Source organism: Nocardia araoensis NBRC 100135 (assembly GCF_000308435.1).
Lineage (GTDB): Bacteria > Actinomycetota > Actinomycetes > Mycobacteriales > Mycobacteriaceae > Nocardia > Nocardia araoensis.
Map to the genome: position 1 here is coordinate 1 of NZ_BAFR01000084.1, position 43,621 is coordinate 43,621.

Consider the following 43,621-nt stretch of genomic DNA (forward strand, 5'->3'; position numbering starts at 1 on the left):
GCGGCGCGCACCCGGTCGAACTGGCGGGTGCTGTCCTCGATCGAGGAGAACGGCATGTTGAACTCGCTGGCGTACTGCGCGGCCAGCCGCGGGGTGCGGGTGGCGCCTTGCCCGCCGATCACCACCGGGATCGGGTCCTGCACCGGTTTGGGCAGGGCGGGGGAGTTGGTGAGCTGGTAATGCTTCCCGTCGTAGTTGAAGACGTCGCCGGGTTTGGTCGCCCAGAGCCCGGTGATGACGGCCAGCTGTTCCTCCAGCCGGGCGAATTTGTCGGCGGGGAACGGGATGCCGTACGCGGCGTGCTCCTCGGCGAACCAGCCGCTGCCCAGGCCGAATTCGACTCGGCCGCCGGACATCTGGTCGACCTGCGCCACCTGGATCGCCAGCGGGCCGGGCAGCCGGAAGGTGGCGGCGGTGACGAGAGTGCCCAGCCGGATCCGCTTGGTCTCCCTGGCCAGTCCGGCGAGCGTGATCCAGGCGTCGGTGGGGCCGGGCAGCCCGTCGGCGCCGCCCATGCTCAGGTAGTGGTCGGAGCGGAAGAACGCGTCGAAGCCCAGGTCCTCGGCGGCCTTGGCGACGGTGAGCAGGGTGTCATAGCTCGCACCCTGCTGCGGCTCGGTGAAGATGCGTAGTTCCATGTCGATGACCCTAGTCGGTCGCTCGCAGGGCGAATCGGGGCGCTCTCGGCTGCGTGCTCGAGCCTGGGAGCAGCCGGAACGCGCGATCGTCCCGGTGTGGCTCTCGCTCTGGGAGCGTGGTCAGCGCGCGGGGTGATCGTGTGTGTAAGTCCGTGCGATGAGTGCGGCGCGCAATCGGTAGAGCGCGTGCGGAACGGCGGTGTCCAAGCCGGTGAGGCGTCCGATGCGCTTGAGCCGATGGTCGACGGTGTTCGGGTGCAGATACATCGTCCGGGACGTGCGTCTGCGGTTGAAGTCGTTGCGGATGTGCTCGCGCAGGGTGTCGAACAGTTCCGGATGGCCCTCCAGCGGATCGAGCAGCGCGGCCAGCCGGTCGCGTCCCGGCCCCGGCCGGGTGAGCTGGTACTCGAGGGCGAGGTCCTCGAAGCGGTACAGGCCGGGTGGGCTCTGCAGGCGGCCGACCATGTCGAGCAGCTCGTGCGCCTGGTCGGCGGCGCGGGGAATCTGCTCGGGCTCGGCGGCGATGGCCGCTGCGGTGAGCGGCGCGCGCACCGCAGCGGCCAGCGCGGTGACCAGTTCGTCGAGCCGGTCCGCGGCGACCAGCGACATCGGTACCAGGATCGTCCCGCCGATCGCGCTGAGCAGGGTCGGCACGTGTCTGCCGCAGTGCACCGCGAGGCCGAGCTGCATGCGTTGCCGGACGCTGTGCCCGTCTGCGTGGCGTCGACCGGGATGTTCTTCGGTGGACGGGTCGACCGCCACGGCGAGCACGGTGTAGCGGTCGGCGACCGGAATGCCGTACTCCCGGTGGATCTTCGCAGGCTGGTGGCCGCGCAGCAGCGCGACGGCGACGGCGTGCGGAGCTGTCTGATCGGCGGCGGGCGCGACCGACAGATAGGCGAGCGAGACGGTCGTGGTGACCGCGTGCAGGGCGTCGAAGAGCTTGCGTATGTCGTTGTGCCGCAGCGTGTGCGATTCATGGAGGTGCTCGTCGAGATAGAGGCGGAACCCTTCGTGGACGAGATGCTGAACGGTGTTCATCCGAACGCCGACGCCGGCCCACCGGGTGGCGGCCTCGAAGATGCGAACCGTTCGGGCCGGTTGCTCGGGGTCCGCGGACGCGACCAGGTCGAGGCAGTGCGCGACAGTCGCGCGGATCTCCTCCCGCAGCAGATTTCCCCGCTCGACGTGCCGTCGGGGAATGATGCCGAGTAGGTGTCGCACGATGTGCTCGATGGCCGGGACCGACTCGGTGGACGCTGGGGCGGTGCTGGGCGTGGGTGGCATGCCGGTTCCTCCTCGGTCCCTGAAATGTATCGGCGCAGGTACGGACCGTCACTGCACGGGCCGACGAAGTGCTCGGCCGCTAGGTTGTCGTCGATGACAAGTCGGGAGATCGGCCACCGGAAGGAAGAAGTTCGAGTGCACGATGTACCGGTGATCGTCGTGATGGGAGTGTCGGGCTCGGGAAAGACGACGATCGGCACCCGCTTGGCCGACGCGCTGGGGGTCGAGTACGCCGAAGGCGACGATTTCCACCCGCCCGCGAATATCGCGAAGATGGCGGCGGGGACGCCGCTGGACGACGCCGACCGGGCTCCCTGGCTCGACGCCTTGGCCGCCTGGATGGCCGAGCGATCCGCACGCGGAGCGGTCGTGACCTGTTCCGCCCTGAAACGGGCCTATCGCGACCGGCTGCGCGCGTCGGCTCCCGATACGTACTTCTTGCATCTGAACGTGCCGCGCGAGGAACTCGAGCGCCGCGTGGCCGGACGCCGCGGGCACTTCATGCCACCGAGCCTGCTGGATTCCCAGCTGGCCACTCTGGAGCAGCTCGAGGGCGACGAGCGCGGCGGCACCGTCGACGCGACACGACCGCCCGAGGACGTGGTCCGGGAGGCCGTGGCGGCGTTGCGCAGGTGAGGGCTTCAGAGGCCGCCGAGGCCGGACAGTATCTCGAACCCGAGATCCAATCCCCGCCACAGAGCGTCTATTTCGGCGGTCACGGCAGGCGCCGCGGCCGGATCGCGCAGGGCGAGTCCGTTCCCGAAGATGACGACGTTGGCGCCCGCGTCGGCCGCCCGCAGCAATGGGCCGGTCGCCACGCCCCGGCCGAGCACCGCGTCCAAGCCCTCGCCGACGAAGTAGAACCGCCACAGCGGCCCCAGATCACCGCCGTAGACCGCCTTGGTCTGCTCGACGATCAGCGCGCCCTGCTGGGCGATCGAGTCGACGATGCGGAAATAGTCGCGAGCGTTGGCCGCGGTGCTGCCGACGGTCGCGACGGAATAGGACAGGTCGACGGTCAGGTGCGCGTCGTACCCGGCCATCGCCACCCGCGCGGGTGACAACTCACAGCGGCGGGTCAGATCGAAGTAGTGCGCCCAGTGCGGTTCGGCGGGTGCGCCGGTGAATTCGGCGTGCAGCGCGCGCAGAAAGCGCGACAGTAACTCGAGACTGATCCGGTGCGCCCATTCCGGGTCGTCGAACGACGTGGGGTCGCGCTGGAGCGGCAGGACGGCGGCCTGCTCGACCGCGTCGAGCCCGAGGGCGAACACGCCGCGCCGGTCGTGGTGGCGGACCAGGATTTCGGTGATCCGCCGGTGCCGGTCGATGGCTTGTTCCAGCTGCCACAGCGAGGGGCCGGAGCGCGCTCCGGTGTCGGACAGCTCCGTGACCAAGGCTGTCTCGGCCGGCGTCAACGGTGTGCCGCAGGCCGGATCGGCCGCTGCCGCAGCGGGCGCCGGCCGTAGTGCGATGGTGACGAGCAGTACGGTGAATAGCAAGGTTGGTACCGAAAAGCGTTGTCGTGCAGAAATTTTCGACGTGCACACGGAGATGTTCGCCATGCTGCTCCGGGGGTCGTGAATCGCGAACTTGCGTCGGACGGCCGAAGCGGGTGTGCTCGGCGATGCGCCGCTGCCGCTGGCACAGGGCGGGATCGAAGCCTAACCCACCGGGCCGCGCAGCGCCTCGGTCAGTGAGCCGCGAAGCAGGATCCGGAGGGCGCGCCCGGCAGGCACACTTCGGCGATGGCGGAGACGAGCAGCCACGCGCCGACCGCCAGCGAACCCACGGCGATCGTGCCGAACACGAAAACCCACAGCAGGCCGGGCAGCCGGGTGAGCCGTGCGAGTTGATCGGCGTCGGAGTCGACCTCGTGATAGCGGGCCCGTTGCTGCCGGGAACGGCTCCGTTGCAACTCCAGCACCGGACGCGCTCCGGCGAACAGCAGGAACCAGGCGCCCAGATACGCGAAACCCGCTTGCAGCGTGTCGGTGCCGAACCAGGAGACCACGAAGACCACCGCTCCGAGGCCGAGCACGGTGATGGCGCCGTAGACATTCCTGATCTTGATCAGGAGCGCGGCGAGCAGCACGATGGCGGTCCAGAGCATCAGCGTGATCCGGCTCGCGCCAAGCAGCGCGGCGAATCCGAGACCGAGCAGCGGCGGCGCCGGGTAACCCGCCATGGTGGTGAGGATCATCCCGAGGCCGTAAGGTTTGCCGCTGGACACGGTGAGCCCCGAGGTGTCCGAATGCAGCCGGATGCTGTTGAGTTTCCGTCCGGTCAGCAGGGCGACCATGGCGTGCCCGCCTTCGTGCGCGATGGTGACGATATTGCGGGTCAACCGCCAGATCGGGGTGTATCCCACCAGCACCAGCGCCGCCACCGCGGCCGCCGCCACAAGCCACCACGGCGGTTGCGCTTGGGTCGTCGTCAGACGATCGGCGATGGAAGCGCCGCGCTCGAAGAATTCCGCTCTGTCCACCGCCGCACCTTAACCGCCCGCGGACTGCCGCGCTCGGGGCACGGGTTCGGCGCTGGGACGCCGGACCCGAGCGCGCCGGCATCGCTGCGGTGCACCCTGCTGCGGGGATCGGGAGATCGAGCCGCCGACGAACCGCGCCGGTCAACGGCCGTGATGTAGTCGCAGGCACCGCTCAGCCGGTTCGATTGAGGGTTCCGCTCATATCCCCTGCGACACCCTGGGTTCGGTACGAGAGTGTCCCGTCGGGTCGCAACTCCAGCCGGGACGTCGCGCCGTCGTCGTTGCAACCGCCGGGATCCTTGGTGAGTCTGGCGGTCAGTACCGCGCCGTTGGCGGTGACGGACGTGAGCGTTTCGGACCGCCCGCACTGCAGATGAGCGAATCTGCCGGTGTTGGTCGATTCTCCGACTTGCTCGCCGACGTTCCCGGCATTGATCCGCAAGACGATGTCGTAGCTGCCGAGGATGTCCCGTGCGACCCCTTGCCATTCGCCGACGAGTGCCTGCGGGACGCTCGTGCCACCCGATGGGCCTGAACTGGTCGGAATCGGGTCACCGGCCTGCGTAGCGGTAGCCGTCGGTGCGTCGCCGTCGGCTCGAGTGGCGGCAGATGTCGGAGAAGCACGGTTGGTCGCGGTCTGGGCGATGGGATCGTTCGCGCTGCCCCGGCGTAGCTGCGCGCCGACCACGAACGCCGCCACGGCGACCGTGGCGCAGACGACCAGAGCTCCCGCAACCAGGAGGGGGCGGCTCGGACGGCGTGGAGGGGGTGCCGGGGTGGCGGAGCCGAGTCTCGCCGGAACCTGTTGCGCGGGTGGCGGAATCCGTTGGCCCAAGGGCGTGGCAGCCGGCTGCGTCGAGCCGGGATAGTGCGTCGGTGCGTGTGCCGATCGTGCTGGATCGCCCTGGGCGTATCGCGGGTCGGTAGGTGGCGCGGGGCGGATCAGGGTGTCGGCCGTGCGCGCGTGCTGAGTTGGGGCGGAGAACTGCTGGTGGTCGAACGGTCCGGAGTCCAGGTTCAACAGCTCCACCGCGCGGCGGCCGACCTCCTCGAGGACCGGGCCGGGCAGCCAGCCGCCGCGCTCGGGGATGCCGAGAGCGGTGAGCTGGGTGAGCAACTGCTCGGGTGTCGGGCGGGCCGCAGGGTCCTTGGTCAGGCAGGCGGCCACCAGTGGGCGCAGCCGTTCCGGTACGTCGTCGAGCTGCGGCTGCTCGTACACCACCCGCCACAGCATGTGCACCGCCTCGCCGACGCCGAACGGTCCGTGACCGGTCGCCGCGAACACCAGGACGCCGCCCAGCGCGAAGACGTCCGCAGCCGGGCCGACCGGATCGCCGGTCACCTGCTCCGGGCACATGAATCCCGGTGAGCCGATGACTTTTCCGGTGGTGGTGAGCTTGCTGTCGTCGACGGCGCGGGCGATGCCGAAATCGATCACCTTCGGACCGTCGAGGGCAAGCAGGACATTGGACGGTTTGAGGTCGCGGTGCACCACACCGGCTCCATGGACCGCGGTCAATGCCTCGATCAGTCCGTGCGCCAGCACGAGCAGCGCGTTCTCGGCGAACGGCCCGTGCCGGTCGACCGCGTCGGACAGCGGGAATCCGGCCACGTAACCGGTGGCCAGCCACGGGGGATCGGCGTCGACGTCGGCGTCGAGCACCGGCGCGGTGAACTGCCCGCCCACCCGGCGCGCGGCGGCCACCTCGCGCCGGAAGCGCTGACGGAATTCGGCGTCGATCATGTCCGGGCGGATGACCTTGACCGCGACGGTGCGCCCGCCCGAGTTCCGGCCGAGATAGACCCGGCCCATGCCACCCGCGCCGAGCACGCCGAGCAGGCGATAGTCCCCGATCCGGGCCGGATCGTTCGTGCCGAGCGGTTGCATCGCGCAGCTGACTCCCTTCGCGTGGCGTCGACCCTCCGAGAGGCTACTCACCGGGGACGCCCGTGTCCGCGCGGCGGACCGCCCGCGCTACCCCGCCATGCTCGGCGCGGGCGCGGGCTGCTCCCGCCGCGCCCGTCTGGCCAGCAGATACGCGGCGATCGCCGCGGGAATGTTCATCAGGACCCCGTACACCGCACCCGGAACGGCCATGGTCTCGTTGTCCAATACCGAAGCGGCGACGGCGATCGCGAGCGCCGCGTTGTGCACGCCGATCTCCATGGCCGAGGCGATCGCCTGATCGGCTTCCACGCGCAACAGCCGGGGCAGGAAGTAGCCGACGGCCAGACTGATCACGGCGAAGGACAGGCAGATCGCCGACAGCTCGCCGATGTGCTCGGTCAGGATGTCCAGGTTCGAGCCGACTCCCGCCGCGATCACCAGCGCGAGGACCACCACGGACAGGATCTTGACCGCGCCGCGCATCCGACGCGACCACTCCGGGAACCGCCGGTGCACCGCCATGCCGATCGCGACGGGCACCAGCACGATGGCGAAGACCTGCGCGAATTTGTCCGGCCGCAGTCCGACCGAACCTTCGCCGTCCAGGAACAGAGCGTAGGACAGCGCCACCACCACGGGCAGGGTGAATACCGCGAGCACCGAATTGATGGCGGTGAGCGTGATGTTCAGCGCCACATTGCCCCCGGCGACGTGACTGAACAGATTGGCCGACGCTCCGCCCGGCGAGGCCGCGAGCAGCAGCATGCCCGCCGCGAGCGCGCCTTCCAGTCCGAACAGGCGAATCAGGCCGAGACACACCGCGGGTAGCAGGATCATCTGGCACGCCAGCGCGATCACCGCCGCTTTCGGGTACCGCAGCACGCGCGCGAAATCGTCGGTCGTCAAGGTCAATCCGAGCCCGAACATCACCAAGGCCAGCGCCAGCGGCAGCAGCACCGCGAAAACCGTTGCACCCATTCGGGTCTCCTCTCCGCCGGGCGGCCTCGACCGGCCGGTCCCGGGGTCCGACGTTATCGAGTCGCGGCGCGGGTGGCCAGCCCCGGTCAGGCGGTGACGGTCACACCCCGGGCCGCCGACTCGCGGGCCTTCGCCAGCAGACGCAGGGTGGTGACGGCGTCGCGCGGGTCGACGGGCACCGCAGCGCCGTCGAGCAGCGCGGCGGCCATGGCGGCGTAGAACTCGGGGTATGCGCCGGGAGCGGTCGGAACCGGGGTGGGGTCCGGTTCCGCACCCAGCAGGCCCCAGCGCTCGGGATCGACTGTGCCCCAGAGGGAGTCATCCCGTGGACGGCGACCGGATCGGAGTGCGTCCTCCTGCGGGTCCAGCCCGTAGGTGACATATCCGGCTTCCGACCCGAGCACCCGGAAACGCGGTCCCAGCTGCGGGGCGACGGCGCTCATCCACAAATGGGAGCGGACACCGCCGGTGTGGGTGAGGGCGACGAACGCGTCGTCGTCGGTGGTGATCCCCTCCCGTCGCCGGTCCAGCTCGCAGTACACCGAAGCCACCGGGCCGAACAGGGTCACGGCTTGGTCCACCAGATGGCTGCCGAGGTCGAGCAGAATGCCCGCGCCCTCCTCGTCGGTGCCGACCTCCCGCCAGCCGCCTTTCGGCACCGGACGCCACCGCTCGAATCGGGACTCGAAACGCCGCACCCGGCCCAGTCTTCCGGTCTCGACGAGTTCGCGCACCGTCCGGAAGTCGCCGTCCCAGCGTCGATTCTGGAAGACCGACAGCGCCAGGCCGGACCGCTCCGCGCGCCCGACGAGATCCTCGGCGTCGTCCACCGTGACCGCGAACGGCTTGTCGACCACCACCGGGAGCCCGGCTGCCAGCGCCTGCCGGGCCAGCGGCGCGTGCGTGCGGTTAGGTGTCGCGATCACGACCAGATCGATGCCGTCCGGCTCGGCGAACAACTCCTCGGCGCGCGGCACCACGCGCACGCCGGGGTGTTCGGCGCGCGCCTGGTCGGCACGTACCTCCGAGGAGGTGACCACGGCCGCGACCCGCATGCGCGGCTGCGCGGCGATCAGCGGGGCGTGAAAGACCGACCCGGCCAAGCCATAGCCGAGAACGGCGACCTCGACGATGCTCATGCTCCCGACGCTACCGCGCCACCGACCGCGTTCGGTGCCAACTGGTCGGCGGGCGGCGCATCGCCCGACCACAACAGGGGAGCGGTGGCCCACACTCCTCTCCCACACCGGCGGTCAGGCCGCGCCGTCTCGACCGAGCCTCGCGGCGACGACAGCCGCAGCCACACAGCGTCCGCTCAGTGCGGTGGCGCGGCGGAGTACTCCTGTTCGGGCCGCCCGGTGCTGCCGTAACGCAGGCTCATGCGCACCGCGCCGCCGGCCACCAGCGCGGCGAGGTAGCGCTGGGCGGTGGCCCGGGAGATGCCGATGGCACTCGCGACCTCGCCTGCGGACAGCGGTGCGCCCGCGTCGAGAATCGCTCGCAGGACGGCGTCTTTGGTCGGGGAGGCGACAGTTGCCGCCGGGCTCGCGGTGACCGAGGGACGCAGCGCGTGCAGCGCAGCGGCAACCCGGGCGTTGTCGGCCTGCGGTACGGCGAGAATGCGCCGGTAGCGGGCGTAGGCGGCGAGCCGGGCGGCGAGTTCGGTATGCGGGAAGGGCTTGACGAGGTAGGACAGCGCGCCCGCCGCGACGGCGGCGCGCACGGACGCACTCTCCGTCGACGCGGTGAGCACCATGGCGTCGCAGCGGAGCGCACGGACGAAATCGATACCGGAGCCGTCCGGCAAGTAGACGTCCACCAGCGCCAGATCGATCGGCTGTGCCGCGACGAGTTCCCGCGCGGCGGCGAGGGTGTTGGCGGTGCCCGCCACCGTGAAACCCGGGATGGCCTGCACGATCCCGGCGTGCAGGTTCGCCACCCGGAAGTCGTCGTCGACGACGAGGACGGTCAGAGGCGGCGGGGCCATGACACCTCGCTTTCCACGAGCACCCCGGGGATGCGGGCGATGAATTCCGCACCGGTGAGCGGTGGCTCGCCGCCGCGGGGACTCGACAGGCGCACGTCGCCGCCATGGGCGCGGGCGATCTGGCGGATCAAGGCGAGTCCGACCCCGCGCCCGCCGGGGACGCCGCGGTCGTCGCGGGTCGAGATCCCTTCGGTGAACAGCGTGTCCACCAGATCGGGCGCGACACCATCGCCGCTGTCGGCGACGGTGATGTGCAGTGTCGAATCCTCCTGCACCAGTTCGACTTCCACCTGCCGTACCGGCCGGTCCCCGGCGCGCACGGCTTCCATGGCGTTGTCCAGCAGATTGCCGAGCACGGTGGTCACGTCCACCGGATCGGCGAGATCGCCCTCGACCCAGGTGTTGGGCCCGAGCACGAGTTCCACCCCGCTCTCCCTGGCGTGCGCGGCCTTGGCGGCCAGGAAGGCCTGCAGGTACGTGTCGTGGATGGCGTCGATGCCCGGCGTCGCCGGACCGAGCGGACCCGCGCCGATCAGTTCGTCCACCGACCGCGCCGCTTCCTCGACGTGCCCACTGTGCAGCAGTCCGCTGATCAGGTGCATCTTGTTGGAGAACTCGTGGCGCTGCGCGCGCAGCACCGTGCTCATCGACTGCACCGCGTCCAGCTGCCTGGTCAGCGACTCCACGTCGGTGCGGTCGCGCACCGTGAGCACCGCGCCCAGATCGCGCCCGTCGCGGCTGACCCGGCGCGCGGAGACGATGACGACGTTCGCGCCGATCGTCGCCGAGGTGGGTTGCTGGTCGAGGTCGCGGAAGACCTCCAGCACCCGCGGGGTGAGTCCGATCCGATCCACCGGGCATCCGATGTCCGGCGCGATGCCGAGCAACCTGCGCGCCTCGTCGCTGACGAAGGTCGTGCGCCACGCCGCGTCGACGGCCAGCACGCCGCCGCCGATGCCGTGCAGCACCGCGGCCTGGCCGCGGACCAACTCGGCCAGCTCGTCCGGTTCCAGCCCGAGCGTCAGCCCGCGCCACCGGCGGGCGAGCAGCGCCGATCCGGCGATGCCGACCGCGAGCGCGACCGCGACCAGCCCGCCCGCGGTGCGCAGATCGCCGAGCAGTTGCTCGTGCACCGCGTCGGTGGCGATGCCGACGCTGACCGCCCCGACCACACGGTCGGAACCGGGTGCCGTGACGGGAACCTTCGCGCGCACGGAGTCGCCGAGCGTGCCGCGTTCCTCGGTGATCGACTCGCGGCCCGCGAGCGCCTCCGACGGATCGGTGCTGACGTGCTCGGCGAGCCGCCCGGCGTCCGGATGCGCCAGGCGGATGCCGGCGTCATCGGTGATGACCACGAACAGGGCATCGTTGCGCTGGGTCGCGTCCACCGCGACCCGCTCCAGCGGGCCGGTGGCCAGTTCCTGACGCACGCCGGGATCGACCGCGCCCGGCGCGTATGCGGCCACCTCGGTGCGCACCACCGGGTCGGCGGCGACGGTGCGCGCGACCGCCAGCGCGCGCTGGCCGTAGGCGTCGCGCAGCCGCTGATCACTGAGGTAGCCGAACACCGCGAACGCGACCCCGAGCGTCAGCGCGACCACCAGGATCTGCGACAGCAGAACCTGGGTCCGCAACCGCACGGCCCGCGCGCCCTCAGTGGCCATGGCCGCAGCATAGGCGCAGACCACCGCGCACGGCGCATGAGCAGAATGCGCAAAACCCGCATATCCCGCGTTTGTGGCGGTTGTGCGCACAAGCTCCGCCGTGTGACCGGGGACACGTACCTTCGCCCTACCCGATCTCGCAGGAGTAGGAAGCAATGACGCAATCCCTCATCGAGCTGCGGAACGCGACCAAGCGTTTCCCCGGCACCGGCGGCGGCATCCACACCGCCGTGCGCAATCTGAACCTCACGGTGCGCCCCGGCGAATTCGTCGCCGTCGTCGGCCCGACCGGATGCGGCAAGTCCACCACATTGTCGCTGGTGTCCGGCCTGGAACCGGCCTCGGCCGGACGGACGCTGGTGCGCGGCAAGGACGTCGACGGCATCCCGGACGGCATCGGCTACATGTTCCAGCAAGACGCGGTGTTGCCGTGGAAGAGCGTGCTGGACAACGTCGCGCTCGGCCCGCGCCTGCGCGGCGCGTCGAAGGCCGAGGCGCGCGCGAAGGCGTCGGAGTGGGTGCGCACGGTCGGTCTCGCCGGGTTCGAGAGCTACTACCCGCACCAGCTGTCCGGCGGTATGCGCAAGCGCGTGGCGCTGGCGCAGACGCTGGTCAACGAGCCGGAGATCCTGCTGATGGACGAGCCGTTCAGCGCGCTGGGACGTGCAGACCAGGCAGCTCATGCAGGACGAGCTGCTGCGGGTCTGGGCGGGCACCAACGCGGCGGTCGTCTTCGTCACCCACGATCTGGAGGAGGCGATCGTGCTCGCCGATCGGGTGGTCGTGATGACCGCGAGCCCGGCCACCGTCTGCGGGGACTTCACCGTCGGCCTGGCACGGCCGCGCAGTGTCGAGGACGTGCGGCTGACGGCCGAGTTCCGCGACATCTACAAGGAGATCTGGGAGACGCTGCGCGATCAGGTCGAGGCCGCTCGGGCGAAGGGAGCCTCCCGTGTCGCATGACGTACTGGTCCAGGATGCCGTCGACGAGCCCGCGGTGACGAACGAGACCGAAGAGCAGATCCTGGCCCGGGTCCGGACCACCGCGCGCCGCGCCCGGATCCGCACCTGGGGCCTGCGCGTCGCGCTCGTGGCGCTGTGGCTGGGCGCGTGGGAGCTCACCGCCACGGTGTGGATCGACCCGTTCTTCTACTCCAAGCCCTCGCTGATCTGGGCGCGATTGGTCGAATGGTTCACCGAGGGAACGCAATTCGGCTCGATCTGGTTGCAGATTTACACCACCGTGCAGGAGGCCGTGCTGGGCTTCGTGATCGGCACGGTGGCCGGCGTCGTGCTCGGCGTGCTGCTCGGCCGCAGCCGGTACTGGGCCGAGGTGCTCGCGCCGTTCATCAAGGCGCTCAACGCGGTTCCGCGCATCGTGCTGGCGTCGCTGTTCATCATCTGGTTCGGTCTCGGACTGAGCTCGAAGGTCGCGACCGTGGTGGTGCTGGTGTTCTTCGCGGTGTTCTTCAACGCGTTCACCGGTGCTCGGGAAGTGGACGGCAACGTGATCGACAACGCTCGCATCCTCGGCGCGAGCCGCAGGCAAGTGCTGGTGTCGATCGTGCTGCCGAGCGCGACGACCTGGATCCTGTCCAGCCTGCACACCGCCTTCGGTTTCGCGCTGATCGGCGCGGTGGTGGGCGAATACGCGGGCGCGAGCAAGGGTTTGGGCCTGCTGATCAGCAACGCGCAGGGCACCTTCGACTCGGCGGGCATCTACGCGGGCATGATCATCGTCACCGTGGCCGCCCTGATCGCCGAGTGGGGCATCGGTACGGCGGAGAACCGGTTGCTGAAATGGCGGCCCTCGCAGTCGACCTCGAACCACGGGATCTGAACATGAGGCATCGCAAACAGTTGGCGCTCGTCGCCGTCGTGATCGCGGCGCTGCTGACGGCCACCGGATGCCGGGACTCCCGCACTATTCCGATGGCCGACGGCCGCCCCCGGATCACCATCATGGTGGGCGGGCTGGAGAAGGTGATCTACCTGCCCGCCGTGCTCACCCGGCAACTCGGCTTCTTCGAGCGCAACGACATCGACGTCCAGCTGCTCGGCGAGCAGTCCGGAGCCACGGCGGAGACCGCGTTGCTCACCGGGGACGTGCAGGGTGTGGTCGGGTTCTACGACCACACCATCGATCTGCAGGCCAAGGACCAGTGCATCCGCTCGGTGGTGCAGATGTCCGACGTGCCGGGTGAGGTCGAGCTGGTGTCGAAGGCGGAGGCGGACATCACCTCGGTCGCCGACCTGCGCGGCAAGAAGCTGGGCGTGACCTCGCTCGGCTCCTCCACCGACTTCCTCACCCAGGCGCTCACCGGCCAGGTCGGCATGGGCACCGCCGATTACACCCGGGTGAAAGTCGGTGCGGGACAGACGTTCATCGCGGGGATGAACCACGGCGGCATCGACGCGGGCATGACCACCGATCCCACGGTGGCGCAGATGGTGAACTCCGGCGAGGCGCGAATCCTCGTCGACCTGCGCACCGAGGCGGGCACCAGGGCCGCGCTGGGCGGGCTGTATCCGGCGACGTCGCTGTACATGAGCTGCGCGACGATCGAGGCCCACCCGGACATCGTGCGCAAGCTCGCCGCCGCGTTCGTGCAGACGCTGCAGTGGATCGATACGCACACGCCCGAGGAGATCGCCGAGAAGATGCCGCCGCAGTACGCGAGCGCGGGCAAGGACCTCTACGTCCAATCGATCCGCGACTCCATCGGCATGTTCAACGCCGACGGATTGATGAAACCCGAAGGCGCGCAGAACGTGCTGGACATCTTGGGCAAGTATTCGAAGAACGTGCGGCCCGTGCGCGATCGCATCGACCTGTCCGAGACCTACACCACGCAGTTCGTGGAGGAGGCGTTGCGGGCGCCGCGACAGTAGCGGAATCGGTGACCAAGTGCGGCCGCCCGGGCTCGTCCCGGGCGGCCGCCGATGTGCCGACACCCGACCGGGGCTTCTCAACTGTGAAGACACCGCACCATAAACCGACATGAGAGGTGCTCCCCTAAGCCGAAGTACGCCACAGTCGAGGTGCGCGTGCATCATCTGATCGGATTCGCCGGGCTGGTGTGTTTCCTGCTGCTGGCCTGGCTGCCCAGCACCGACCGCCGCGCCGCCGCCGCTCGGCTGCCGCGGATAGCCCTCCTGCTGATCGTGCAGTTCGCGCTCGGTTTCCTGTTGCTGCGGACCGGGGTCGGTGGCACCGTGATCCGCGCCGTCAGCGACGCCTTCGCCCACATCCTCGGCTACGCAGCCCAGGGCACCGCCTTCGTGTTCGGCGACCTGCCCGCCGTCGGCAGCAGCGGGCCCGCATTCCTGTTCGCGGTCCTGATGCCGATCGTGCTCGTCTCCGCCCTGATCGGCATCCTGCAACACCTGCGGGTGCTGCCGTTGATCATCAAATACCTCGGCCTGCTGCTGGCCTGGGTGAGCGGCTTCGGCAAGATCGAATCGTTCAACGCGGTCGCCTCCGCCGTTCTCGGCCAGTCCGAGGTGTTCATCTCGCTGCGTGCCATGCTCGACGACATCCCGCCGCAGCGGATGTACACCCTGGCGGCCTCGGCGATGTCGACGGTTTCGGCGGGCATCCTCGGCGCGTACATGTTGCTCATCGACCCGAGGTACGCGATCGCGGCCATCGTGCTGAACATGCTCGGCGCTTTCGTGGTGTGCTCGCTGATCAACCCCTACGCGGTCGGCGCCGCCGACGATGCCAGGCTGCTCGGCGCGGAGATCGCCGACAGCCGCAAGCGGCAATCGTTCTTCGAGATGCTCACCGAGTACATCCTGGTCGGCTGGAAGGTCGCGTTCACCGTCGCGGCGATGCTGCTCGGATTCATCGCCTTGCTCGCCATGGTCAACGGAATCTTCGCGGCGCTGTTCCACGGCACCACGTTCCAGGACGTGATGGGCCACGTCTTCGCCCCGCTGGCCTGGTTGACCGGCATCCCCTGGGACGAGGCGGCGGCCGCGGGCCGGTTCATGGGCACCAAGCTGGTGTCCAACGAAGTGGTCGCCATGCAGGAACTGAACCGGCGACACGCCGGACTGTCGGACCGCACCGTCGCGATCGTCTCCACCTATCTGGTGTCGTTCGCGAACTTCTCCACCATCGCCATCGTCACCGGCGCGGTCCGCAGTCTCAGCGAGAAACAAGGCACCGTCATCGCCCGCAACGGGCTTCGCCTGCTCTACGGCGCCACCTTGGTCAGCTTCCTGTCCGCCACCATCGTCGGACTGCTGAGTTGAACGGAGTTCAGCTGTTGGCCCCCTCGGCCGCCCGCAGTTCGGCCTTCCATTCCCGGAAGCCCTCCTCGGTGCGGCCGCGTCGCCAATATCCGGAGATCGACGCCGCCCACTCGGCGGAAACGCCGCGATCCCTGCGGATGTAGCGGCGCAGATCCTTCATGACCGCCTCGGCCTCGCCGTGGATGAACACCTGGACCTGCCCCGGTGTCCACGGCGCGGAGCGGACGGCCTCGGCGAGCACCTCGCCCGGGGAACGGACGCCGCGGTGCAGCCAGGTCAGCTCGATGCCGTCCGGCTTCTTCAACGGCAATTCGTCGTCCGGACCGGCGACCTCGACGAACGCCAGCCCGGTCGCCTCACCCGGCAGCGCCTCGAGTGCGGCGGCGATGGCGGGCAGCGCCGCCTCGTCACCGGCCAGCAGATGCCAGTCGGCATCCGGGCGGGGGGCGTAGGCGCCGTTGGGGCCATAGAAATCGATGGTCTCGCCGGGCTGGACGGCGGCAGCCCATGGTCCCGCGATGCCTTCCGCGCCGTGGTAGACGAAATCGACCGCGATCTCCCCGGCGACGGAATCGACGGACCGGACGGTGTAGGTGCGCAGCACCTCGTTCCCGTCCTGCGGGAAGATGAACTTCACGTACGAGTCGGTGAACTCGCTGGGCCGGAACGCGGCGAAGCCTGGCCCGCCGAGATGCACCCTGATCAGGTGCGGGGTGAGCCATTCGGTGCGCTGCACCGTGAGGGTGGTGCGGGGACGTGCCAAGAGAACCTCCGATATTAACAATTAGGATTGCCTTACTTACCCTACCTGTGTTCCGCTCAGGCTGCGGGCAACCGCTGACGGCGCGCCGGCCCGGGCGAAAGGATGATGCCCATGACGCAGTCCGTGCCCACCCCGACCCATGCCGTGCAACAGCGCTACCGCGATCCGCAACCGGTCGAACCCACGCAGTGGAACCAGGTCCTGCAAGTGCTGCACGAGCATCGCTCGGTGCGCCGCTACCTGCCCGACCCGGTGTCCGACGACACCCTCCGGCTGCTGATCTCCGCGGCGCAGTCCGCGCCGACCTCGTCGAACCTGCAAGTGTGGAGCGTCATCGCGGTGCGTGACCCGCGGCGCAAGGCGCGCTTGGCCGCGCTGGCCGGCGACCAAGCCCACATCGTGCAGGCGCCGGTGCTGCTGGTCTGGACGGCGGATTTCGCGCGCCTGCGCCAGCTCGCCGAGGACCGGAGCGCGCCGCTGGAGGGCGCGGACTACCTCGAATCCAGCTATGTGGGATTCATCGACGCCGCGCTCGCGGCGCAGAACGCGCTGGTGGCGGCGGAGTCGCTGGGGCTCGGCACCGTCTATATCGGCGCGCTGCGCAACAAGCCGGAAGAAGTCGCCGCCGAACTGGGATTGCCGCCGCAGGTCTTCGCCGTCTTCGGTTTGGTGGTGGGTCACCCCGATCCGGCCGAGGACGCGCGGGTGAAGCCGCGCCTGCCGCAGGACGCCGTGCTGCACCACGAGACCTACGATCTGGACGCGCAGCGTGCGCACGTGGCCGAATACGAAACCCGGATCGCCGAATTCTATGCCGAACAACGGCTTTCGCATTCCTGGACCGAACGCGTGCTGGCCCGGCTCGCCTCCGCGGCGGCGCTGAACGGCAGGCACCGGCTGCGCGAATCGCTGGCCAACCACGGCTTCCGCTTGCACTGACCCGCCTCAGGCCGCGACCTTCTCGGTGAGCAATTCGAACGATCGGGCGCGGTCGTCGATGTCGTAGACCAGCGTGTTGATCATCAGTTCGTCGGCCTCGGTGCGGCGCAGCAGATCCTCGAGCTGACCGCGCACCGTCTCCGGCGATCCGAGCAACTGCCCGGCCCGGCGCTGCCGGATGAACGCACGCTCATGCTCCGACGGCTGGAACGCGGCCGCTTCCTCCGGCGTGGCAAGCGCCTGCGGCGTGCCGCGCACCAGATTCAGGAAGGCCAGGTCGCGCGGACCGGCGAGGATTTCGGCGCGCTCGTCGGTGTCCGCGCAGATCGCCGCGACCGCGACCATCGCGTACGGACGTTCCAAGCGCTCCGACGGCCGGAAGTGCTCGCGGTACAGCGCGAGCGCGGGCTCGGTGTTGTCGGGGCTGATGTGGTGGGCGAAAGCGAACCTGACGCCGAGCAGAGCCGCGACCTGGGCGCTGTAGCCGCTCGAGCCGAGCAGCCAGATCTCCGGCTCCTCGCCGCGGCCCGGGGTCGCGGCGATGCCGCCGGGATCGGACCCGCGGAAGTAGCCGAGCAAGGCGGCCAGTTCCTGGGGGAACGACTCCGCCGACAGGCCGTCGGCGGTGCGTCGCAGCGCGCGTGCCGTCGCCTGGTCGGTGCCCGGCGCGCGTCCGATGCCCAGGTCGATCCGTCCGGGATGCAGCGCGTGCAGGGTGCCGAACTGTTCGGCGACCACCAGCGGCGCGTGGTTGGGCAGCATCACTCCGCCGGAGCCGACCCGGATGGTCGAGGTGGCCGCGGCCAGGTGGGCCAGCAGCACGCTCGGCGCCGAGCTGGCGATGCCGGGCATGTTGTGGTGTTCGGCGACCCAGAAGCGGTGATAGCCCAAAGCTTCGGTGCGCCGGGCCAATTCGGTGGTCGCGTCGAGCCCCTCGCCGACGGTGCGGCCGGACTGCACCGGCGCGAGATCCAGTACGGACAGCGGGACGTCGATCATGGGTCTCCTTCACGGTGGCGATCTCCACTGCCAACGTCCCCGGTCCCCGGTGTATTTCGCCGGTCGGCTCAGCCGCGCGCGATCGCGCGGAAAACCTCGATGGTCTCCTGCTCGTCCTGGGTGGTGCCGTGGTCGCTGAGCTTCACGACGACGGTGCCGCTTGGCGGGTCGACGTAGACGTACTGGCCGTAGACGCCGACAGCGGTCAGATCGGCGCCGTCCCCGCCGGTCGGGTGCCACCACTGCGCGCCGTAGGGCCAGTTACCCACCTGGTGGACGGGGGTGCGGATGCGTTCGATCCAGGCCGGCGGCACGATCTGCGCGTCGCCCACGCGTCCGCCGTCCAGGACGACCTGGCCGATCTTGGCGAAGTCACGGGCCGTCGCGTTCAGACAGCAGAACGCCTTCTCCTGACCGCCGGCGCGATCGAGATTCCACCGCGCGTCGTCCTCGGCGCCGATCGGCGCCCATAGGTCGCGTTCCAGCAATTCGCTCAGCGGCACGCCCTCGACCCGCGCCAGCGCCATGCCCAGCAGCTGGGTGTCCACGCTGCGGTACTCGCCCGCGCTGCCCGGCGGGAACCGCAGGCCTCGGTGGTCGCGCACGAACCCGGCGAGATCCTCGGTGAGGTACATCCGGGCGGTGCCGGTCAGCGGCATGTACTTGTTGTAGTTCTCGTCCACATCCACCCCGGAGGCCATGTCCAGCAGGTCGCGGATGGTGACGGCGTCGTACGGGCCGCCGGTGGTCAGCTCGGGCAGCAGTTGCACCAAGCGGTCGTCCTCGTGCAGCCGCCCCGCCGCGACGGCCCGGCCGGTCAGCAGCGACACGACGGACTTGGCCACCGACCACGAGGACTGGCGGGTGGTCGCGGTGAACCCGTCGCGATACCACTCGTGAGTGAGCGCGCCGCCGCGCAGGACGAGGAACGAATTGGTGTGCGTGGAATCGAGGAAGTCGGCGACCGATACCTGCGAGCCTTTCCACGGCACCCGGTCGGGCAGGCGTCGCGGCGCGACCGGCAGCGGTCGCGGAGTGGGGGAGGCGGCCACCGAGCGGCTCTCGAACAGCGCACCCTGGGCCGAGGGCGGGTCGGTCAGCAGTCGCAGGAGCGTCGGCGGGGCCGGGATGTGCAGGACCGCGGTCGTCGCGAACGCCGCGCCGGCCAGGACGGCGACGACAGCGAGCAGGACGACGGCGGCGCGGAGCGCGGAGCGCCCCGGTCGCGTGCGCCGGGACGGCGGTTCGGTCATGACGGGAACCCATCGTCGGGGAATCCGATGATGGCATGCCGGACGCCCGTCCGGTAAGCCTGCACGGCCCGCGGCGGTCGGCCCGGAGGCGACCCGCCCGCGGGCGCAGCGGTAGCGTGGCCAGGTGATCCGGGCCGGACGTGCGATGATCCGTCGTCGTATGTCCGGCGCACCGGATCGTCGCATCGCTGCCCAGCGAGGGAAGGACCGCAGCATGACAGCCTCCGACCGTCACCTTCACGACGCTGGACCGTCGGTTCCGGCGGACAGCGGCGACTCGGAAGGCTATGCCAGGGGCCTGAGCCCGCGCACCATTCAGATGATCGCCATCGGCGGCGCGATCGGCACCGGCCTGTTCTACGGCGCGGGCGGCGCGATCGAGCAGGCCGGGCCCGCCCTGATCCTGGCGTACCTGGCGGCGGGCCTTGCCATCTTCGTGATCATGCGGGCGCTCGGCGAGCTGTTGACCTACCGGCCGATTTCGGGCAGTTTCGCCGAGTACGCGCACGAGTTCCTCGGCCGCTTCGCCGGTTTCGTGACCGGCTGGTCGTACTGGGCGGTCTGGGTGGCCACCTGCATGGCCGAGATCACCGTGGCGGGCAAGTACGTGGAGTACTGGTTCGACATCGCGCCGTGGGTCACCGCCTTGGTCGTGCTCGCGGTGATGTTCGGCGCCAACCTGATCTCGGTGCGGCTGTTCGGCGAGGGCGAGTTCTGGTTCTCCACCATCAAGGTGACCGCGATCGTCGGCATGATCCTGCTCGGCATCGGCGTGCTGCTGTTCGGTTTCGGGCACGCGACCAATCCCACCGTCACCAACCTGTGGGCCGATGGGGGCGTGTTCCCCAACGGCTTCGGTCAGTCGTTGCTCGTGTTGCAGATCGTGCTGTTCGCCTACGTCGGCGTGGAGCTGGTCGGCGTCACCGCCGGCGAGGCGCGCGATCCCCGCACGACCCTGCGCAAGGCGATCAATACGCTGCCCTTCCGGATCGGGCTGTTCTATGTCGGCGCGCTCGTGGTGATCATGTCGGTGTCCAGCTGGCGCAACTTCCACGCGGGCAAGAGCCCGTTCGTGGAGGTCTTCGAACTGATCGGCATCCCGGGCGCGGCGGGCATCGTCAACTTCGTGCTGCTCACCGCGGCACTGTCGTCGTGCAACTCGGGGATCTACTCGACCGGCCGCATGCTGCGCACCTTGTCGCTGCGCGGCGAGGCGCCCGCCCGGCTGAACAAACTGAGCGCGAACGCGGTGCCCTATGTCGGGATCACCGTATCGGCGGCGGCGATGGTGATCGGCGTGATCGTCAACATCATCTCCCCGGACAAGGCCTTCGCCTACATCACCTCGGTGTCGACCATCGGCATCATCTTCGTCTGGGGCGTCATCCTGGTCTGCCACCTGATCTACCGCGCCAAAGTCGCCCGCGGCGAGCTGCCCGCGAGCGACTACCGGCTGCCCGGCGCGCCCTACACCACGGTGCTCGCGCTGGCGTTCCTCGGTTTGGTGGTCGTGCTGCTGCTGTTCACCGACAGCGGGCGTACGGCGCTGGTCGTCGGCGTGGTGTGGGCGGTGCTGGTGTCGGCCGGGTACTTCGCGCTGCGCAAACTGGTCAGCGCAGGCACGCCGACCGACGCCGCGCGCACCAGCTGACGGCCGGTTTCCACTAGGCGGCGAGGAAGAGCGCGGCGGCCCCGATCGTCTCCACCGCGCCGTAGAACCAGGTGGGATAGAAGGCCGTGCGCTCGTCGAGCACGGCCGACACCACCCGTCCCAGGGCCATTCCCGCCAGTGCCGCGCCGATCGCGACCATGATCCCGCCGCGCAGCGCTGCGAGGTCGAGGGCGGCTACCGCGAGCACGGCCGCCATCGCCAGTCCGAAGCCGCCGTAGACGGCGCGCACCTCGTAGCGCGCGCTCGGTTCGGTGAGCCGGATGCCGAACGGCCGGATCAAAGCGACGGGCGCGGCAAGCGCGTAGACACCCATACCCAGGAAGAACACGCCGACTATCACGCAAACGGCCTGCGCCACTGCGACCTCCAGATTCTTGTGCGGTCGAAAAGCCGAGCTTGCTCCAGGAGTGGTGCCGAACGCTTCCGAAAACCCGCTGCCTCGATCAGGCACTCATCGAACGCCGGGGCATCATCGTCGCGGTGACGAGCATGACGACGGCCATCGCCGCGATCGCGACGAAGACCAGATGCACCGCCGAGGCCAGTGTGGCGGGCTCCGGGTGATCGGTGTGGCCGACGCGCGAGTTCACGATCGCACCGAACACCGCCACGCCCACCGCGCTGCCGATCGAGCGCGCGAACATATTGGCCGAGGTGACCACGCCCCGCTCGGTCCATTCGGCGCTGGTCTGCGCGGCGATCAGAGTCGGGGTCGCGACCAGTCCCATGCCGGTGCCGATCACGAAGCAGGACGCGGCGACCTGCCACAGCGTGGAGTGCTGCGTGATGAGCAGTGTGCTGGCAGCGCCGAGGGCGGCCAATCCGCTGCCGATCAAGGCAGTGGTGCGGAAGCCGAGGCGTAGGTACACCTTTCCGGCTTGGGACGCGGCCAGCGGCCACCCCAGCGTCAGCGCGCCGACCGTGAGGCCCGCGACCAGCGCCCCGGTGCCGAGCACGCCCTGGGTGAAGGTGGGGACATAGGAGGTCGCACCCAGTACGACGGCGCCGATCAGCACCGACGCCGAACTGCTGGCGATCACCACGCGCCGGGTGAACACCCACAGCGGCAGGATCGGATTCCGCGCTCGGCGTTCCACCAACCCGAACAGCACGAGCACGCCCGCGCCGCTCGCGAAGATCGCGATGCTCGCCGGAGACGACCATGCCCATGCCTGACCGCCTTCGAGCAGTCCGAGGATCAACGCGCCCGCGCCGACGGTCAGCAGCGCCGCGCCCAGATAGTCGACGCTCTGCCGCTGCCGGGGCGCGCTCTCGGCGAAGTTGCGCACCAGCATCCATGCGGCGAGCGCGGAGAGCGGAAGGTTGATCAGGAAGATCCAGCGCCAGCTGACGTACTCGGCGAACAGCCCGCCCAGCAGCGGGCCCGCCACGCTCGACATGGCCCACACACTGGCCAGATACCCCTGCACCTTGGCGCGTTCGGACAGCGTGTACAAGTCGCCCGCGATCGTCATCGTCATCGGCTGGATCGCTCCCGCGCCGATGCCCTGGACGGCGCGGAAGACGATCAGTCCGAGCATGCTGGTCGCGACCCCGCACAGCAGCGAACCCAGGGCGAACATCGCGATGCCGAACAGGATCACCGGTTTGCGGCCCACGGTGTCGGCGAGCTTGCCGTAGATCGGCACCGTCACCGCCTGCGCCAGCAGATAGATGGAGAACAGCCAGGGGAACTGCGCGAAGCCGCCGAGACTGTCGGTGATGGTGAGCACCGCCGTGGCGATGACCGTCGAATCGAGCGCGACCAGCGCGGTGGCCAGCATGAGCGAGCCGAGAATGGCGCCGCGCTCGGATCGGAACCCCACGGATACCGTCACGGTCTCGGTCGCCATCCGCGGCCCCTCTCGTTCGCCTGTCTAACCACCTCGAACGACCGTATCCGCTGCCCGACTATTCCCGCATGGAGTTTTTTCCGTCCTCCGAACCGGGAAAGGGCTGCTCACCGGGTCTCCGGGTGAGCAGCCCCGCTCCGCATCAGTGCGACAGGTCCGCTCCGGTCGGCGGCGGCTCGGCTTCCAGTACCGCGAGTTCCTGGTCGGTGAGCAGCCGCGAGCGGATCAGGAACCGCACGCCTTCGGGCGCTTCCAGGGAGAATCCGCTGCCTCGGCCGGGCACCACGTCGACGGTGAGATGGGTGTGGCGCCAGTAGTCGTACTGGTCGGCGCTCATCCAGAACGGGGTGTCCGCCGCCGGATACCCGAGCAGCACGTCCGACGCGCCGACCCGGAACTCGCCGCGCGGATAGCACATCGGCGAGCTGCCGTCGCAGCAGCCGCCGGACTGATGGAACATCACCGGACCGTGCTGTTCGATCAGTCGGTGCAGCAGCGCTTCGGCGGCCCCGCTGAACTCGACGCGGTGGACCGGATCCGGCATCAGAAGAACCCGAGCTTGTCCGGCGAGTAGCTGACCAGCAAGTTCTTGGTCTGCTGGTAGTGATCGAGCATCATGCGGTGGTTCTCGCGTCCGATGCCTGATTTCTTGTAGCCGCCGAACGCGGCGTGCGCGGGGTAGGCGTGGTAGCAGTTGGTCCACACCCGGCCCGCCTTGATCTGGCGGCCCAGGCGGTAGGCGGCGTTGATGTCGCGAGTCCACACGCCCGCGCCCAGGCCGTAGAGGGTGTCGTTGGCGATCTTCAGCGCCTCGTCGGTGGAGTCGAACGTGGTCACCGACACCACCGGTCCGAAGATCTCTTCCTGGAAGATCCGCATGTCGTTGCGACCGGAGAAGATCGTCGGCTCGACGTAGTAGCCGCCGGGGAACTCCTCGACCTTGCGCGGACCGCCGCCGGTGAGTACCTCGGCGCCTTCCTGGCGGCCGATGTCGATGTAGGACATGATCTTCTCGAACTGGTCGTTGCTGGCCTGCGCGCCGATCATGGTGGCCTGGTCGAGCGGGTTGCCGCTGACGATGGACTTGGTCCGTTCGACGCACCGAGCGATGAACTCGTCGTAGATCGAGGAGTGGATCAGCGCGCGGGACGGACAGGTGCACACCTCGCCCTGATTGAGCGCGAACATCACGAAGCCCTCCACGGCCTTGTCCAGGAAGGCGTCGTCGTCGGCCATGATGTCGGGCAGGAAGATGTTGGGGCTCTTGCCGCCCAGCTCGAGGGTGACCGGGATGATGTTCTCGCTGGCGTACTGCATGATCAGCCTGCCGGTGGTGGTCTCGCCGGTGAAGGCGACCTTGGCCACGCGCGGGCTGGCGGCCAGCGGCTTGCCCGCCTCGACGCCGAAGCCGTTGACCACGTTCAGCACTCCGGGCGGCAGCAGGTCGGCGATCAACTCGACCACCTTCAGGATGGAGGCCGGGGTCTGTTCGGCGGGCTTGAGCACCACCGCGTTGCCCGCGGCCAGTGCGGGCGCGAGCTTCCAGGTGGCCATCAGGATCGGGAAGTTCCACGGGATGATCTGCCCGACCACGCCGAGCGGTTCGTGGAAGTGGTAGGCGATGGTGTCGGCGTCGATTTCGCTGATCCCGCCTTCCTGGGCGCGGACCGCCCCGGCGAAGTAGCGGAAGTGATCGACCGCCAGCGGCAGGTCGGCGGCCAGCGTCTCGCGCACCGGCTTGCCGTTCTCCCAGGTCTCGGCGACCGCGAGCGCCTCGAGGTTGTCCTCGATCCGGTCGGCGATCTTGTTGAGGATGTTGGCTCGTTCCGTCGTCGACGTCGCGCCCCACGCGTCGGCCGCCCGGTGCGCGGCGTCCAGGGCCAGGTCGATGTCGGCGGCCGAGGACCGCGCGACCTCGCAGAACGTCTGGCCGTCCACCGGCGAGGGATTCTCGAAGTAGCGGCCCTCCACCGGGGCGGTCCACTCACCGCCGATGAAGTTGTCGTAGCGCGCGGCGAATTCGACGACGCTGCCCTCGGTTCCCGGCTTCGCGTAGCTCATGGCGGGTGACTCCTCGCTGGTTGCGGACGTGATGCGCACGGCGGGTCGGCCGTGATGCGGGTCACTATGCCCCGCGAGGGTTGACGAAACGTTGAGGCGCGCGAACTCAGTCGCGCAGCGCGCCGTGCAACCGGGCGGTCGCGAGCGCGCGGCGACCGTCGCCCGGGGGAAGCAAGCGCAGCGCGTGTTCGTGGATCTCGATGTCGTACGGTGCGCGCTCGCCGTAACGCAGCGCGTGCTCGGCGTTTCCGCTGGACAGCACCGCGGTGCGCACCCCGACTTCCAGATACTCGCGCCACTGCACGATGCCCGGCGTGTCCGAGTCCGGCAGCAAGGGGCCGCGATACAGCTCCACCGCCGTGGCGGTGTCGCCCGCTTCGAGCGCCGCGAGCACGTCCACGGCGTCACACGACAGCGGGCTGACCAGCTGATAGACCCGGCTGGTGATGTCGCCGCCGGTGGCGCGCCGCAGGTAGGACATCTCCGATTTGAGCGTGCTCGCCCCGACCGGCCGGTCGCCGTACACCGCGAAGTGCAGGCGTTCGTGGGTGAAGCCCTCGGGCTCGAGCGCCAGCAGCGTCAGTATCTCCAGGTGCCTCGGGCGGAGCCGTACGGGCGCGCCGTCCCGGATCAGGCGGGCGGCGCCGAGGCAGGTCAGCCGGACCCCGGGCGCGGCCATCCGGTGGTGCAGCTTGGTCTCGATGGCGGTGACCAGGGTACGGGCGGTGGACAAGGCCAGCGGGTGGGCGCGGTCCCAGGTGGTGGACAGGTCGAGCACGCCGAGCTGGCGACCGTCCGCGGCGCGGATGGGCGCGCAGTAACAGACCCAGCCGTGCAGGGCGGCGACCAAGTGCTCGGCGGAGAACACGGTGTGCGGCCGTTCGGTGCGCAGCGCCAGCGACAGCGCGTTCGTGCCCATGTGCGCCTCGTCCCAGCGCCCGCCCGGCGCGAAGTTCACCTGTTCGGCGCGGCGGCGCATCACCGGACCGCCGCGCGACCACAGGATGGTCCCGGTCTCGTCGGTGATCGCCGCGACGTAGCCCGCGCCCTCGGTGATGTCGCGCAACTGCTCGGTCAGCTCGGAGACCGGTGTGCGCAAAGGGGATTCGGCCCAGCGGGCGGTGACGTCGGCCTCGGCGAGTGGTGCGTGTTCGCACGCCGGATCGACGGTGCGCAGCGACCGCAGCCACGATTGCGCCACTTCGCTGCGCAGCGCGGAATCGCCCTGCGGTGTCCCGGCGGGTATCCATCGGGACCACTCTTGTTCCAGTGCAGCGCGTTGCTGCGAGAGGGAACTGCGCTGTGCCATCTCGCGGATCCTGTGTCTTCGCTCCGATCGTCTCCGTGCCCTCCCATCATGCCCCAGCGCAGGGCCGGGCATCCCGTTTCGGCCGCACGGTCCACCGGGCTGGACGACGGCTGCCGACGGTCGGATCGCCGCGTTCGGCTCGGCTGGCGGTGAACGAGCGCGCGCCCAGGGAATCCCGGCGGCCCGACCGGCGATCGGTGTGCGGCCGTTTCGCGGCGGCCGCACACCGAACCGGCCGATTACGGCGTGGAGAAACCGATCAGCGCACCGATGCCCGCACCGATCGGGATGGTGACCAGCGCGCCGACCCCGCCGAGGAAGAAGCCGATCACGGCGCCGATCCCCGCGCCGATGAGAGCGCCGATCCCGGCGTTGTACTGCTTGCGGGCGAGCGTCTCGTCCTCGCCGACGAACTGGTTGAGACGCTCGTTGGTGGCCGGCGAGCCCACCGGCGTCACCGTGAGGGTGCGGCCGGCGTCGGTGATCGCCGGGGCCAGCCCGTGGGCCGCGCCGGAAGCCTGGAACGCCAGGGGCAAGGTCGCGACGACCTGTCCTGTTTCGCTCCGCAGCTCGACCGCCCTGGCGTCGGCCGTCAACGCGAAGGTGCCCGCGTCGAGGGTGGTGACCACCCCCGTTCCGTCGGCGCCGGGAGCCGAGGTGAAACCGATGCCCTGCTCGACACCGTGCACGCTGACCTGTGCAGGCGCCGCGGGCTGGGCGTGCGCGACGCCCGTCGCTATTCCGGTGGCCCCGACCGCGAGTAGGGCGGTTGCGGCGAATCTATTGACTCTCATCGTATTTCCCCACTTAGTCGTGTCGGCCACGAGTGCCGACGAATCCCCAAGATGCCGGTTCTCGGCCCCACCCATTCTGGCCGTAGCGGTATCCCGAAGCAATCGTTCTGCGAATTCCACGGAAAAATCCGTGCTGGGCTCGCGGCGGATACGCGCACGAATTATATGGGGAACGCGGTGTTTTGGATGATGCGAGTCGGCTGATTGCCACACAGATGCTATTGCTTTGCAGCGGTGCGAGATTCGATTCGAACATCGGAATATTCCCGCGAAAAGACAGTAGCAGAAACCGATTCGGTCGACAGTGGCACCCGGAGCGCTGCCAGGATGCTGGGTCGGTCATGCAACTGCACTCAGCCACCGCTTCCGGATGGATAGGCGTGGCCCCGACCGGGCCGCCGTCGTGGAGTATGCCGTGTGGTGGAGAGTATGCCGTGCCGAGATCGCCGCCGGAATCGGCGGATCGTCTCGAACGCGGTGGCAGGTGATTCCGGGTCACGCGCGCACGATGTCGCGACGAGGGCGCGGAGCCGGAATCACCTGGCCGACTGCGTGGGAGTGTTCCCGCTCAGAACGCGCTGCCGGAGCCGGGCAGCAGCCAGGCGATGCCGGGCCAGACGCCGAACGGGCTGCCCCAGTAGCCGAACGGGCTACCCCAGTATCCGTAGCCGCCCCACCCGCCGTAACCACCCCAACCGCCGTAGCCGCCGCGGCCCCACCCGCCGTGGCGGTGCCAGCCGCCGTGGATCTCCTCGGCCTGACTCGTCTGCGCCACGGTCGGCTGCGCCACGGCAGGTGCGGCGACCGCGGGCGCGGCGACCGCGGCGACCGGGGTCAGCGCGAGCGCGGCGACCATCGCCACCCGGACAACCGCTTGCCGGACGCGTCCGGTCTCGACGTCGTGAATCATCGGTGCTTCCTCACTTCGGTATGTCTTCCTCCGGTCGGTGACCGATTCGAAAGGTCATCGACCCAATCTCACCATCATGCATCGTACCGTTGAATAACGGCACACTCAATGTGGTTCGATCGTGCGAATACTCGCGGCACGCATGTCCACGCTCGTACCGCGCGCTCACGCTGGGTACCGTCGGGGCAGCGGACACTCGAGAGGAGTCGACTGATGGCGACCAGTGCCGACGTGCTGACCGACGCGTACGAGCGGATCCGGGAGGTGGTGCACGAAGCGGTGGACGGACTGGGGGAGGACATCCTCGCCCAGCGGATCGATGCGGGCGCCAACTCGATCGCGTGGCTGATCTGGCACCTGACCCGCGTGCAGGACGACCACATCGCCGATGTGGCAGGCCTCGAGCAGGTGTGGAGCGCCAAGGGCTGGTACGACCGCTTCGGTCTGCCCATCGACAAGGGCGCGACCGGCTACGGTGACCAGCCCGCCGACGTGGCGGTCGTCCGAGCGCCTGCCGAGTTGCTCACCGGGTACTACGACGCGGTGCACGAACAGACGCTGCGCTTCCTCCGGACGCTCGCGGACGGCGATCTGGACCGCGTCGTCGACATCCGATGGGATCCGCCGGTGACGCTGGGTGTGCGGCTGGTCAGCGTGATCTCCGACGATTTGCAGCACGCGGGCCAAGCGGCGTTTCTGCGCGGCGTGCTGGAACGGACGACCTGACCGGCACCGGGAAGTCGGCGGCCCGCGCACGGCCCGCGCCGTGCCGTAAGTTGATGCGCCACAAGCCGAATGTTCACAGAGAGTGCCGCCGTGGTCGTGAAGAGTGTTCTGGTCGGTGCCGCCGTGCTCCTTGTCGTGGGAGTCGTCGTGCTCACGGTGGTCGGCGCCCACTGGTACGTATGGCGGCGCCTCGTGCGGGACACGACCACGGCGGAGTCCCGCGCGCGGCGCGTCGGCACCGCCCTCCTGCTGGCGGGCCCGTTGCTGCTGTTGGGCACGGCGGTGGCGGAATTGGCGTCCGCTCCGTTCGCGATGATCCGGATCGTCGCCTGGCCCGGCTATCTGTGGGGCGCGTTGTTCGTGTACCTGCTGCTGGCGCTGGCGGTCGGCGAGCCGATTCGTGCCCTGGCGCTGCGCTGGTTCGATCGGGGCCGGGCGGAAGGGGAACCGAAGACTCCCGCGGAAACCGGACCCGCGCCGAAGTCGGCGGCGGGGACTGGGTCCGCGCCGGAATCGCCGGCGGGGACGGGATCTTCGCCGGTACCCCTGGCAGGAGTTGGTCCAGGACCGGACTTTTCGGCGGAAACCGGGTCGGGGCCGAAGTCGTCGGTGGGCGCTGGCCCGGAGTTGCTCGGTGCAGCCGAATCCGCGCCGGAATCCCAGGCAGGAACCGTGTCCCCGCCGCCTCGGGTCCCGCGCCGCGTCTTCGTCGCGCGGATGGTGAGCGGCGCCGCCGTCGTCGCCGCGGCGACCACCGTCGGCATCGGCGCCCACGGCGTGCTCGACGGACCCGGTGTCAAGCGCATCGCCGTGCCGCTGGCGAAATTGCCGCGCCGAGCGGACGGTTTCCGCATCGCGGTGGTCAGCGACGTGCATCTGGGCCCGATCCTGGGCCGCGGCTTCGCCGAACGCGTGGTGCGAACCGTCAACGACACCGGTCCCGACCTCATCGCGGTCGTCGGTGACCTGGTGGACGGCAGCGTCGAACACCTCCGCTCCGCCGTCGAACCGCTGGCCGGGCTGCGTGCCCGCCACGGCGCGTTCTTCGTGACCGGGAACCACGAGTACTTCTCCGGCGCCGAGCAGTGGGTGCGGCATGTCCAGGAACTCGGCATGCACCTGCTCGCGAACGCCCGCGTCGAGCTGCCCGGATTCGACCTGGCCGGCGTGAACGACGTGCAGGGCGAGCGAACCGGACAGGGCCCGGACTTCGGCAAGGCGCTCGGCGACCGCGACCGCACGCGCACCGCCGTACTGCTGGCGCACCAGCCCGTGCTGATCGAGGACGCGGTGGCGCACGGCGTCGATCTACAGCTGTCCGGCCACACCCACGGCGGCCAGCTCTGGCCCGGCAATTACCTTGCGGCACTGGCCAATCCGACCGTCGCCGGGTTGGAGCGGTACGGCGACACCCAGCTGTACGTCTCCAGGGGAGCCGGGGCATGGGGTCCGCCGGTGCGGGTCGGCGCCCCGTCGGACATCACCGTGGTGGAACTCGTGTCGCTGCAGGCCTGACCGCGTGGCCCGCCGTCAGCCGAACAAACCGCCCAGCACACCGCCGCTCTGGCCGGCTTCCTGCCCGCCGCCGGTGCCTCCGACGAAACCGCCCGGCGGCAGCTCCGACGGCTGCACGATGACGAAGCCGCGTCCGGAGAACGACAACGTCATCCCCTCGCCGGTGCTGCGGCCCATCAGCCTGCCCAGCCCGAACGAATCATTGCGTTTGATGCCCGTCTGCAGGCTCGACGACCAGGCCACCGCCGCCTGCGGATCGGCGTAGGTCGGCTGGTCGACGTTGAGCACCACGGGCGTGCCGTGCGTGGTGATGGCGATGCGGCCACGGCCGGTGAAGACACAGTTGAACAACCCGGCGTTGCTGGCGAACCCGGCGGCGCCCTGCACCATCCGGATGTCGTAACGCAGGCCGGAATCGAAGGCGAGCACGTTCGCGCCGTTGATGGTGAGGCCGTCGGTGCCGTCCAGGTCGATGGTGTGCACGTCGGCGGCGCCGTTGGCGACGAACAGGTCGCCACGCCCGGACACCTTCATCAGCGGCACGCCCTCACCGGTCAGCCGCTGCTGGATCGCCCGGCCGATCCCGCCCGCGCCGAGCGCGTGGAACTGCAGATCACCCTGGTAGGCGACCATTGATCCGGCGCGAGCCATGACCTCGCCGTTGACGGCCACCTTGATCATCTTGCCGCCCTGCTTCTGGATGCCCGCGCCGGTGACTTCGGCGTGGCTGGGGGCGAACAGTTCGCTCTGCATCGGCAGCGCTCCTTGCTGAGGTGAGGGCATCGGTGGTGGCGGCACCGCGGCGGCGGGTGCGGAATAGGACGGTTGCGGTGGATAGGCGGGCGGGGGCGGCGGCTGGTACGCCGGAGCCGGAGCAGGTTGGTACGCAGGGGGCGGCGCGGGTCGATATGCCGGTGGGGGAGTGGGCGCCGGGGCCGGCTCGTCATCGATGTTCACGCCGAAAGCCGTTGCGATACCGGCCAAGCCGTTGTCGTACCCTTGGCCGACCGCGCGCACTTTCCACCCGCCGCCGCGGCGATAGATCTCCACGCACACCACGGCGGTCTCGGTGCTCAACCCCGTCATCGGAAAGGCGAGCGTGCCCGACGAACCCGCGATGGTGGCGCGCAGCGAGCCCGCGGCGGCGAACGTGGGGGGACCGCTGCCGTCCAGGCTCGCGGTGACCACGACGCGGTCCACGTCACCTGGCAGCGCGCCGGTCTGGATGTCCACCACATCGCCCGCGCCTCGGCCGTGCCGGTAGGTGACGCCAGGGGCGACCGGTTGATTGAAGAACACGAAATCGGCGTCGGAGCGCACACGCCCCGCCGAGTTCAGCAACAGCGCCGATACGTCGACGGGAGCCGAGCAGGTGACGGTCACCGTCAGCCGGTCGCCGGGCGCGGGGCGGTTCTCACCGCGGGCGAGGTCGGTCACGGCAGGCCGTCCGATCCGCGGCGGCGTCCTCGGGTTGACATGCGATTCACGGGCTCCAGTGTGTCGTGCGCCCGCAACCAGCGCCACACACGTACCCGAACCGGGCATCTACCAGGTGTTTTCGTCGTCACGCAGGCTGCGACGGCCCCCGCGACCCGAAAGAGCCCGGCCGGGTCCGCCGGGCTCTCGCGGGGTCAGAGGACTTCGGCGTACATGGTGCCGTCGAGGATGCCGAATTCGACCTGTCCCGGGAACAGGGGCAGTGCGCCGGTGGCGTGCTTGCTGTGGTTGAGCGCGATCGTCTCGGTGGCCCACCGGTGCAACGGTTCGGGTAGCCGCAGAACCCGGTGGTCGGTGCAGCGAACGTAGGGATAGGTGATCTCGCCCGGCCGGGCGAGCGGGTTGTGGATGTCGAGCGAGGCGATGTCCAGGACCAGGCCGGTCTGCTTGGCGGAGGCGACGGTCGGTGGCTGCAGTTCGATGTCGTCCATGACCGAAGACGGTAGCTCGAAGGATGCCCAAAGCGGGTGATTCCCGCTGAATGTCCTTTGGATTTCATGGGGAGTGGGGGACGGCGAGGTTCATCGAATCGGGTGAACCCCACCGCTACCACCAGCGATCGCGGCAGGCTTGGGCGTGCCGGTGCCGCGCCGGAAGTCCCGGAGCCACCGGGACGGTGACGAGCCTAAGCGACGCTGAAGATTCGCGGGTGCGTTTCCGTCGAATCGGCAGGAGTTGCCGACGGGCCCGCATCCGGTGGCGACCGGTCGGTAACCGCCGTCGGAATGTCCGGTTTCCGGCAGTGCGGCTTAGTATGCCTGCGGCGTGAAACAAGCTGTGCGCGTTGCGTATCCGGCACGGCTGCGTGCTGTTCTGTTTACTTCAGGAGGGTTGGAAGACGTGCTCTATGTAGTCATCGCGGCCATTGTCGTGGCATTGCTGGCCGTGTCGGCCGTGGCGATGGTGTGGGATCCGCGCCGTAGTGCGGAGTCGGACGAATACGACTACGAGTACGACATGAACGAGGACGACGCCTCGGCGGACGAGTACGCCCGCCAGCGCGGTGTCGAATGGCCGCGCAAGCAGAGCGTCTGATCGACGGGAACGGCCGCCCTACCGGCGGTGGCGTGGCGCCCAGCCGAATGTGGCTGGGCGCCTTTTCCGGTCACGCCACGGTGAAGTCGCGCCAGGACGCGTGCAGGCCCTGCCCGCGCAGCGACGTGCTGCGCCCGTCTTCGATCGGATGCAGGGTGATGATGCCGAAACCGATCTGAACCGTCTCCGGCAGTTGAGCCGCGCGCGCGACGTACACCGGAGCATCGTCGACGTACCAGCCCGCGGTGCCCGCGGCCCGGTCGATGGTGACGGCGTAACGGTGGAACTCGCCGGGCTTGATGCCGACCCCGGCCAGGGGCGCGTGCACCACGTGGGTGAAAGCCTCTTCCGCCGGGACGACGCCCGGCACGAACAGCCGTTCGTGGATGGCGTACGCCTGCCTGCTGGTCGCGATCAGGTCGAAGACCTGGGCGCTGCTCATGTCGAGGACGTTGAACGCCGCGAAGCCGTCCCGGTAGTCCTCGCCGGTGGCGCCGATGTTCTCCGCCGCCATCTCCACCGCGAAGGTCCGCGGTCCGCCGGTGAGATCGAAGGTTTCGGTCGACACCAGCAGATGCTTCGGGTTGTCCAGGATCTGCACCTCGGCATGGGATCGGGTGAAGGCGTCGATCCGGACCGACACGGCGCCATCGCCGACCTCGGTGCGTGCCGCCGGGTCGGCGTAGCGCCAAGCCTGGTCCGGCCCGAGCGGCACTTCGAGGAAGCGCCACCGGTCTTCGCGTAGATCCGGTCCGCTCAGGTCGTCGTATGTCATCGCGGCAGTTACCTTTCAGCCGTTTCGTTCGGTGGGATCCGATAGGTCGTCCTCGGTCGCCCGGCGGCGCAGGGGGGTCACGACACCGTTCGACGATCCGGACTTGTAGCCGACACCGCCGAGCAGCAGACGTTCCTCCGTCAGCCGCGGTCGCAGCGCGGGGCCCATCGGCCACCAGTCGTCGAGTTCGACCAGACCGGGCTCGATCAGTTCCAGATCGCCGAAGTACGAGGCGATCTGCTCCCGGGTGCGGTACCAGCCGGAGCCCAGACCCATCTCGGTGAAACGCCGTTGCAGCTCGATGGCCATCTCGTGCGCCTCGCCGCCGTCGGCGGGATCGTAGAAATGCGTGATCGCGACATAGGATCCGGCGGGCAGCGCATCGATGTACTGGCGCATGATCCCCGCCGGATCGAGATCGTCGTCGACGTGATGCAGGATGCCGCAGAGGATCAGCGCCAGTGGGCGGGTGAGGTCGAGGTGCTTGGTGACCTCGGAGTGCGCCAGCAGGGTTTTCGGCGCGGTCAGATCCGCGGGCACGAAGTGAGTGAACTCGTTGCGCTCGAGCAGCACGCGGCCGTGGATGTTGCACACCGGATCGTTGTCGACGTACACCACGCGCGCCGCGGGATTCTGCTGTTGCGCGATCTCGTGCGTGTTGCCGACCGTCGGCAGACCGGCCCCGATGTCGAGGAATTGGTCGATGCCGACGGTGCCGGCCAGGTAACGCACCACGCGGTGCAGCCAGCGGCGGTTCATGCGGGCCACATCGCTCTGCCGCGGCGCGACTTCGGCGACCCGGTCGCGCACGTAGCGGTCGACTTCGTAGTTGTCCTTGCCACCGAGGGTGGCGTCGTAGACGCGGGCGATGCTCGCGCGTGTCGTGTCCACGCCTACCGGCGCGCGGACACCGGTCTGGGGAGCGGGATCGGACATGGAGACCTCTCTCTAGTTTCCGTCGCCTGGCTCACCAGCCTAGGGACCGCCGAATCGGCGAGCAATCCGGGCGGATGCGTTCGGCCAGTGCTGATTTCATGGACCGATGGCGGGCGTGCCGAGCGCGACCGAGTAGGGGAACCGGTCGGTATTCATTGCTCGCGCGAGGCCACTCGGGACGCGCCGGGCCGGTGCAGCACCCGTCCGGGCAGCCACCCGCCCTGGACATGCGTCACGCGCCACCAGTCGATGTGCACCTCCACCGCCTCGACAGGCGTGGACAAGAACGGCTCGATCTGCGGCTCCTTTCGTAACAACGCCCGGAACGTCTCCTCCCGCTCGCTCGCTCCGGTGCGGACCACGGCCGTGCCGAGGCCTTGGGCGAACGGGTCGAAGAATCCGTCCGGGACGACCTTGACGCCGATGCTGGAATTGGCGCGCAGACCCTCCAGCGTCCGTCCGCCCGACTCGAGCACGAGCGTCAAGCGGAACGGATCGCCGTCCAGTTCGGCGAAGAACGCGTTCGAGCACCAGTTCACGCCCGCCTTCGACGTGGCGAGGTCGATGCTGGTGCAGCCGAGGACGCCGGTCAGCTTGTCCTGGATGTCCTGATCGGTGATCTGCGCGTCGTGCGATGTCATGTCGGGCTCCGGAGTGGGGGACGGGTTCAGGTTCTGCGGCCGACGCCGCCGAGCATGAGACGTTCATCGGGCCACGGCGTGCGCAGCGCGGGGCCGCCGGGCCACCATTCGTGCAGTTCCACCAGTCCCGGTGGAACCATCTCCAGACCGTCGAAGAATGCCTGGATCTCCGCGCGGGTGCGCCACCGGCCGGTGCCGAGGCCTCCGTCGTGCAGCGCCCGTTCGGCCAGTCTCGCGACTGCGTGCAACTGTTGGTTCTCGGCGGCCGGATCGAAGAAGTGGCTGATCATCACGTAGGATCCCGGGGCGAGGCGATCGATGTACCGCCGCATGATTCCCGCGGGGTCCCGGTGGTCGTCGACGTGATGCAAGGTGCCGCACTGCATCAGCAGCACCGGCCGGGTCAGGTCGAGGTAGCCGTTGACCGCCGGATCGTCCATGACCTCGTCCGGCCGGGTCAGATCCAGGTCGAGGAAGTGGGTGCGTTCGTTGGCTTCCAGCAGCTTCCGCCCGCGCGCGGCGCAGATCGGGTCGTTGTCCACGTAGACCACCGCGACCTCGGCGCCGAGTTCCTGCGCGACCTCGTGGGTGTTCTTCTGCGTGGGCAGTCCGCTGCCCAGATCGAGGACCTGGTCGACGCCCGCCGACCGCGTGACATACCGGACCACCCGCTCGAGCCAGCGCCGATTCGCGGCGCCGACCTCGTCCTGGTGCGGCACCGCCCTCTTCAAGTGCTGGTACACCTGCCGGTCGGACTCGAACCAGTCCGTCCCGCCGAGGGCGTAGTCGTACACCCGTGCGATACTGGGTATCTCCGGGTCCACCCCCGCCAGGCGGGTCGATCCCTCTGCCGACGTCATGGCGCTCCTCCTCCGCGTGGCCACCGTCGGGGGCGACTCTACGCACAGCCGTCCCGGCTCGCCCGGGAATCCGGTCAGGATATTGCGTTGGCGCTCTTGTGAATCCGAACGTGCGCACCCGATTCGCGGCACGCGCTCGCGTCTGGGCCGGTGTCCGGGTACGGCCGAGTAGGATCGTCAGCCGACGTTCCGACAGCTGTGATGGTGGAGGCACTACGCCGCGCGGTCTAACCCCCGATCGGCCGGAGGCATGCATGACCAACGACGAGGACAGTGGTGACAACGCCGAATTCCCTGCGGCAGAACGGGGTCCGACGGTGCTGCGGATCGCGCTCGGCAGCCGCTTGCGTCAGCTGCGCGAGGGCTGCGGGATCAGCAGGGAGGCCGCGGGCGACGCGATCCGAGGATCGCACGCCAAGATCAGCCGCCTGGAGCTGGGCCGGACCGGGTTCAAGGAACGCGATCTGCACGACCTGCTGAGCCTCTACGGCGTTGTCGACCCCGCTGAACGCGAAACGTACTTGGAACTGGCTCGGCGGGCCAACGACCCGGGGTGGTGGCAGCACTACAGCGATCTGCTCCCGGCGTGGTTCGAGACCTACATCGGCCTCGAACAGGCCGCCACCACGATCCGAACCTATGAGGCGCAGTTCGTCCCCGGGCTGCTGCAGACGGCCGATTACGCGCGCGCGGTGATCCAGCTCGGCAACACCGACGAGACCGAACGCCGCGTCGCCATCCGCATGCGCCGCCAGCAGATCCTCTACCGGGCCTCCGCGCCCACGCTATGGGCGGTCATCGACGAGAACGCGCTACGCAGACCCGTCGGCGGCGTGGAGGTGCTGCGTGAACAGATCGAGCATCTGGTCACCATGGCCGACCGTCCCAGTATCCGGCTCCAAGTGCTGCCGTACGCGGCGGGCGGGCACTCCGCCGCGGGCGGTCCGTTCAGCATCCTTCGGTTCCCCGAGCCCGAACTGGCCGACATCGTCTACACCGAGCAGCTCACCAGCTCTCTGTATTTCGACAAGCAGCGCGATGTCGAGCTGTACATGTCGGTGATGAACCGGATCAGCGTGGAGGCGCTGTCCCCGGCCGAGAGCGTGCGCTTCCTGCGCGAGTTGCTCACCGAGATGGACTCGGGCGAATAGGACGCGATCGCTCGCGCGGGAAATTTGCCGAGGGCGTAATCCGTGACCGGGGAACCGCCGAGGCGCCCTGTCGGTAGCGCATTGGGGCGGTGTGTTCGAAAACTGGTCGGTCGGCTCGATCCGGGCGCGGTGCGGCGGAGTGTGAAGGCTCCGAATCGAATCCTCGTCCTGTGGTGTGAAAACCGTTGGCGTCAGCGGTAACTCGACCAAACACGAAGCTGTATGAGGTAACAGTTCGATATCGCGGCTTGGTGACCGATATCCATCCGTTATCGGCCGGGCGGCGTTCACCTCGATTTTCGAGGATTTCGGATCCGGTGGCGCGAATGCACATGCACGCGCGCATGTACGTACCGATGGACGATCACCGATGCGACGCGGCCGCTGTGATGTGGCAGTATCCCTGTCGAGGTCGGGGTCTGAGGATCGGCTCGGGCACTGGCTGGTTCGGCCGCGGCGGCCCCAACGCGAGTTGGGGTCGCCGGCGGAGCCGTCGCGAACCGCTCCGATGTCCGGATTGCCGAGAGTTCACGGTGTCAGCACGATCCGGATCGGATTGCCCTCCTTGTTCTCCAACGCGTGGACCGCTCTCTCCGCTTCGGACAGGGGCAGCACGGCACTCACCGACGCGGCGAAATCGAGCCGATGCGCGCGGCGCAAGCGCACGAGTTCGAGCACGTGATCGGGTTCGGAGCCGTAATGTCCGCGCAGCTGTTGTTGCCGGAAACTGAAGATGGTGCCGTTCGTGATCGTGATGGGCTTGTCGGTGAGTCCGACCAGCACCAGACGCCCCTCGTCGGCGAGGCATCCGACGGCTTGTTCGCGGACCGGAGCGAAGCCGGCGAAGTCGAACGCGGCATCCAGTCCGGCTCCTGCGGTGGCGTCGTACACCTTCTTCGGCAGTTCCGGGTCGGACGGATCGAGGACGAGGTCCGCTCCGAAGTCGAGCGCGCGCTGCCGGGCGGCGGGCAAGGGATCGACCGCGATGATCGGAGCGGCGCCGATCATCCGGAGCAACTGGACCCCGTGCGCGCCGAGCCCGCCCACACCCCACACGCCGGCCGACTCCGCGGCCCGCACCTGACCGGTACGGGTGATGGCGGCCCAGGGCGTCGATACCGCGTCGGGGATGAAACAAGCCTGTTCGAACGGAAGGTCGTCCGGAATCGGCACCACGGTATCCACGGCGGCCAGTGCGTATTCCGCCCAGCCGCCGTCGTAGTCGACGCCGCGGGTGTAGGTCTTGCCGTCGCGGATCTCGCCCGCCTGCAACAGCACCCGGTCGCCCGGCTGCGGACCGTGCACCTCGGGCCCGAGGCTGTGCACCCGCCCCGCGACCTCGTGTCCGAGGGTGACCGCGTCACCGGCCAGGTACATCGGCGACAGCACGCCCTCGATGAGGTGGACGTCCGAGAGGCAGACACCGGCGGCCGCCACCTCGATCAGTACCTGACCCGGTCCCGGGGTCGGCACCGGCACGTCCTCCAAGCGGAATCGGTGCCCGTCGGCGGCACGCGGAAACAGTCGTCCAGCAAGCATGGTTCCCACTCCTCAGCAGGCCGATCGGTTGATGTGCGCGCCGCGCGTCCCAGGGCGATCGGCTAGGGCATCCATGTGAGGCGGCCGCCCTCGAAATCCTGGGCCTTCCCGTTCTCGAAGTCGTACTCGTCGCTGGTGGGGTAGCCGTATCGCCCCGCTTCGCCGCCCGCGGCCTCCCAGTTCTCGCGGATGGATCCCCAGACGACATGGGCGCCGGTACGCGGGGCGTAATAGATGGCGCCGCCCCCGAACAGGTTGTATCGGCCGTTGCCCGCGCGGGCGGGGGATTCATCGGTGATGGGGAACCCGAGCGGGCTGCTCTCCCAGCCGTAGGAACCCCACTTGTCGCGGATCACGCCGCCGATCTGATGCGCGGCCGTGCCGAGTGACCAGTAGATCGAGCCGTTCTGGAAGACGCTGTAGCTGCCCGGCTTCGACGGTGTCGCCGCTTCCCGCGTCACGGGGTAGCCGAGCGCTCCGCCCTCGTAACCGAGATTGCCCCATTTGTCGCGAATGGCCCCACCGACCTGATGGGCGCCGGTGTCGGGGTGCCAGTAGATGGACGAGCCACGCTCGAACGCTTGGTAGCGGCCACCGCGGGCAGCGGAGTCCTCGGGGGTGACCGGGTCGCCGAAGAACCCGGGGCCACCGGCCTGGTCGTACTCGACTTCGATCGCCCCGCCGACGTCGTAGGGGCCGACCGGGCGCGCCGTCGCATCGGGTGCGATGCCGGCGAGCAGGATGCCGAGCGCGGCGGCGATGGCGAGTGCGCCGCGGGTGCGCGAGCGGTTCGGGCGACGGTGCCGTGCCAAAGTGAACTCCTGTGCATCTCGGGTGGGTGCGGGATGGAGCTGAAGCTGTGGTCGGCGTGCGGAGATCAAAGTACCTCGCCGCGTCGCGATGTGGAGCGATACGAGCTACTCGAATGGCCTGGTGTCGCGTGGCGCGGTGGTCCGCGGCCATCCGACTCGTGCATGGCTACGAACAAACAGTCGGTGCTACCGTGCCCACGGTCGCACCTTCTCGGATACGACGCCGCCGGGGCAGGGTGCTCGCACTCCTGGCCCGGCGGTGTTTCGAACGGAAAATTCTGTCGCGCAGCGGAAGTCGACCACCGTCAGCGTAAGACGTTCGCCGCCTCGGCGGCGATGGTGGCGGCGACCGCGCCGAGGGCGGGGGAGTCCAGGCGCCACTGCTGCCAGTACAGCGGAACATCGATGACGACGCCGGGATCGATCGAGACCAGACGTCCGTCGGCTCGGTGGTCGCTGGTCTGCATTTCGGGGAGCATGCCCCAGCCGAGCCCGAGCCGGACCGCCTCGGCGAAACCCGTGGATGACGGCACGTAGTGGCGTGGCGGATCCAGCGGTTTGCGACTGCGCCTGCGCAGCAGGCGATCTTGCAGGTCGTCTTTGCGGTCGAACAGCACGACCGGAGCCGCGGCGTAGGACTTCGCCGTCGCGCCGTCGGCGAACCAGGTGGCCGCGAATTCCGGGCTCGCCATCGGCCGGTAGCGAATCGCCCCGAGCCGATCGACCTTACAGCCCTGCACCGGCTGGGCCGTCGAGGTGATCGCCGCCATCACGGTGCCGTCGCGCAGCAGTCGCGTGGTGTGTTCCTCGTCTTCGCGGTGGATCTCGAAGCACACGCCGCGCGGTGCGCGGGCGAGCGCGGGCAGCACCCAGGTCTCCAGCGAGTCGGCGTTGACCGCGATCGGCACCCGGATCGGGCCGTCGGCGGGTTCGCCGCCGAGTTCGCGCGCGGTGTCGCCCGTCAGCAACTGGATCTGCCTGGCCAATCGGAGTACGGCCAGCCCGGATTCGGTGGCGCGCACCGGTTTCGTGCGCTGCACCAGAATCCGGCCCGCGGCATCCTCCAGCGCCTTGATCCGCTGACTGATCGCCGACGGTGTGACACTCAGCCGCCGTGCCGCGGCGTCGAACGTCCCCTCGGTGATCACGGCGTCGAGTGCGCGGAGCTGGTCGAGCTGGAGATCCATATTAAGAAACTCTAATGATAGATAAGAATCTTTAGCTTGCCTGGGTATGATCCGCGGCCTTAGCGTCGCTGGACGTGAGCGTTTCCTCGGTGGTGGCGGCGGCCGCGTCCGGCCTGGGCTTCGGCCTGTCGTTGATCGTGGCGATCGGTGCGCAGAACGCGTTCGTGCTGCGGCAAGGGATCAGTGGCAGACACGTGCTCGCGGTGGTCACGGTGTGCGCGGTGTCCGACATCGTGCTGATCGCGGCCGGGGTCGGCGGGTTCGGCGTGCTCGTGCAGTCGGCCCCGGGGGTGCTCGTGGTGGCGCGTTACGCCGGTGCTGCGTTCCTGATCGGCTACGCGGTGCTGGCGGCCCGGCGGGCGTTCGGCTCCGCCGCGCTGAGCGCCGAATCCGGGCGGACCACCGCGGCGCTCGGCGCCACGGTGGCCACCGCTCTGGCGCTGACCTGGCTCAACCCGCACGTCTACCTGGACACGGTGGTGTTGCTCGGCTCCCTCGCCAGCACGTACGCGAGCCCGGATCGCTGGTTCCTCGGCGCGGGGGCGATGCTGGCCAGCGTGTTGTGGTTCACCGCGCTGGGCTTCGGCGCGCGCCTGCTCGGCCCGTTGTTCGCCCGCCCGCGCGCGTGGCGCGTGCTCGATTCGGTGATCGCGACGGTGCTGCTCGTCCTCGGGCTGGGACTGTTGTTCACCGGGTGAAGGCCGGGATCACAACTGCTCCTTGATCTTCGCGGCGAACTCGTAGCCTGCCTGCCACTCCGGGCCGGGAAGGGCGAGGACGAGGCGCGCCGCGCCCGCCTCCGCGTAGGCGGACAGTTGCTCGGCCGCCCGTCCGGGATCGGCGGCCAGCGGGGGCGCGACGACCGTCACCGCGAGGGGCGGACGGCCGTATTCCGCGGCGAGTGCGGTCAACTCGGCTACGTGCGCGCCGATCTCCTGCGGCTCGAGTCCGATGGCGACCCAGCCTTCGGCATAGGCGGCGGCGCGGCGGCGCGCCCGTTCGGCGTCGCCCGCGACGAGCACCGGCGGCATGGTCGCACCGGGTGCCAAGGCGACCTCGGTGCCGTCCGGGAGGACGACCGGCCGCCCGGCGACCAGATCGGGCAGCACCCGCAGCGCCTCGTCCGTGCGGCGGCCGCGCTCGGCGAAGGACGCCCCCGCGGCACGCCATCCGACATCCCCGTGTGCCGGGTTGCCGGTGCCCACACCGAGGATCAGCCGGTCGCCGGAGACGTACTGCAGCGTGGCGATCTGCTTCGCGGCCCAGGCGACCGGCCGCAAGGCCAGCAGCATCACGCCGTACCCGATGCGAATGCGGTCGGTCGCGGCGGCGGCGGTGGCCAGCACCACGGTGCTGTCCAGCATCGGCGCGCTGGCCACGAGATGATCGGTGGCCCATACCGAATCCAGGCCGCTCGCTTCGGCCAGGCGGGCGGCGGCTCGCACGTCGCCGAGGATGGGTTTCGCGGGGTCCGGCGTCGAGGTGGGCAGGATGATGCCGATTTCCAAGGTCATGTTTCCGACGCTACGAACACCCCGTGGCCGAGCCAATGTTCCGCTCGCTCGAGTCGATATCCCGGACGCTCACATCGATTCGGCTGCCGTGTAGCGAGTTCGGCGACCACCGCCGGTGCGGGCCGTTGGCGGGCACGGATGGCGGCGGACGGCGCCCTGGTCCTGGGGCGGGAATCGCCGTGGTGGTGGTCGCCGGACACGATCGGGCACGGGCGGGTGGCGCCCGCGCCTGCGGCTAGGGTGGGCGCATGGTCGAGTCGACGCGAATCGTGCTTGCTTCCCGGCCGGTGGGTGCGCCCACCGCGGAGAATTTCCGGACCGAGACCGTGGAACTCCCCGCCCCGGCCGAGGGCGAAGTTCTGCTGCGCACCCTGTATCTGTCGCTCGATCCGTACATGCGGGGCCGGATGAGTTCGGCGAAGTCCTACGCCGATCCGGTCGAGATCGGCGCGGTGATGGTCGGCGCGACCGTGGCCGAAGTGCTCGAATCCCGCGACCCCTCGCTGGCCGAAGGCGATGTGGTGCTGGCCTATTCGGGGTGGCAGTCCCACGACGTCGCCCCGGCGCGCGGGTTGCGCAAACTCGACCCGGGCAAGGCTCCGGTCTCGACCGCCCTCGGCGTGCTCGGCATGCCGGGCTTCACGGCCTACGCGGGGCTGCGCAAGATCGGCAAACCCCAGCCCGGCGAGACGCTCGTGGTCGCCGCGGCCACCGGACCGGTGGGCTCGGCCGTCGGCCAGATCGCCAAGATCGACGGCGCCCGCGCGGTGGGCATCGCGGGCGGTCCGCGCAAGGTGGCCTATCTGAACGAACTCGGCTTCGACGTCGCGCTCGACCACCGCGCCCCCGATTTCGCCGAGCAGTTGGCGGCGGCGGTCCCCGACGGCATCGATGTCTATTTCGAGAACGTCGGCGGAGCGGTGGCGGACGCGGTGTACCCGCTGTTGAACACCTACGCGCGCGTGCCCGTGTGCGGGCTGATCGCCAACTACAACGCCACCGGCGCCCCGGAGGGCCCGGACCGGCTGCCGGCCTTCTACGGCCGGATCCTGACCAAGAGCCTCACGGTGCGCGGGTTCATCCAGAGCGAATTCGTCCGCGAGTTGTACCCCGATTTCCTGCGCGAGATGGGCGAGTGGGTCGCCGACGGCCGCGTGCGGTACCTCGAGGACGTCGTATCCGGCTTGTCCGCCGCCCCGGAAGCGTTCATCGGCATGCTGGAGGGCCGCAACTTCGGCAAGCTGGTCGTCCGCGTCGCCGACTGATCAGCTCGCCGCCGCGCCGCCGCCGATGCCGAGGTAGACCACCATCAGCACGAACAGGAACCAGCCCGCGCCCTGCCAGATGGGCCAGGTCCGGCCGCGCCGCCACTGCACGTAGGTTTCGACGAAGGCGCCGATGCCGCCGATCAGCAGGACCACCGCCGGTCCCAGCACCACGGCGACCTGCGCGGCGGTATCGCACAGCAGCTTGTCCTCGTCCGCGCACTCGCGCTGCGCGGCCCACAGCACGGCCAGGAGGAAGACCAGCGCGGCGGTGGCGAGCACCGAAGCGACGTAGGTCGCGGCGCGGCGGAACCCGCGCGGATCGCGCCAGCGTTTCTCGACGTCCTCGACCATGTCCACCACCTCGCCGTCCGCGGCCGCCGGTTCCTCCGACGTGATTGCCGAACGACGGCGGCTCAAACGCCGTC

At 69.4% G+C, this 43,621-nt stretch carries 43 protein-coding genes and 1 pseudogene; 14 read left to right on the forward strand and 30 right to left on the reverse strand.

The features are described 5' to 3' along the window. Both ON21_RS10945 and ON21_RS10950 read right to left on the reverse strand, forming a co-directional pair. Positions 1-638, reverse strand: a 638-nt coding sequence (locus ON21_RS10945; protein ID WP_039797649.1) for an LLM class F420-dependent oxidoreductase, incomplete at its 3' end; no start/stop codon positions are given. Positions 639-758: 120 nt separating this feature from the next. Further along, entirely contained in the window at positions 759-1,925 is a 1,167-nt protein-coding gene (locus tag ON21_RS10950) for a PucR family transcriptional regulator (protein WP_051020679.1), read from the reverse strand. A 93-nt stretch (positions 1,926-2,018) separates the two neighbouring features. Between ON21_RS10950 and ON21_RS10955 the strand changes: the two genes are divergently transcribed. Further along, positions 2,019-2,561: a gluconokinase gene (locus ON21_RS10955; protein WP_051020680.1), complete on the forward strand. Its 543-nt coding sequence runs from the start codon at positions 2,019-2,021 to the stop codon at positions 2,559-2,561. A gap of 5 nt (positions 2,562-2,566) precedes the next feature. Here the strand turns inward: ON21_RS10955 and ON21_RS10960 are convergent, their stop codons facing one another. The 7 genes from ON21_RS10960 to ON21_RS10990 all read right to left on the reverse strand — a co-directional run bounded on the left by ON21_RS10960 (position 2,567) and on the right by ON21_RS10990 (position 10,927). Further along, entirely contained in the window at positions 2,567-3,424 is an 858-nt protein-coding gene (locus tag ON21_RS10960; RefSeq protein ID WP_039797650.1) for a DUF5995 family protein, read from the reverse strand. A 191-nt stretch (positions 3,425-3,615) separates the two neighbouring features. Then, a complete protein-coding gene (locus tag ON21_RS10965; protein ID WP_063821048.1) occupies positions 3,616-4,410 on the reverse strand; it encodes a M50 family metallopeptidase in 795 nt (264 codons plus the stop codon). 172 nt (positions 4,411-4,582) lie between these two features. Next, positions 4,583-6,298 carry a serine/threonine-protein kinase gene (locus ON21_RS10970; RefSeq protein ID WP_039797651.1) on the reverse strand — a complete coding sequence of 572 codons (1,716 nt, stop codon included), beginning with the start codon at positions 6,296-6,298 and terminating at the stop codon, positions 4,583-4,585. Between the two features lie 87 nt (positions 6,299-6,385). Then, the gene (locus tag ON21_RS10975; protein ID WP_039797652.1) at positions 6,386-7,276 is read right to left on the reverse strand and encodes a bile acid:sodium symporter family protein; all 891 of its coding nucleotides are present in this window, start codon (positions 7,274-7,276) and stop codon (positions 6,386-6,388) included. 86 nt (positions 7,277-7,362) lie between these two features. Next, complete coding sequence (locus ON21_RS10980; protein ID WP_039797655.1) at positions 7,363-8,415, reverse strand: Gfo/Idh/MocA family protein; 1,053 nt, start codon at positions 8,413-8,415, stop codon at positions 7,363-7,365. Between the two features lie 176 nt (positions 8,416-8,591). Further along, positions 8,592-9,263, reverse strand: coding sequence for a response regulator transcription factor (locus ON21_RS10985; RefSeq protein ID WP_039797657.1), 672 nt, complete (start codon positions 9,261-9,263; stop codon positions 8,592-8,594). Further along, a complete protein-coding gene (locus ON21_RS10990) occupies positions 9,245-10,927 on the reverse strand; it encodes an ATP-binding protein (RefSeq protein WP_174372160.1) in 1,683 nt (560 codons plus the stop codon). The genes ON21_RS10985 and ON21_RS10990 overlap by 19 nt, the downstream gene beginning before the upstream one ends. A gap of 155 nt (positions 10,928-11,082) precedes the next feature. On the opposite strand from ON21_RS10990, the pseudogene ON21_RS39990 reads away from it, so the two are divergent. The 5 genes and pseudogenes from ON21_RS39990 to ON21_RS11010 all read left to right on the forward strand — a co-directional run. Beyond that, a pseudogene (locus ON21_RS39990) lies at positions 11,083-11,517 on the forward strand (ABC transporter ATP-binding protein); the annotation flags it as partial. 73 nt (positions 11,518-11,590) lie between these two features. Next, positions 11,591-11,890 (forward strand): hypothetical protein, encoded by a 300-nt coding sequence (locus tag ON21_RS39995; RefSeq protein WP_245562545.1) that lies wholly within the window; start codon positions 11,591-11,593, stop codon positions 11,888-11,890. Continuing rightward, entirely contained in the window at positions 11,880-12,767 is an 888-nt protein-coding gene (locus ON21_RS11000) for an ABC transporter permease (RefSeq protein ID WP_083880545.1), read from the forward strand. The genes ON21_RS39995 and ON21_RS11000 overlap by 11 nt, the downstream gene beginning before the upstream one ends. A 2-nt stretch (positions 12,768-12,769) precedes the next feature. Further along, on the forward strand, positions 12,770-13,819 hold the full coding sequence (locus ON21_RS11005) for an ABC transporter substrate-binding protein (RefSeq protein ID WP_039797698.1): 1,050 nt from the start codon (positions 12,770-12,772) through the stop codon (positions 13,817-13,819). 156 nt (positions 13,820-13,975) lie between these two features. Further along, entirely contained in the window at positions 13,976-15,187 is a 1,212-nt protein-coding gene (locus ON21_RS11010; RefSeq protein ID WP_039797700.1) for a NupC/NupG family nucleoside CNT transporter, read from the forward strand. A 7-nt stretch (positions 15,188-15,194) separates the two neighbouring features. Here ON21_RS11010 and ON21_RS11015 read toward each other — a convergent pair whose 3' ends face one another. Beyond that, on the reverse strand, positions 15,195-15,950 hold the full coding sequence (locus ON21_RS11015; protein WP_039797658.1) for a siderophore-interacting protein: 756 nt from the start codon (positions 15,948-15,950) through the stop codon (positions 15,195-15,197). Between the two features lie 111 nt (positions 15,951-16,061). Here ON21_RS11015 and ON21_RS11020 point away from each other — a divergent pair, with 111 nt between their 5' ends. Next, a complete protein-coding gene (locus tag ON21_RS11020; RefSeq protein WP_083880549.1) occupies positions 16,062-16,889 on the forward strand; it encodes an NADPH-dependent oxidoreductase in 828 nt (275 codons plus the stop codon). A 6-nt stretch (positions 16,890-16,895) separates the two neighbouring features. On the opposite strand, the gene ON21_RS11025 is transcribed toward ON21_RS11020, so the two are convergent. Continuing rightward, a complete protein-coding gene (locus tag ON21_RS11025) occupies positions 16,896-17,888 on the reverse strand; it encodes an LLM class flavin-dependent oxidoreductase (RefSeq protein ID WP_039797660.1) in 993 nt (330 codons plus the stop codon). A gap of 68 nt (positions 17,889-17,956) precedes the next feature. Next, positions 17,957-19,141, reverse strand: a complete 1,185-nt coding sequence (locus ON21_RS11030; RefSeq protein WP_039797661.1) for a serine hydrolase domain-containing protein — start codon at positions 19,139-19,141, stop codon at positions 17,957-17,959. Between the two features lie 214 nt (positions 19,142-19,355). Between ON21_RS11030 and ON21_RS11035 the strand changes: the two genes are divergently transcribed. Further along, positions 19,356-20,792, forward strand: a complete 1,437-nt coding sequence (locus tag ON21_RS11035; protein ID WP_039797662.1) for an amino acid permease — start codon at positions 19,356-19,358, stop codon at positions 20,790-20,792. Positions 20,793-20,805: 13 nt separating this feature from the next. Here the strand turns inward: ON21_RS11035 and ON21_RS11040 are convergent, their stop codons facing one another. The 7 genes from ON21_RS11040 to ON21_RS11070 form a co-directional block, all read right to left on the reverse strand. Further along, positions 20,806-21,171, reverse strand: coding sequence for a DUF4345 family protein (locus ON21_RS11040; protein ID WP_039797663.1), 366 nt, complete (start codon positions 21,169-21,171; stop codon positions 20,806-20,808). An 85-nt stretch (positions 21,172-21,256) separates the two neighbouring features. Further along, on the reverse strand, positions 21,257-22,666 hold the full coding sequence (locus ON21_RS11045; RefSeq protein WP_039797664.1) for an MDR family MFS transporter: 1,410 nt from the start codon (positions 22,664-22,666) through the stop codon (positions 21,257-21,259). A 142-nt stretch (positions 22,667-22,808) separates the two neighbouring features. Then, positions 22,809-23,210 (reverse strand): DUF779 domain-containing protein, encoded by a 402-nt coding sequence (locus ON21_RS11050; protein WP_039797665.1) that lies wholly within the window; start codon positions 23,208-23,210, stop codon positions 22,809-22,811. After that, on the reverse strand, positions 23,210-24,727 hold the full coding sequence (gene exaC, locus ON21_RS11055) for an acetaldehyde dehydrogenase ExaC (RefSeq protein WP_039797667.1): 1,518 nt from the start codon (positions 24,725-24,727) through the stop codon (positions 23,210-23,212). Before exaC ends, ON21_RS11050 begins: the two co-directional genes overlap by 1 nt. 106 nt (positions 24,728-24,833) lie before the next feature. Next, complete coding sequence (locus ON21_RS11060; protein ID WP_063821049.1) at positions 24,834-26,036, reverse strand: helix-turn-helix domain-containing protein; 1,203 nt, start codon at positions 26,034-26,036, stop codon at positions 24,834-24,836. A gap of 239 nt (positions 26,037-26,275) precedes the next feature. After that, entirely contained in the window at positions 26,276-26,830 is a 555-nt protein-coding gene (locus tag ON21_RS11065) for a DUF8020 domain-containing protein (RefSeq protein ID WP_039797669.1), read from the reverse strand. A 568-nt stretch (positions 26,831-27,398) separates the two neighbouring features. Continuing rightward, positions 27,399-27,740, reverse strand: coding sequence for a hypothetical protein (locus ON21_RS11070; protein WP_039797671.1), 342 nt, complete (start codon positions 27,738-27,740; stop codon positions 27,399-27,401). 213 nt (positions 27,741-27,953) lie between these two features. Between ON21_RS11070 and ON21_RS11075 the strand changes: the two genes are divergently transcribed. Then, positions 27,954-28,466, forward strand: coding sequence for a mycothiol transferase (locus tag ON21_RS11075; RefSeq protein WP_039797673.1), 513 nt, complete (start codon positions 27,954-27,956; stop codon positions 28,464-28,466). 90 nt (positions 28,467-28,556) lie between these two features. Next, positions 28,557-29,981: a metallophosphoesterase gene (locus tag ON21_RS11080; protein ID WP_245562542.1), complete on the forward strand. Its 1,425-nt coding sequence runs from the start codon at positions 28,557-28,559 to the stop codon at positions 29,979-29,981. Between the two features lie 15 nt (positions 29,982-29,996). Here the strand turns inward: ON21_RS11080 and ON21_RS11085 are convergent, their stop codons facing one another. Together ON21_RS11085 and ON21_RS11090 are read right to left on the reverse strand one after the other, a co-directional pair. Continuing rightward, positions 29,997-31,418, reverse strand: a complete 1,422-nt coding sequence (locus ON21_RS11085; protein ID WP_039797675.1) for an AIM24 family protein — start codon at positions 31,416-31,418, stop codon at positions 29,997-29,999. A 194-nt stretch (positions 31,419-31,612) separates the two neighbouring features. Continuing rightward, positions 31,613-31,909, reverse strand: coding sequence for a hypothetical protein (locus tag ON21_RS11090; RefSeq protein ID WP_039797677.1), 297 nt, complete (start codon positions 31,907-31,909; stop codon positions 31,613-31,615). Between the two features lie 334 nt (positions 31,910-32,243). On the opposite strand from ON21_RS11090, the gene ON21_RS11095 reads away from it, so the two are divergent. Further along, on the forward strand, positions 32,244-32,513 hold the full coding sequence (locus tag ON21_RS11095; protein WP_218004063.1) for a hypothetical protein: 270 nt from the start codon (positions 32,244-32,246) through the stop codon (positions 32,511-32,513). A gap of 70 nt (positions 32,514-32,583) precedes the next feature. Here the strand turns inward: ON21_RS11095 and ON21_RS11100 are convergent, their stop codons facing one another. The 4 genes from ON21_RS11100 to ON21_RS11115 form a co-directional block, all read right to left on the reverse strand. Continuing rightward, the gene (locus ON21_RS11100; RefSeq protein WP_039797679.1) at positions 32,584-33,288 is read right to left on the reverse strand and encodes a DUF6081 family protein; all 705 of its coding nucleotides are present in this window, start codon (positions 33,286-33,288) and stop codon (positions 32,584-32,586) included. 15 nt (positions 33,289-33,303) lie between these two features. After that, the gene (locus ON21_RS11105) at positions 33,304-34,224 is read right to left on the reverse strand and encodes an SAM-dependent methyltransferase (RefSeq protein WP_083880547.1); all 921 of its coding nucleotides are present in this window, start codon (positions 34,222-34,224) and stop codon (positions 33,304-33,306) included. A gap of 152 nt (positions 34,225-34,376) precedes the next feature. After that, positions 34,377-34,865, reverse strand: coding sequence for a hypothetical protein (locus tag ON21_RS11110; protein WP_051020682.1), 489 nt, complete (start codon positions 34,863-34,865; stop codon positions 34,377-34,379). Between the two features lie 26 nt (positions 34,866-34,891). Further along, positions 34,892-35,725 carry an SAM-dependent methyltransferase gene (locus tag ON21_RS11115; protein WP_039797680.1) on the reverse strand — a complete coding sequence of 278 codons (834 nt, stop codon included), beginning with the start codon at positions 35,723-35,725 and terminating at the stop codon, positions 34,892-34,894. Positions 35,726-35,979: 254 nt separating this feature from the next. Here ON21_RS11115 and ON21_RS11120 point away from each other — a divergent pair, with 254 nt between their 5' ends. Next, a complete protein-coding gene (locus ON21_RS11120) occupies positions 35,980-36,876 on the forward strand; it encodes a Sco1979 family transcriptional regulator (RefSeq protein ID WP_051020683.1) in 897 nt (298 codons plus the stop codon). Between the two features lie 528 nt (positions 36,877-37,404). Here the strand turns inward: ON21_RS11120 and ON21_RS11125 are convergent. The 3 genes from ON21_RS11125 to ON21_RS11135 all read right to left on the reverse strand — a co-directional run bounded on the left by ON21_RS11125 (position 37,405) and on the right by ON21_RS11135 (position 40,414). Beyond that, on the reverse strand, positions 37,405-38,415 hold the full coding sequence (locus ON21_RS11125) for a zinc-binding dehydrogenase (RefSeq protein ID WP_051020684.1): 1,011 nt from the start codon (positions 38,413-38,415) through the stop codon (positions 37,405-37,407). Between the two features lie 62 nt (positions 38,416-38,477). After that, entirely contained in the window at positions 38,478-39,227 is a 750-nt protein-coding gene (locus tag ON21_RS11130) for an LGFP repeat-containing protein (RefSeq protein WP_083880548.1), read from the reverse strand. A gap of 305 nt (positions 39,228-39,532) precedes the next feature. Beyond that, complete coding sequence (locus ON21_RS11135) at positions 39,533-40,414, reverse strand: LysR family transcriptional regulator ArgP (RefSeq protein WP_039797681.1); 882 nt, start codon at positions 40,412-40,414, stop codon at positions 39,533-39,535. 74 nt (positions 40,415-40,488) lie between these two features. Here ON21_RS11135 and ON21_RS11140 point away from each other — a divergent pair, with 74 nt between their 5' ends. After that, positions 40,489-41,112: a LysE/ArgO family amino acid transporter gene (locus ON21_RS11140; protein WP_245562543.1), complete on the forward strand. Its 624-nt coding sequence runs from the start codon at positions 40,489-40,491 to the stop codon at positions 41,110-41,112. Between the two features lie 9 nt (positions 41,113-41,121). On the opposite strand, the gene ON21_RS11145 is transcribed toward ON21_RS11140, so the two are convergent. Then, entirely contained in the window at positions 41,122-41,928 is an 807-nt protein-coding gene (locus ON21_RS11145) for an LLM class flavin-dependent oxidoreductase (RefSeq protein ID WP_039797684.1), read from the reverse strand. Between the two features lie 248 nt (positions 41,929-42,176). On the opposite strand from ON21_RS11145, the gene curA reads away from it, so the two are divergent. Beyond that, positions 42,177-43,193, forward strand: a complete 1,017-nt coding sequence (gene curA / locus ON21_RS11150) for an NADPH-dependent curcumin/dihydrocurcumin reductase (protein WP_039797686.1) — start codon at positions 42,177-42,179, stop codon at positions 43,191-43,193. Here the strand turns inward: curA and ON21_RS11155 are convergent. Next, the coding region (locus tag ON21_RS11155) for a hypothetical protein (RefSeq protein WP_306307695.1) at positions 43,194-43,621 on the reverse strand (428 nt) is incomplete at its 5' end. It lies immediately after the preceding gene.

Bases quoted from the DNA above. Each gene is read 5' to 3' on its own strand.
- ON21_RS10950 (WP_051020679.1), bottom strand. From the start codon at position 1,925: ATGCCACCCACGCCCAGCACCGCCCCAGCGTCCACCGAGTCGGTCCCG.
- ON21_RS10955 (WP_051020680.1), top strand. From the start codon at position 2,019: ATGACAAGTCGGGAGATCGGCCACCGGAAGGAAGAAGTTCGAGTGCAC.
- ON21_RS10970 (WP_039797651.1), bottom strand. From the start codon at position 6,298: ATGCAACCGCTCGGCACGAACGATCCGGCCCGGATCGGGGACTATCGC.
- ON21_RS10975 (WP_039797652.1), bottom strand. From the start codon at position 7,276: ATGGGTGCAACGGTTTTCGCGGTGCTGCTGCCGCTGGCGCTGGCCTTG.
- ON21_RS10980 (WP_039797655.1), bottom strand. From the start codon at position 8,415: ATGAGCATCGTCGAGGTCGCCGTTCTCGGCTATGGCTTGGCCGGGTCG.
- ON21_RS10985 (WP_039797657.1), bottom strand. From the start codon at position 9,263: ATGGCCCCGCCGCCTCTGACCGTCCTCGTCGTCGACGACGACTTCCGG.
- ON21_RS10990 (WP_174372160.1), bottom strand. From the start codon at position 10,927: ATGGCCACTGAGGGCGCGCGGGCCGTGCGGTTGCGGACCCAGGTTCTG.
- ON21_RS11005 (WP_039797698.1), top strand. From the start codon at position 12,770: ATGAGGCATCGCAAACAGTTGGCGCTCGTCGCCGTCGTGATCGCGGCG.
- ON21_RS11020 (WP_083880549.1), top strand. From the start codon at position 16,062: ATGACGCAGTCCGTGCCCACCCCGACCCATGCCGTGCAACAGCGCTAC.
- ON21_RS11025 (WP_039797660.1), bottom strand. From the start codon at position 17,888: ATGATCGACGTCCCGCTGTCCGTACTGGATCTCGCGCCGGTGCAGTCC.
- ON21_RS11030 (WP_039797661.1), bottom strand. From the start codon at position 19,141: ATGACCGAACCGCCGTCCCGGCGCACGCGACCGGGGCGCTCCGCGCTC.
- ON21_RS11035 (WP_039797662.1), top strand. From the start codon at position 19,356: ATGACAGCCTCCGACCGTCACCTTCACGACGCTGGACCGTCGGTTCCG.
- ON21_RS11045 (WP_039797664.1), bottom strand. From the start codon at position 22,666: ATGGCGACCGAGACCGTGACGGTATCCGTGGGGTTCCGATCCGAGCGC.
- ON21_RS11050 (WP_039797665.1), bottom strand. From the start codon at position 23,210: ATGCCGGATCCGGTCCACCGCGTCGAGTTCAGCGGGGCCGCCGAAGCG.
- exaC (WP_039797667.1), bottom strand. From the start codon at position 24,727: ATGAGCTACGCGAAGCCGGGAACCGAGGGCAGCGTCGTCGAATTCGCC.
- ON21_RS11060 (WP_063821049.1), bottom strand. From the start codon at position 26,036: ATGGCACAGCGCAGTTCCCTCTCGCAGCAACGCGCTGCACTGGAACAA.
- ON21_RS11065 (WP_039797669.1), bottom strand. From the start codon at position 26,830: ATGAGAGTCAATAGATTCGCCGCAACCGCCCTACTCGCGGTCGGGGCC.
- ON21_RS11070 (WP_039797671.1), bottom strand. From the start codon at position 27,740: ATGATTCACGACGTCGAGACCGGACGCGTCCGGCAAGCGGTTGTCCGG.
- ON21_RS11075 (WP_039797673.1), top strand. From the start codon at position 27,954: ATGGCGACCAGTGCCGACGTGCTGACCGACGCGTACGAGCGGATCCGG.
- ON21_RS11090 (WP_039797677.1), bottom strand. From the start codon at position 31,909: ATGGACGACATCGAACTGCAGCCACCGACCGTCGCCTCCGCCAAGCAG.
- ON21_RS11100 (WP_039797679.1), bottom strand. From the start codon at position 33,288: ATGACATACGACGACCTGAGCGGACCGGATCTACGCGAAGACCGGTGG.
- ON21_RS11105 (WP_083880547.1), bottom strand. From the start codon at position 34,224: ATGTCCGATCCCGCTCCCCAGACCGGTGTCCGCGCGCCGGTAGGCGTG.
- ON21_RS11110 (WP_051020682.1), bottom strand. From the start codon at position 34,865: ATGACATCGCACGACGCGCAGATCACCGATCAGGACATCCAGGACAAG.
- ON21_RS11115 (WP_039797680.1), bottom strand. From the start codon at position 35,725: ATGACGTCGGCAGAGGGATCGACCCGCCTGGCGGGGGTGGACCCGGAG.
- ON21_RS11120 (WP_051020683.1), top strand. From the start codon at position 35,980: ATGACCAACGACGAGGACAGTGGTGACAACGCCGAATTCCCTGCGGCA.
- ON21_RS11125 (WP_051020684.1), bottom strand. From the start codon at position 38,415: ATGCTTGCTGGACGACTGTTTCCGCGTGCCGCCGACGGGCACCGATTC.
- ON21_RS11135 (WP_039797681.1), bottom strand. From the start codon at position 40,414: ATGGATCTCCAGCTCGACCAGCTCCGCGCACTCGACGCCGTGATCACC.
- ON21_RS11145 (WP_039797684.1), bottom strand. From the start codon at position 41,928: ATGACCTTGGAAATCGGCATCATCCTGCCCACCTCGACGCCGGACCCC.
- curA (WP_039797686.1), top strand. From the start codon at position 42,177: ATGGTCGAGTCGACGCGAATCGTGCTTGCTTCCCGGCCGGTGGGTGCG.